Source organism: Nocardioides sp. dk884 (assembly GCF_009557055.1).
Taxonomy (GTDB): domain Bacteria; phylum Actinomycetota; class Actinomycetes; order Propionibacteriales; family Nocardioidaceae; genus Nocardioides.
Window position 1 is genome coordinate 4084526 of the sequence record NZ_CP045649.1, and the last position, 57023, is coordinate 4141548.

The following is a 57023-nucleotide window of genomic DNA, read 5'->3' on the forward strand; positions in this document are numbered from 1 at the left end:
GGTCGAGCAGGGCGAGGTCGCCTCGCGAGCCGACGCCGACGCTCGGCTGGCCGTCGACGGACGCAGCGAGCGCCTCCTGCGGGGTGAGCGCCTGCTCGGGGTGCCACGGCTCGCGCTCGTCGGCGCTGCGGTGCACGGCCGCGGCGATCGCCAGCCACGGGTCGAGCGGCGACACCGGGGCGTCGGAGCCCATCGCGAGCTCGACGCCGTCGTCGAGCATCCACCGGAAGGCGAAGCAGCGCTCCGAGCGATCCCCCCAGATCCGCTCGGTGAGGTCGCGGTCGTCGAGCAGGTGGGCCGGCTGCACGCTCGCGCGCAGGCCGAGCGCGGCCATCCGGGTGACGTCCTCGCGGCGCATCATCTGCGCGTGCTCGATCGAGCCGCGGGCGCCGGTCTCGGCGTACGCGCTGAGGGCGTCGGCCGCGGCGGCGTCGCCGATCGCGTGGGTGGCGACCTCGAGGCCCGCCCCGTGCGCCCGCGCGAGCAGCCTGCGCAGCTCGTCCGGGGACTGGTTGGGCTGACCGGAGGGGTACTCCAGACGGTGCGCGTCGCCGTACGGCTCGCAGCACCAGGCGGTGCGGGTGTTGAGCGAGCCGTCGCTGATGATCTTCAGCGGACCCATCGTGGCCCGGTCGTCGCAGCCGGGGAGCGGGTCGCCGGTGCGCAGCCCGGCGGCGATGACGCGCTCCAGCGTCGAGGCGTAGGTCCCCCAGCGCACCCGCAGCCGGTCGCAGCCCTGCGCCCAGCGGGTGGCCCAGTCCTCAGGGGTGCCGCTGAACTCGAAGTCCACGATCCCGGCGATACCCAGCGCCGCCGCGGCGTCCAGGGCACGCCGGAACGCCGGGGGCGCGGTCTCGCCGTCCCCGCCCAGGGTCCCCAGGCGCGGGTAGGTCGCGAACCACTCGGTCTCGCGGACCACGGAGTCGCGCACCGGCAGCGCGAGGTGCATGAGCGCCGTGGTGTTGAGCCAGCCGTGGTGGCCGTCGCCGCTCATCAGCACGACCGGCACGTCGCCGGAGACCGCGTCGAGCTCGGACACGGTGACCTCGCGGTCCCAGGTGCCGGCGCGGTGGCCCCACCCGATGACCGGCTGCCCGGGCCGCTCGGCGATGCGCGCGCGCACCAGGCCCAGCGCCTCCTCCGGCGAGCGCGCCGAGGACAGGTCCAGGCGCTGGGAGGCCAGCGTCCACTGGGTCATGTGCAGGTGCTGGTCCCACAGCCCGGGGATCACCCAGCGGCCGTCGGCGTCGATCTCCTCGACGCCCTGGGGGCGCGCGAGCCCGGGGCCCACGGCGGTGACCGACCCGTGCTCCACGAGCACGTCGACCGGACGGTCGGGCGCTCGCTCGTCCGGTCGCAGCGGCACCGGACGGGCATGGCGGATCAGGAGGCTGGTCACACGAGAAGCGTAGTCACCGGCGCGCCCCCGCTACGGTGACGCCCATGTCGACACGGGTGCTCGGGGTGTTGCTCGCCCTCGCCCTGCTCGGGGTCGCAGGCGGGTACGCCGGGCAGCACGTGCTGGACCCGGAGAAAGCCCCGGAGAGCTTCACCGCGCTGCCGGTGCCGGCGAGCTCCCCGTCGTACCCCGTCAACGAGTACGACGTCTCGCCCGACCCCGGGGTCGCGCCGCTGCCCACCGACGTGGCGCTGCGGCGGATGACGCTGCGCGAGGGCGGCGAGCGGATCAGCGTCGCGGCGCCGGGCTCGTGGCGCCGGGTGGCCGTGGAGCCCGGTGCGGCGTGGAACTTCAGCCGCGCCGACTACCCCGTCAACACCTACCTGCTGCGCGTCACGCTGCTCGGCGGGCAGCGGATCTCGACCTCGGTGGCGGCCACCGCCCGGCTCGCGGCGCTGCGGGCCGCCGAGCGCGACGGCAACATGGAGGCGGTGACGGTGGAGACCCAGGCCGAGGACGGCTTCGTCGCCACCTACCTGCAGGACGGGTACCGGCGGGTGCTGATGGAGCGCTACAGCACCCTCGGCGACTCCACCGCCCAGCTCGCCGTCGCGGTCACCGGCCGCGAGGTCGACCGCACCGGGATGGCCGACCTGCTCGAGCGGGTGCTCGCCTCGGCCCGTCGCTGAGGCATCCGGGGCTCTCGGGCCCGCTCACATCCCGTGCGCGACGACCGAGTCCAGCACCCGGACCGCGGTGGCCCGGTCCGCGCTGCGGATCTGCACCCACAACAGCTGGTCGTCGGTGACCTGCACGACCCGCTCCACGGTGACCCCCGCCGGGCAGCCCTGGTGGACCACCGTGCGCGAGGGGTCGCCGTCCACCCGGTCGTCCTGGGGCGCCTCGGCCTCGCCGCACTCGGGGTGCTGGGGCAGCTGGGCGGGCAGCTCGGCGCCCGGCAGGAGCCCCACGAAGACGCCCTGCCCGGGCCGGTCCGGGTGGTGCCAGCCGGCGCTGGTGCCGGCCGAGAGCGCGGGCTGCTCGGCCTCGTCGTTGGGCGGCACCCAGCCGTCGTCGGCGACGGCGCGGTTCCAGTGCGCGGGCACCGTCACGCTCAGGGTGCCGGCTGCGTCGTCGAGACTCACCTCGGCGGGCCCCGAGCCGCTGGCCGCCCACGCCGCGCCGATCGCGGCACCGGCGACGAGGGCGAGGGCCCCGGCGCCTGCCAGACGGGCCCGACGTCCCCGACGCGGCCGACCGCCCTGCGCCGGTGCCGGGTCCGCCGCCGCCGTCTCCGGCACGGCCGGCGGGTCGGGGCGGGGCCCGGCCTGGGTGAGGTCCGGGTCGAGGGGCAGCCACGGCTCGGTGTCCGCCGGCGCACCGGCCACGACCGGCGCCAGCGCATCGCCGAGCGCCTCGACGTACGACGCGACGTCGGGCCAGCGGTCCTCCCGGTCCGGGGCGAGGGCGCGGCGCACGACCGCCTCGACGGCCTCGGGGTAGGCGCGCTCGTCGGTGCTGAGCGGCGGCGGGGGCCCCGGATGGGCCGCGGCCTGCAGCGTCGGGTGCTGGTACGGCGTGCGCCCGGCGAGCATCAGGTAGCTGAGGGCGCCGAGGGAGTACTGGTCGGCGCGCGCGTCGAGGGGCTCGGCCTGGGCCTGCTCGGGGGCGACGAAGGAGGGCGTGCCCGCGATCATCGTCAGCCGCGAGGAGACGTCGAGGGCCTTGCCGAGCCCGAGGTCGGCGACCATCGCGCACACCACCGGCACCGCCGGGCCCGGGCGGCTGCGGAACAGCACGTTGGCCGGCTTGACGTCGCGGTGCAGGATGCCCGCGTCGTGCAGGGCCGTCAGGCCGGCGCCGACCTGGCGCACGACCTCCAGCGCCTGGGCCGGGCCCAGCCCGTCGACCCCGAGCCGGTCGGCGAGGGTGCCCTGGTCGGCGTAGGTCATCACCAGGTAGGGACGCCCGTCGTCGAGCTCGCCGGCGTCGTAGACGCGCACCACGTGCGGGGAGTCGACGCGCCGCAGGTAGCGCCCCTCCTCGAGGAAGCGGCGCCGCACCTGATGGTCCTCGGTCCAGTTGTCGGCGAGCACCTTGACCGCCACCGGGGAGTCCAGCTGCTCGTCGTAGGCCAGCCACACGGTCGCGAAGGCACCGGACCCGATCCGCCGGCGCACGGCGTAACGGCCGAGACGTCGGGGCATGGACACGTCATCATTATGTTCGACATCCGCTCGCACGACAGGGAGAACCGGCGCCGATGGAGCACGAGCACCGCCACGTCGACGATGCACCGACCCCCGACGAGATCGACGCGCTCGCCCACCGGGCCCAGGACGGCGACCGCGACGCGCTCGACGCCCTGCTGCGCGCGGTGCGGCCCCGCACCCTGGCCGTCTGCCGCGGGGTGCTGCCGTTCTCCGCCGACGCCGAGGACGCCTGCCAGGACGCGCTGATCAACGTCGCCGGCAAGATCGGCTCCTGGCACGGACGGGGCCGCTTCACCACCTGGTTGCACGTCGTGGCGGTCAACAGCGCGCGCACGACGTACCGGCGCATGAAGAACCAGGCCACGCCGCGCGACCCCCAGCAGGGCCTCGGTGCCGACCGCCCCGACCCCCGCACCACCAGCGTCATCGCCGGCACCCGGCTCGACCTGCTCGAGGCGATGGAGACCCTGGAGCGCGAGCACCCGCAGTACGTCGAGCCGCTGCTGCTGCGCGACGTCTACGGCCTCGCCTACGACGAGATCGCCGCCCAGACCGGCGCACCGCTGGGCACGGTGAAGGCCCAGATCCACCACGGCCGCCGCCTGGTGCGCCCGCTGCTGCGGGGCGAGTGATGACCGGGCGCCCGTTGCTGGCACCGGTGCTGGCCGGCGTGGTGGCCGGCGCGCTGGTCCTGGGCGGCTGCACCGGGTCCGAGGACTCCCCGCCGCAGCCCACCGCCGCACCCCCGGCCTCGCCATCGGAGCGCTCGCTCGAGCCGGCCCAGAGCGAGCCGGCCCGGAGCGAGCCGGCCCGGAGCGACCCGGTGGAGGACTCGGTCTATCCCGACGTCGGCGACCCGGGCGTCGATGCGCTGCACTACGACCTCACCCTCGACTGGGACCCCGACTCGCGCACCCTGACCGGGCGCGAGGTGCTGACCTTCCGCGCCGCCCGGACCGCCTCCCGCGTGCAGCTCGATCTCGCGCCCAGCCTGGAGGTGAGCGAGGTGCGCGTCGACGGCGAGGAGGTCGCCCACGAGCACACCGGCAAGGACCTGGTCGTCGCGCTGCCGGTCGAGCGCGACGAGCGGCACCGCCTCGAGATCGACTACGCCGGGACCCCGCGCCCGGTCCGCGCCCCCTCGACGCGGATCGACGTGTCGACGATCGGCTGGCACACCACCGCCGACGGCGAGACCTGGACGATGCAGGAGCCGTACGGCGCCTACAGCTGGTACGCCGTCAACGACCAGCCGGCCGACAAGGCCCTCTACGACATCACCGTCACCGTGCCCTCCCCGTGGGTGGGCGTGGCCAACGGCGAGCTGACCTCGCGCACCGAGGCCGACGGGCTGACCACGACCACGTGGCACCTCGCCGAGCCGGCCTCGTCGTACCTCGTCACGCTCGCGACCGGCGAGCTGGAGATGACCGAGGCGGCCTCCGCGAGCGGGGTGCCGCTGACCTACTGGACGCCCGTCGACGAGCCGCGGTGGCTGCGCCGGGTCCAGCGCACCGGCGAGGCGCTGGACTGGCTGGAGGAGCGGCTGGGCCCCTACCCCTTCGACACCGCGGGCGTGGTGGTCGTGGACTCCGAGAGCGGCATGGAGACCCAGACCATGATCACGCTCGGCGACACGTCGTACACCACCTCGATGCCGGTGCTCGTCCACGAGCTCGCCCACCACTGGTACGGCAACCAGGTCAGCCCCGCCGACTGGCGCGACGTGTGGATGAACGAGGGCATGGCCATGTACCTCCAGGGCGTCTGGGAGGCGGACGCGGGCGGGGTCCCGGTCGACACGGTGATGGACCGGTGGGCGGCCTACGAGCCGGCGATGCGCGCCGAGGGCGGTCCGCCGGGCGCCTACGACCCGCAGGCCTTCGGCGAGGGCAACATCTACTACGGCCCCGCGCTGATGTGGCACGAGGTGCGCGAGCAGGTCGGCGACGAGGCGTTCTGGGACATGGTCCGCGCCTGGCCGGCGGCCCGCGACAACGCCAACGCCACCCGCGAGGACTACCTCGCCTGGGTCGAGCAGCGGCTCGGCACCGACCTCGACGCGCTCACCGACGCCTGGCTGCTCGGCGCGACCTCGCCCCCGCGGGACTGAGGCGGCCGGGGGGTCGGTGCCTATTGGCGCAATTGCTGGGAAAAGCACCGGTCGGGGCTGCAGACAGGTGCTTTTCGGCGCAATTGCTGAGTTACGCGCACCCCACGGCCAGGCGGAGTCCATCGGTCGAAGCAACGCCGAGTGATGGTGGTGTTGCGATGGGCAGGCGGTACGTGCCGTACGAGGTTCGTGAGGAGTTCTTCGCGTTGGTCTGTGGTGGGTTCGCGCTGCAGGCTGCCGCGGATCGGGTCGGTGTGTCGCATCGAACCGCGACGTACTGGTGGCGATCCTCGGGGCTTGTGAGCCCAGTCATCCAATTCGGTGCGATCGGTGGCCTGCCCGGAAGCGCTCCCGTAGGAGTGCCAGGGATACGCAATCCCGAAGAAGGCCCACGCCGACGGCGGGCGTTGAGCAGCGAGGACCGTGCGGTGATCGCGGCAGGGTTGCGTGCAGGGTGGGCGTTGACCCGGATCGCGACACTGATCGGGCGCGACAAGTCGGTGGTCTCTCGCGAGGTCGCGCGCAACCGCGGCCCCGACGGCTCCTACTGGGCCCCGATCGCGCATCGTGTCGCGCACGAACGGCGACGCCGACCCAAGGCGTTCAAGCTGATCGAGAACCCCGGGCTGTGTCGTCGGATCGAGACCTGGATGGACGACGGGTGGTCGCCAGGACTGATCGCGTCGATGCTGCGCCACGCCCACCCCGGTCACGATCCAGCAGCGAGGATGGCCCGTGTGTCGCACGAGACGATCTACCGGGCGTTGTATGTCCAGACCCGCGGGAGCCTGCGCAAGGACCTGGCCGCGCAGCTGCTGACCAAACGCCGCGCACGCAAGCCGCACGCCGACCCCGACGGGCGCAGGAAAGGGCTGTACCGCGAGGCCTTCACCATCAGCCAACGCCCCGCCGAGGTCGCTGACCGGGCCGTGCCCGGGCACTGGGAGGGTGACCTGATCCTCGGTGCCGGCAACCGCTCCGCGGTCGGGACCCTGGTCGAACGCTCGACGCGGTTCGTGCTCTTGCTGCACCTGCCCGGTCGCCACGACGCAGAGTCAGTGGCCCAGGCGATGATCCGCGAGATGGGTCAGCTGCCGGTGCATCTGCGTCGTTCGCTGACCTGGGACCGCGGCAGCGAGCTGGCTAACTACCGCGATGTCGAGGCCGCCTTGGAGATGCCGGTCTTCTTCTGTGACCCCCACTCGCCCTGGCAGCGCGGGTCGAACGAGAACACCAACCGACTCCTCCGGTTCTGGCTAGAGAAGGGCAGCGACCTCTCAACCCACAGTGCCGACGACCTCGCCCGCATCGCCGCGACCCTGAACAAGCGACCCCGCCCTACCCTGGACCTACGGACCCCAGCCCAAGCGCTGGCCGAGCTGCTCGCCAACCCGGCAGCAGCATGACCGTTGCTTCCACCGATTGACCTCGCCCCACCCCACCCCCGGCGCGGACCCGTTGCGCAGCGGCCCCGGACCCGGCACCGTGCAGACATGGACCTGCTCGTGCTCGGCGGCACCCGGTTCCTCTCGCATGCGGTGGCGCAGGAGGCGGTGGGCCGCGGGCACCGGGTGACCTGCGCCTGCCGCGGCCGCTCCGGGGGCATCCCCGAGGGTGCGCGGCACGTCGAGCTCGACCGCGGGGAGCCGCTGCCGGACCTGGGGAGTCCCGACGCGGTGGTCGACGTCGCCCGGCAGCCGTCGTGGGTACGCCGCAGCGTCGAGGCGCTGCCCGCGGCGCACCACGTGTTCGTCTCCTCGATCAGCGCGTACGCCGACGAGCGCACCCCGCACGGCACCCCCGCCACCGTGGCGCTGCACGAACCTCGCTTCGAGGACGTCGACCTGGGCGCCGATGCCACGGCGTACGGCCCGCTCAAGGTGGCCTGCGAGCGGCTGGTCCAGGACGGCGCCACCTCCTCGACCGTGCTGCGCCCGGGGCTGATCGTCGGCCCCGGCGACCCCACCGGGCGCTTCACCTACTGGCCGGCCCGGTTCGCGGCCGCGCTCGAGCGCCCGCTGGTGCTCGCCCCCGGCGACCCCGAGGACCCGGTGCAGGTCCTCGACGTGCGCGACCTCGCCGCCTGGATCGTGCGCTGCGCCGAGGACCGCGTGGCCGGCGTGTTCGACGCCGTCGGCCCGGCCGTGCCGGTCGCGCGCCTGCTCGGCGAGGTCGCGGCCGGCTGCGGGGTCCCCGAGCCGGCGCTGACCTGGGTCGACCAGGACTCTCTCGAACGCGTCGGGGTCGGCCCGTGGGCCGGACCGCACTCGCTCCCCCTCTGGCTGCCGCGCCCGGCGTACGACGGGATGATGACGCACGACGCCGGCCCCGCGCAGGCGGCCGGCCTCGCCACGCGCCCGGTGGCCGAGACCGCCGCCGACACGCTGGCCTGGCTGCGGGCCACCCCGGACGCCGTGGTCACCGGGCTCAGCGCCGACGAGGAGGCGGGCGTGCTGCGGCTCACTCGATGAGCTGTGGGCGAAACCGCCCCCACGGACGCCGCGTCTGCGACATCATCGCCTCGTCGCCGCCTCCCCCCATGCGGCCGAGCCCGGAGAACCCGCCATGAGCCTCCTGCGTCGCGTGCTGAGCACTGCCGCCTTGCTGTGCTCGCTGGGCGCGACGGCCCTGGCGGTCGTGCTGGTGCTCGTGCCACTGGTCACCGACTCGGTCCCGCTCACGGTGCTCACCGGCTCGATGGCACCGGTCCACGACCCCGGCGACGTCGTGGTCGTGCGGCCCACCCAGCCCGAGGACCTGCGCGTCGGCGACGTGATCACCTTCGAGGCCGGCGACGAGGACCCCCGGCTGATCACCCACCGCATCGAGGCGACGGGGGTGGACGCCGCCGGAGAGCCGTCCTTCGTCACCCGCGGCGACGCCAACCAGGTCTCGGACGCCGAGCCGGTGATGGCCGGCCAGGTCCGCGGCCGGGTCTGGTACGCCGTGCCGTGGATCGGCCGCGCCAGCGGCGCCCTCGGACCCCACCGCGACCAGATCCTGGTCGGCTCCGGTCTCGTGCTGCTGGCGCTCGCGCTGCGCGAGCTGGGCGTGGGACGCCGACGCCGTCCGGAGGCGGCACGAACTGACGACGCGACACCCCAGACCTCGTCAGCCACTGCCCACGGCGCCACGACTTCGGTGGCCTAGCGTTCACGAGGTGACCCGCCTCAACGCCACCCAGCTCATCGACCTGGTCCTCGACGAGGGCTCCTGGAGCTCCTGGGACACCCCGCCCGTGCGCGGCGAGATCAGCGAGCAGTACGCCGCCGAGCTGGCCGCCGCCGCCGCGAAGAGCGGTGTGGACGAGTCGGTGCTGACCGGCGAGGGGCTGATGAAGGGCCGCCGGGTGGCGGTGGTGATGGGCGAGTTCTCCTTCCTCGCCGGCTCCATCGGGCGCGCCGCCGCCGACCGGCTGGTCGCCGCGGTCGAGCGCGCCACGCGTGAGGGCCTGCCGCTGCTGGCCGGCCCGGTGAGCGGCGGCACCCGGATGCAGGAGGGCACCCCCGCGTTCGTGCAGATGGCACGCATCGCCCAGGTCGTCGCCGCGCACAAGGCGGCGGGTCTGCCCTACCTGGTCTACCTGCGCCACCCCACCACCGGCGGGGTGATGGCCTCGTGGGGCTCCCAGGGCCACGTCACCGTCGGCGAGCCCGGCGCACTGCTCGGCTTCCTCGGCCCCCGCGTCTACGAGGCGCTCTACGGCAAGCCGTTCCCCGAGGGCGTCCAGACCGCCGAGAACCTCTACGCCCGCGGCATCATCGACGCCGTCGTCGCCCCCGAGGACATCGCCGACATCCTCGACCGCGCCCTGCGGATCCTGCTCGCGCCGCGCCACGGGATCGAACCGGTCGCACCCGTCGTCGACGAGCCGGTGCCGGACGTCGAGACCTGGGACGCCATCACCCGCTCGCGCCGCCCCGACCGCCCCGGCGTACGTCGACTGCTGCGCTACGCCGCCTCCGACGTCGTACCCCTCAACGGCACCGGGCAGGGCGAGCAGGACCCGGGGCTGTTCATCGCGCTGGTGAGCTTCGGCAAGGCGCCGTGCGTGTTCCTCGGCCAGGACCGCCGCGGCCAGCGCGACCGGCCGATGGGGCCCGAGGCGCTGCGCGAGGCGCGACGCGGCATGCGGCTGGCCTCCGAGCTGGGGCTGCCGCTGGTCACCGTCATCGACACCCAGGGCGCGGCGCTGTCGCCCGAGGCCGAGAACGGCGGGCTGGCCGGCGAGATCGCCCGCTGCCTGGCCGACCTGGTCACCCTGGACGCGCCCACGCTGTGCCTGATGCTCGGCGAGGGCAACGGCGGCGGCGCGCTGGCGCTGCTGCCCGCCGACCGGGTGGTCGCCGCCCAGCACGCCTGGCTCTCCCCGCTCCCCCCGGAGGGCGCGAGCGCGATCGTGCACCGCGACACCGACCACGCCCCCGAGATGGCGCGTGCCCAGCGGGTCCGCGCCCTCGACCTCGCGGCCCTCGGGATCGTGGACCGGGTGGTCGTGGAGAAGCCGGACGCCGCCGACGAGCCCGAGGAGTTCTGCCGCCGGGTCGGCGCCGTGCTCGAGCACGAGCTCGCGGTGCTGCTCGAGACCGGGCCCGGCGCGCCGGCGGAGCGGGTGCGCCGCTACGCCTGAGCGGACCGAACTAGAACACGTTACGGTTCCGGCCATGACTCCCTTGACCAGGACGTACGTCGTGACCGGCGCGGCCTCCGGCATCGGGGCGGCCACCACCACTCTCCTGCGCGAGCAGGGGCACCGCGTGCTGGGGGTGGACCGCCACGAGGCCGACGTGGTGGCCGACCTGTCCACGCCGACCGGCCGCGACACCGCGGTGCGCGAGATCCGCGCGGCCACCGACGTGCTGCACGGGGTGGTGCCGTGCGCGGGCATCGCCGGGATCAGCGGCGTGGACAGCCGGCTGCTGGTGTCGGTGAACTACTTCGGCGCCGTCGAGCTGGTCACCGGTCTGCGCGACCTGCTGGTCGCCGACTCCACCCCGGACAGCCTGGCCTCGGTGGTGCTGCTGGCCTCCAACTCGGTCACCTGCCAGCCGGCCTGGCCCGCCGCGCTGGCCCGCACCTGCCTGGCCGACGACGAGGCCGCGGCGCGTGAGGCGGCGGGCCGGGTGTCAGCGGTGTTCGCCTACCCGGCCAGCAAGGCGGCGCTGGCCTGGTGGGCACGCGACCACGTGCGCGAGTGGGCCCGTGACGGCGTCCGCCTCAACGCGATCGCGCCCGGGCTGATCGCGACGCCGATGACCGAGGAGGTGCGCCGCGACCCGGTCTTCGGCAAGTACGCCGACACCTACCCCACCGCGCTGCAGCGCCCCGGGCGACCCGAGGAGGTCGCCGCGCTGATCGGCTTCCTGCTCTCCGACGCCGCCAGCCTGCTGGTCGGCTCGGTGGTCACCGTGGACGGCGGCACCGACGCGCTGAAGAACCCGCGCCGCCCCCGCGGGACCGCGACCGGCCGGGTCGCCAGCGCGGCTGCCAGCCGGCTCGCCCTGGGCGCGGCGCGGCTGAGCCGCCGGCGTACCTGAGCGGTCGCCGCTGGGCCCGGCTCGGCACAATGAGGTCGTGACCGCTCCGCTGCTGCGCCCGATCGAGCCCCGCGACGTACCCGCCGTCCTGGCCCTCAACGAGGCCGACGTCGACGTGCTCTCCCCGATGGACGCCGACCGGCTCACCGCGCTGCAGGCGTGGGCGCACCGCGCCGACGTGGTCGAGGTGGACGACGGCGACGGGCCACAGGTGGCCGGCTTCGTGATCGTCGTCGACGGCGGCTCGAGCTACGACGCGGAGAACTACGCGTGGTTCACCGAGCGGTACGGCGAGGACTTCCACTACCTCGACCGGATCGTGTTCGCGCCGCGGTTCCGCCGGCGCGGGCTGGGCTCGTTCGTCTACGACGCCGTCGAGCGCGACGCGGCGCTGCGCGGCCGGCTGACCCTGGAGGTCAACCTGCGCCCGGCCAACGAGCCGTCGTTGGCCTTCCACGCCAAGCGGGGCTTCGTCGAGGTCGGCCAGCGCACCTACACCGACGGCACCGTGGTCTCGATGATGGCCAAGAAGGTCTGACCCCGCTCACCAGCGGCTGCGCGCCTCCTCGGCCCAGCCGACCAGCCCGTCGAGGTCGACCCGCTCGCCGTCGTCGGTGCTGGCCCAGCCGGTGAAGTGGCCGAAGCACTGGTGGGTCTCCCCCGCGAGCACGACCAGGCTGGTCCGCGCCACCCGCTCGTGGAAGGGGTGGAACCGCGCCTCGACCCGCTCGCCGCGGATCTCCCAGGGCCGGCGCCAGTCGGTGCGGTCGTAGGACCAGACCAGCTCCTCCTCGATCTTGTGCAGCCGGCCGTCGAGGAGCAGCGCGTTCTCGGTGTGCGGCGTGCCGACCGTCCACTTGCCGCCGAGCTGGATCGCGCGGCCCGCGGCGCTGCCGGCCGCCCAGTTCCAGGTCATCGAGTACGGCCAGCGCCCGCGCCCGTGGTCGAGCACCGCCCAGGCGTCCCCGGCCGCGCCGCCCACGTCGTACGTCGTGCCGTGGGCGGTGAGGGTGCCGGTGACCGGGCGGGCGAGGTCCTTGACGGTGTACTGGAACTGCCGGCGCCCCCACGGCACCACCACGCCGAGGGAGTCCTGGCCGGGCACCACCGCCACCTCGAGGTCGACGGTGACGTCCGGCCCGCTGGCCTGCAGCCGGGTCGCGGTCGTGCCCTGGTCGAAGGTGTACGACGTCCTCGGCCCGTGCGCGCTCACTGGCCCGCGCCCCGCGCGGTCGGGCAGCACCACCCCGCGCGCCAGCGGCACCACCTCGTCGTACGACGTCTCCTCACCGGTCACCCGGTCGAACAGGTAGATCCCGAGCACGCCGGCGTAGTCGAGGGACGACACCACCAGGCCGAGCACGTGGGTGGGGGTGACGACGCCCCAGTACTCCCAGCGCTTGGTGCGCCCCCACCAGCCCGGGCCGCGGCGCAGGTTGGCGCGGTGCAGCGGGGTGCGGGTCCACCCGACGGCCGCGGGGTCCAGCCGGCCGTCGGGCTGGCAGAGGTCGACGGGGCTGGTGATCTCGCGCTCGGGCACGGCGTCAGTCAAGCAGGGGCGGGTCGGCCCCCGCTTTAGAACATCAGGGCGCTCGCCGGGTCCTCCAGGATGCCCGCGACGTCGGCGAGGAAGCGGGAGCCGAGCGCACCGTCGATGTGACGGTGGTCGAAGGACAGCGCGAGGGTGGTCACGTCGCGGACGCACAGGCCACCGTCCTCGTCGACCCAGGGACGCTTGTTGATCGCGCCGAGGGCGAGGATCGCCGACTCCCCGGGGTTGATCAGCGGCGTGCCCGCGTCGACGCCGAAGACGCCGACGTTGGTGATCGTGAAGGTGCCGCCGCTCATTTCCGCGGGCTGGGTGCGCCCCTCCCGCGCGGTGGCGGTGAGCTCGGCCAGCGCCTCGGCGAGCTCACGCAGCGAGAGCGCGTCGGCGTCCTTGATGTTGGGCACCACCAGGCCCCGCGGCGTGGCCGCGGCGATGCCCAGGTTCACATAGCCGCGCACGACGATCTCCTGGGCCGCCTCGTCCCACCAGGAGTTGATCTGCGGGGTGCGGCGCATCGCGAGCAGCACGGCGCGGGCGACCACCAGCAGCGGCGAGATCTTGACCCCGCGCAGCTCGCGGTGGGCGGACAGCCGTCCGAGGAGCTCGGTGGTGCGGGTGACGTCGACGGTGATCCACTCGGTGACGTGCGGGATGGTGAACGCCGACTCCACCATCGCCTGGGCCATCATCTTGCGCACGCCCTTGACCGGCTCGCGGGTCTCGCGGGCCCCGGCCATCGGGTGCACGCCGGGCACGCCCGCGCCGCGGTCCTCGTAGTGCTCCGGCATCCGGACCTCGGCCGCCGCCTCGACGTCCGCCCGGCTGATCGTGCCGTGCGGTCCGGTCGGGGCGAGGTCGGCGAGGTCGACGCCGAGGTCCTTGGCGAGCTTGCGCACCGGCGGCTTGGCCAGGGCGCGCACCCGCTCAGCGGGCACCCGTGCGGCCGTGGCCGGCACGGCCGGCTCGTCGGCCTCGACGACGTCCTGCGACTGCGCGCCGCCCGGGGCGAAGGCGCCCTGCACCTGCATCTGGGCCGCGGCTCCGGCGAGCGTGGAGGGCGAGGCCGACCCGCGGCGCGGGCGGCGCATCGGGCCGCGCTCGGCCTTGTTGCGCCCGACCAGGCTCTCGCCCTCCCCGCCCCCGCTGGCGGCGGGGTTGGACAGGTCGATCTCCATGCGGGCCTCGACCACCGGGGCGGCGGGGGCCTCGGGGGTCGCCGCGGCGGGCTCGCCGATCGCGATGATCGGGGTCCCGACCTCGACGGTCTGGCCGGCCTCGACGAGCAGCGCGCTCACCACCCCGGCGTACGGGGAGGGCAGCTCGACGAGCGACTTGGCGGTCTCGATCTCGACCACGACGTCGTTGATGGCGACGATGTCGCCGACCGCGACCTTCCAGGCCACGATCTCGGCCTCGGTGAGGCCCTCCCCGACGTCGGGCAGCTTGTACTCGGGCATCCGGGTCCCCTCGGTGGCGTCAGAAGTCGAAGGAGCGGTCGACGGCGTCGAGCACTCGGTCGAGGTCGGGCAGGAAGTCCTCCTCGATGCGCGAGGCGGGGTACGGCGTGTCGAACCCGCCCACCCGCAGCACCGGGGCCTCCAGGGAGTAGAAGCACTCCTCGGTGATCCGCGCGGCGACCTCGGCGCCCATGCCGAGGTTGACGTGCGCCTCGTGGGTGACCACGGCCCGGCCGGTGCGGCGCACGGAGTCGAGCACCGGCGTCATGTCGAGCGGGGAGAGGGTGCGCAGGTCGACGACCTCCAGCGAGCGCCCCTCGGTGGCGGCGGCCTCGGCGGCCTTCATCGCGGTCTTCACCATCGGGCCGTAGGAGATCAGCGTGGCGTCGGTGCCGGGGCGCACGATGCGGGAGGTGAACAGCGGATCGGGGGTGGCCTGGTCGTCGAGGTCGGCCTTGTCGGCGTGGTACTGCCGCTTGGGCTCCAAGAAGACCACCGGGTCGTCGCACGCGATCGCCTGCTGGATCATCCAGTAGCCGTCGACGGGGTTGGAGCAGGTGACGACCTTGAGCCCGGGGGTGTGCGCGAACTGCGCCTCCGGGCTCTCGGAGTGGTGCTCGACCGCGCCGATGCCGCCGCCGTACGGGATCCGGATGACCATCGGCATCTTCACCCGGCCGCGGCTGCGGTAGTGGATCTTGGCGACCTGGCACACGATCTGGTCGTAGGCGGGGTAGACGAACCCGTCGAACTGGATCTCCACGACCGGGCGGTAGCCGCGCATCGCCAGCCCGACCGCGGTGCCGACGATGCCGGACTCGGCCAACGGGGAGTCGATGACCCGGTCCTCGCCGAAGTCCTTCTGCAGCCCGTCGGTGATCCGGAAGACCCCGCCGAGCTTGCCGACGTCCTCACCCATCAACAAGACCTTGTCGTCGTCCTCCATGGCCCGGCGCAGCCCCATGTTGAGGGCCTTGGCGAGCGTGACGCGCTGGCTCATGCCACGCCTCCCTCGAAGGTCTCGCGGTACGCCGCGTAGCCGTCGCGCTGGGCGGCGAGCTCCTCGGTCATCTCGGCGTACACGTGGTCGAACATGCTCAGCGGCGCCGGGTCCGGCAGCGCCTTGCAGCCCTCGCGCAGGGTCGCGCCGAGCTGGTCGGCCTCGTCGGCGACCGCCTCGAGGAACGCCTCGTCGACCAGGCCGTTGCGCTTGAGGTAGACCTCGACGCGCGCGATCGGGTCGCGCAGCTTCCACCGCTCGACGTCGTCGGAGAGGCGGTAGCGGGTCGGGTCGTCGGTCGTGGTGTGCGCGCCCATGCGGTAGGTGTAGGCCTCCACGAACGTCGGGCCCTGGCCGTCGCGGGCGCGCTGGAGAGCCGCGCGGGTCACCGCGTAGGTCGCCAGGACGTCGTTGCCGTCGACGCGGATGCCGGGGAAGCCGAAGCCGAGGGCGCGCTGGTAGAGCGGGATCCGGCTCTGCCGCTCGATCGGCTCGGAGATCGCCCACTGGTTGTTCTGGCAGAAGAACACCACCGGGGCGTTGTAGGACGCCGCGAAGATGAAGGACTCGTTGACGTCGCCCTGGGAGGAGGCGCCGTCGCCGAAGTGGGCCAGCACCGCGGCGTCGCGGTCGGGGTCGCCGGTGCCGACGTCGCCGTCGCGCTGCATGCCCATCGCGTAGCCGACCGCGTGCAGGCACTGGGCGCCGATCACGATCGTGTAGAGGCCGAAGTGGCGCTCCTCGGGGTCCCAGCTGCCGTGGTCGACGCCGCGGAACAGCCCGAGCAGCTGGAGCGGGTCGATGCCGCGGCACCAGGCGACGCCGTGCTCGCGGTAGGTCGGGAAGACGTGGTCCTGCGGGCGCAGCGCGCGGCCGGCGCCGATCTGGGCGGCCTCCTGGCCGAGCAGCTGGGCCCAGATCCCGAGCTCGCCGTGGCGCTGCAGTGCGGTGGCCTCGACGTCGAGGCGGCGGGTGAGGACCATGTCGCGGTAGAAGCCGCGCAGCTCCTCGGCGGAGAAGTCGAGGTCGAACTCGGGGTGGTGGACCCGCTCGCCCTCGGGGGTCAAGAGCTGGACCAGCTCGGGACCACCGTCGGAGTGGGCGGGGCCGAAGACGTCGGCGAGATCGGGGCCGAAGCCGTCGCCGGACTGCTGTGCCATGGAGCGCTCCTTCGCTTCACCGGACTGCGGGATCGCCGCCGACCGGATGTGCCAGCCCGCGGGCGCCGGGGTGGGGCGCCGAGGGCAGATCCTGTTGAGAGACCCTGCAGAGAACCTGTGACCGGGACCACAGGATCGCGTGCCGCACAACCTAGCCCCACGCACCCCCGGGGCCAACTCAGCCCCCTCGTGAGGGCCACCTCCCTAGGCTGAGCGCCATGACCTCACGACGCGTCCTCGCCAGCACGACGACCACCGCTCCCGCGGACGTCGTCTTCGACATCATCGCGGACCCCCGCCAGCACTCCCGGGTGGACGGCTCGGGCACCGTCCGCGACGCCATCGCCGGGCCGGACCGGCTCTCGCTCGGTGCGAAGTTCGGCATGAGCATGCGCATGGGCGTGCCGTACAAGATCACCAGCACCGTCGTGGAGTTCGAGGAGGGTCGCCGCCTCGCCTGGCAGCACCCCGGCGGCCACATCTGGCGCTACGAGCTCGAGCCCGACGGCGAGCGCACCCGGATCACCGAGACCTTCGACTACTCCGGCGTCAGCGGCGTGCAGGCCAAGATGTATGAGCTGCTCGGCATCACCAAGCGCAACCGCCGCGGCATCGAGCAGACCCTCGTCCGCCTCTCGGACGCCGCCGAGCAGGACGCCCGCCGGGCGTCCTGAGCGAGCGGCGTCACCGCGGCGTCACCGCCGCGCGAAGTAGCGCCGCAGGCGACGGTGTCGATGCCGGAAGAAGGCGTCGACCACCAGCGCCAGCACCGCGGCGAGGCCGGGCACGGGCAGCCGGGGCTGCAGCGTGACCCGGTCGTGCACCCGGGTCCCGCCGGGGACCGGCGTCAGCACCCGCTCGTGCTCCCAGCGCCGCATGCTCATCATCGTGGAGCTCTCGAGGAAGCGGACCCCCGCCTCGACCTCGACGATCCTCAGGTGGTCGAAGTCGAACGGGACGATGCCGAAGAGCCGGAGCCAGGCGCGCCCCACGGGCTGACCCAGCGGGACCGTGTCCACGCTCAGCCCGGCCGCGCCGCGCGGCATCCGCATCGTCAGCCAGGGCCGCATCTCGTGGTTGATGCCGTCGGGATCAACCACCCGCGCCCACACCGCCGCCGCGGACGCAGGCACCTCGCTTTGGACCTCCACCGTCCTCGTCGCCACGGCGACTCCTCCCCCTCGACCCCTGGGCCACACCCTCGCACCTGGCCTGCGGGGGCGGTCGAGCAGGACGTGACTGTCGCCCCGGCGGCGCATGTCCGGCCGGGGGCCGGGGCGATGGTTCTACTCATCGGGCGCATGGGCGGTGACGAGCCGGGTCGCAGCGTGACCCTTCACGAGACAGAAGCCGTGCGGCGACGTCCCCGGACATGCCCGTGGCCCCGCCGGCGGCGTGCTGGCGGGGTCCGGGGCTGGAGACCTACTCGTCCGGCGGGTGCGCGGTGACGAGCCGCGTGGTGGGGCGGTCCTTCATCAGGTGGAGCCCGTGGGGGATCGCCAGAGGTACGTCGCAGCGCCGCGCGGACTTTGCCCCACGGGAACGCGCACACCGGCTGGGTGAGACGGGTCTGCTCGACGAGCCGGTCGGGGATCGCGTAGGCGTCGGCGTGGTGGTCGGCCTCCTGTCCCAGCCGGGTCCGGTCACGTGCACGTCGGCGACGCCTGCCAGTGGATGGCGCCGCGGCCCGGATCGCCCTCCTCGTGCCAGGCCCAGCACCCACGCCGAAGTCCTCGAGCCGGTGCCGGTGCCGGTGCCGGTCGCGACCTCGACCGATGCCTTGAGAACCCCCGCCCCACGCCCCTGGGGCACTTGTAGGAGCGTCCCGAACACCTCGCATGAAGCCAACCGCTACCGAACCGTGCCCGGACAGGGATGCGGCCCCGCCGACTGGATGTAGGCGGGGTCCGGGGCGGTCGATCTACTCGTCGGGCGGGTGCGCGGTGACGAACCGGGTGGTGGCGCGGTCCTTCACCAGGTGCAGCCCGTGTGGGGATCGCCAGAGGTACGTCGCGGCGTCGGTCTTGTCGTAGGTCCAGGCCGTGTGGGTCTTGGCCCGGTGATGTCGCCGGCAGAGCGGCGCCAGGTTGCAGGAGCAGGTCGGACCGCCGGCGCCGTGTGCGGTGACGTGGTCGGTGTCGCAGCGTCGGGCAGGGCGTTCGCACCAGGGGAAGGCACAGACAGGCTGGGCGAGACGGGCCTGGTCGGCGAGGCGGTCGGGGACCGCGTAGGCGTCGGTGTGGTGGTGGGCCTCGAGGTCGATGACCGGCTTGATCACCACCTGGGCATCGCCACTGCACCAGTCACGGACCTGCTCGGTGGAGACGATGGACCGGGTCTCCTCGATCCTCGCGATGCCGGCCTCGTCAGGGCTGATCGCCGCGTGAGAGAGGTGCACGTGGATGATCACCTGCCGGGGCTTCACCACGGAAGTGTCGCCGTCGCCGGCTTCGGCGCGGAGGTCGAAGGCCAGTTGGCGCCGGGCCAGCTCACCGGCTGCCATCGAGCGGCGGACGTCCAACGACTCGGTGGAGCCAAGCGCAGCCAGCTCCTCCGCGCCCTGGCGGATCGCGGTGTCCAGATCGAGCGCATCGGCGAGGTCGAGCTCGCCCTCGACCCGCACGGTCCCGTCATGGGTCGCCTCGCCGGTGTGCACGTCGAAGCGGCGTCCGTCGGCGGCCTCCCGTCGCTGCTTCTCGGCACCCTCGGGGTCGAAGACCACCCGGGCGTGGTCGACGAGCCGCTCGATGCCCGCCCAACCGACCTTTTCGATGGTCCCGGCGAGCTGCCGGTCCACGAAGTCCGCACCGTCGGGCGGAAGACTCAACGTCAGTTGCGCGAGCCGGCGGCCCTTCCAGACCGGGACCACACCAGACTTCATCTGCTTCCACGTCCGCGGCAACCGGTGCGCCAGCTCCAGCGCGGACCCGACCAACGCACGCGCGGAGTCGGTGGACATCCCCAGCGCCGCGCCCAGCTCCATCGGCGCGAACTCCGCCACCAACGGCGTCCCCTCACCACCCAGCGGCACCGCCACCTCGCCGAAGATCCACCCCACGGTCGGCGTCTGCGTCGAGACCGACTCCGCTGGGTGCATCGCCGCCCACGCCAGCGCCGCCTCTAAGACCAGGAACTCGGCCCGCTGGACCGCAGCCCGCTGCGACTGTGCGAACGCCAGCACGGCGGCTGGGGTGTCGCAGTCGGGGAGCTCGTGGTCGGCCATGCCTCATTCTACTCGAACGCACGTTCGACGACAAGGGTTTCTCCACCGCCGTTAACCAGGTTCCTCGCCAGCGATCTGGACGAGCTCGACCGACAGGACAGCGCACAACCGACGGGGCAGGGCCGACCGACTGGCAGGGCCGACCTACGGGGCGCCGGCGGTCGAGCAGCGAGCGCCAGCGAGCGGACGTCGCGACTCCTGGGCCGTGGTCTCGACGAGTTCGACCGACGGGGCGACCGCGGTCTCGACGGGCTCGACCGGCGCGGCACCGCCCGGCCGACGGCGTCCCTCAGTGCGCCTCGCCCAGGTCCTCGTGCGAGCGGTGGCTGACGGGCTCGACCTGGAAGGTGGCGTGCTGCACGGAGAAGTGCTCGGCGACGCAGTGGCTGAGCTCGTCGAGGGTGGCGCCGACGCCACGCTCGGCGAGGCAGGCGTCGGTGACCGTGACGTGGGCCGACAGGCTCGGGATGCCGCTGGTGATGGTCCAGGCGTGCAGGTCGTGGACGTCGACGACGCCGGGGACTCCGAGCAGGTGCTCGCGGACGGCGGCGAGGTCGACGCTGTCGGGGGCGATCTCGAGCAGGACGACGCCTGCGTCGCGGATCAGCAGGATCGCGCGCGGCAGGATCAGCGCCGCGATCGCCAGCGAGGCCACGGCGTCGGCGCGCTCCCAGCCGGTCGTCCAGATCACCACGCCCGCGACCACCGCGAGCAGCGAGCCGACCAGGTCGGCGAAGACCTCGCTGATCGCCCCACGCATGTTGAGCGAACCGGTGTCGGAGCGGTTCAGCACGCTCAGCGACACCACGTTGGCGACCAGGCCGACCAGCGCGACGCCGACCATCGGCGCCGCGTCGACCGGGGTGGGGTCGCCGAGCCGGCTGATGCCGGCCCACGCGACGTACGCACACACGCCGAGCAGCACCAGCCCGTTCACCGCGGCGGCCAGGATCTCGGCGCGGTGGTAGCCGAAGGTCGAGCGCGGTCCGCCCGGGCGCGCGGCGAGGTACGACGCCCCGAGCGCGAGCACCACCCCGCCCGCGTCGGTGGCCATGTGCCCGGCGTCGGCGAGCAGCGCGAGGGAGCCGGTCAGCAGGCCGCCGACGATCTCCAGCACCATCACCGAGGCGGTGACGCCGAGGACGATCCGCAGGCGCCGGCGGTCCGCGGCCCGCCCGGCCGCGTGGCCCCCGCCCCCGTGCCCGTGGCCGTGCCCGTGGCTGTGCCCCATGGACTCAGGCTAGATCGACCCGAGCTCCTCGCGCCCGTGCGGCTCCTGCCAGCCGGACAGGTCCGGGCCGGCGGGGATGATGCCGGAGGGGTTCACGTCGGTGTGCACGACGTAGTAGTGCGCCTTGATCTGCTCGAAGTCGATCGTCTCGCCGAAGCCCGGCGTCTGGAACAGGTCGCGGGCATAGCCCCACAGGTGCGGCATCTCGGTGAGCTTCTGGCGGTTGCACTTGAAGTGGCCGTGGTAGACCGCGTCGAAGCGCGCCAGCGTGGTGAACAGCCGCACGTCGGCCTCGGTGATCGCCGAGCCCATCAGGTAGCGCCGGGTCGCCAGCCGCTCCTCGAGCCAGTCCAGCGCCGCCCACAGCCGCTCGTACGCCGCGTCGTAGGCCTCCTGCGAGCCGGCGAACCCGCAGCGGTAGACGCCGTTGTTGACCTCGGTGAACACCCGCTTCATGACCTGCTCCATCTCCTCGCGCAGGTCGGCGGGCCACAGGTCGGGGGCGTCGGGGCGGTGGTGCTCGCGCCACTCGAAGAACAGGTCGTGGGTGATCCAGGGGAAGTCGTTGGTCACGACCCCGCCGCTGGCGATGTCGACGATCGCGGGCACCGTGATGCCCTTCGGGTAGTCGGGGTAGCGCGCGAAGTAGGCCTCCTGCAGCCGCTCGATCCCCAGCACCGGGTCACGCCCGCCGGGGTCGCGGTCGAAGGTCCAGCTGCGCGCGTCGTGGGTGGGGCCGGGCAGGCCGACGCTCAGCACGTCCTCCAGGCCCAGCAGGTGGCGCACGATCAGGGTGCGGTTGGCCCACGGGCACGCCGGGGCGGCGATCAGGCGGTAGCGACCCGGCTCGACGGGCCACACCTGCACGTCCGCGCGGCCACCGTACGCCGCGTCCAGCGGGTCGGCGGGCCGCTCCCCGGCGAGGATCCGGTCGGGGATGTAGCTCATGTCCCGATCGAAGGCCTTGCCCTTCTCGACGTACGTCGCGGTCTGCTCGGCATTGGCTCCCATCTCTCCACCCTAGGTGAACGGTCAACGACACGGCGCCGACGACAACGCGTCCCGCGACGCCCCGCGGCGTAGCGTCGGCACCGTGTCCCGCCCCCTCCGCGCCCCCCTCGCCGCCGCCGCGGCCGTGGTCCTGATCGGCGCGGGTGCGGGCTGCGGCGGCACCGACGAGCCCAGCAGCGCACCGACACCGAGCCGCCCCCCGAGCGCCTCGACACCCGCGAACCCGGCACCCAGCTCCTCGACCTCCGCGAGCCCGACACCGACGCCGCCCCCGCGTCCCGGCACCACGCCGCCGGCCTGGCTCGGCACCCGGGAGCTGCCCACCGGGCCCGACGGGTACGCCGCGGCGCAGACGACACCGCCGGAGCTGCGCCGCCGCGCCTTCACCCTCCCCGACCCGGTGCGGATGCTCCCCGGGCGCGGCTACGCCTCGCGGGTCGTGGCGCCCGCACCTGCGTGGGTGCTCGCCCGGTCCACCTGGCGGCCCGGCTGCCCGGTCGCGCGCGAGCAGCTGGCCTGGCTGCGGGTGACCTTCCGCGGCTTCGACGGCGCCCGGCACACCGGTGAGCTGCTGGTCCAGCGCCAGGACGCCGACGACCTCGTGCAGGTCTTCGGCGACCTGTGGCGAGCCGACTTCCCGTTGGAGCGGATGGTGATCACCACCCGCGCCGACCAGGACGCCACCCCGACCGGCGACGGCAACGACACCAGCGCGTTCGTGTGCCGCCCGATCACCGGCGGCTCGTCGTACTCCGAGCACGCGTCGGGGCGCGCGGTGGACGTCAACCCGTTCCAGAACCCCTACGTGCGCGGCGACCTGGTGCTGCCCGAGCTGGCGACGTCGTACGCCCGCCGCACGCCGGTGCGCCCGGGGATGATCACCGCCGACGGCCCGGTGGTGGCGGCGTTCGCCCGGATCGGCTGGGGCTGGGGCGGCGCCTGGACCTCGCTGAAGGACTACCAGCACTTCAGCGCGACCGGGCGCTGAGCCGCGCGCGTCAGCGCGGTCGCAGCGCCGCGGCCACCTCGAGCAGCCGGTCGTTGGCCTCGGGCTCCCCGATCGTCGCCCGGACCCCCTCGCCGGGGAACGGGCGGACCGTGATGCCGAGCCTCTCGGCGTGCTCGGTGAACGCTGCGGTGCGCTCACCGAGGTCGAACCAGACGAAGTTGCCCTGGGCGTCCGGCACCTCCCAGCCGCGGTCGCGCAGGCCGGCCACGACGCGGGCGCGCTCGGCGAGGAGCGCCTCCACGCGCTCGAGCAGGTCGTCGCGGCGGCCCAGCGAGGTGATCGCAGCGACCTGGGCGACGTGCGGGACCCCGAACGGCAGCGACACGGCGCGCAGCGCCGCGGCCAGCGGCGCGGCGGCCACGGCGTACCCGACCCGGAGCCCGGCCAGGCCGTAGGCCTTGGAGAAGGTGCGGGTGAGGACCACCTGGGGGTGGCGGCGGAGAGTCGCGATGCCGTCCACCGGGTCGGCCATCCGCACGAACTCGCTGTAGGCCTCATCGACGACGACCAGCACGTGCGGCGGCACGGCGGCGAGGAACGCGTCGAGCTCGGTCTGGGTGACCGCGGGACCGGTGGGGTTGTTGGGGGTGCAGACCAGCACCACGCGGGTGCGGTCGGTGATCGCGGCGGCCATCGCGGGGAGGTCGTGGCGGCCGCCGGGCAGCAGCGGCACCCGCACCGCCGTCGCCCCCGACGCGGCGACCGCGATCGGGTAGGCCTCGAAGGAGCGCCAGGCCATCACCACCTCGTCGCCGGGCTCGCAGAAGGCCTGGACGATCTCATAGATCAGCGCCACCGAGCCGGTGCCGACGGTGACCTGCTCGACCGGGACGCCGACGAACTCCGCGATCGCGGCGTGCAGCGCGACCGCCCCCATGTCGGGGTAGCGGTTCATCTGCCCCACCGCCTCGTAGGCGGCCTCCAGCACGCCGGGCAGCGGCGGGTAGGGGTTCTCGTTGGAGGACAGCTTGTACGCCGTCAGGCCCGGGCGCAGCGCGGGCGGACGACCCGCGACGTACGCCGGGATCTCGGCGATCGTGGCGCGCGGGCGCGGCAGCGGGGGCGGCGAGTGCTGGGGGGACGTCACGGGATCACCCTAGATGTGAGCGCCGTCACTTCCGAGGCGCCGACCTACGCGCGACGGCGGCGGCCCGAGCGCCACGGACGCACCAGCGGCGCGAGCCCCAGCCCGAGCAGCCCGCCGAGCACCGCGCCGGTGGCGTTGTCGACCATGTCGGTCGCGTCGCAGGCCCGGTCCAGGCGGGCGAGCTCCAGCTGGACGATCTCGATGCCCACGGAGTAGGCGCCCAGCGCGACCAGCCCGACCGGCACGGTGAGCACCATCAGCCGCGGCCAGCGGGCCAGCGCCAGCACCAGCAGTGCCCCCGCCGGCACGAACACCAGCGCGTTGAGCAGCCGCTGCCCGCCCGAGAAGATCCAGAACCCGTCCGGCGCCGGGCCGCCGACGTCCCACGAGCAGGTCTCGCTGCGGGTCTCGGCCGGCACGATCCCGGGCGCCGAGTCCGCCGGGAGCAGCGTCACGCAGGCGATCACGGCCAGCGACCAGCACAGGCCACCGGCCAGGAGCGCCCAACGGGTGCCGGTGAAGGGCCGCAGCGCCGCGGCGAGGCCGAGGCAGACCAGGCCCGAGAGCACCACGCCGAGCAGCATCACCTCGACCCCACCGACCGGGAACATGGCGCCGACGGTAATGGGCGGGCCCCGTGAGCCAGAATGGGGCCATGTCCGATCCGGTCCCCGTCGCCGCGGGGACGCTGCACCTCGAGCCGCCCACCGCCGTGGACCGGGTCGCCCAGGAGCTGCGCCGCGCAATCTTCGACGGCGACCTCGAGTCGGGCACCGCGCTGCGCGAGGTCGCCCTCGCCGCCTCCCTGGGGGTCTCGCGACCCACGGTCCGCGAGGCGCTCACCCTGCTGGTCGCGGAGGGCCTGGCCACCCGCGAGCCCCACCGCGGCGTCAGCGTCGCCACGCCCGAGGCCGCGTCGGTCCGCGACATCTGCGCGGCCCGCTGGGTCCTCGAGGGCGCCGGCGTACGTGCCTGGCCGCAGGCCGACGCCGCGCTGCGCCGCCAGGTGCGTACGACGCTGGAGGCCTACACCACGGCCGTGCACGCCGGCGGCAGCTACCAGGAGCTCAACGAGCAGCACCTGGCCTTCCACCTCTCCCTGGTCGCGCTCGCCGACAGCCCGCGCCTGGTGCACATGGCCGAGCAGCTGGTCACCGAGCTCAAGCTCGCGCTCGCCCAGGTCGAGCGGCTGCGCCGCAACGCCCACGACGAGGCCGACAACCACACCCGGCTGGTGCTGCTGCTGGAGTCCGGCGACGTCGACGCGGCGCATGAGTTCCTGCGCGACCACCTGGCGGGCGCCGCCGACGAGATCATCACCGCCCTCGCGCTCGAGCCCGAGTCCTGAAGCCCGGGGGCTGATGCCCGGGGGCCGCGTCGTCGGTCCTGCCACAATCAGGCCATGACACGCTTCTTGACCTGGTTGGTCACCAATGCCCTGGCCGTGGCCGCCGCCGCCTGGCTGATCAACGGGATCAGCTTCGCCGGGCCCACCTCGGGGCGCGCCGAGCTCGAGGAGAAGATCCTCCCGGTGATCGGGGTGGCGCTGATCCTCGGCGTGATCACGTCGTTCGTGAAGCCGCTGCTCCAGCTGCTCTCGTTCCCGCTGATCATCCTCACCCTCGGCATCTTCTTGCTGGTCATCAATGCCGCGCTGCTGATGCTGACCGGTTGGGTCGCCGAGCACTTCGACCTCGGCTTCGAGGTCGACGGCTTCTGGCCGGCCGTCGGTGGCGCGATCGTGATCACCGTCGTGACCTGGATCCTCGACGCCCTGATCGGCGTCGATGACTGAGCCCGTGACCGGCCCTGCCGCGCCGGCGCTGCCGCCGCTCCCCTCTCCCAGGACCCCGGGCCGCTACGCGATCGCCCTGGTCTGCCTGGGCAACATCTGCCGCTCCCCGACGGCCGACGTGGTGCTGAGCGCCCGCCTCGCCGAGGCCGGGTTGGACGACCGCGTCGAGGTGGCCAGCTGCGGCACCGGCGGCTGGCACGTCGGCGAGCCGATGGACCGCCGCGCCGCGGCCACCCTCCGCGCGGTCGGCCTCGACCCCAGCCGGCACCGCGCCCGCCAGTGGACCGAGGACTGGCGCGGCCGCAGCGACCTGGTGCTCGCGATGGACTCCGACAACCTGGCCGCCCTGGGCGGGCGCAGCGAGCGGGTGCGGCTGTTCCGCGACCTCGATCCGATCGACCCCGGCGGGGAGGTACCGGACCCCTACTACGGTGGGGACGACGGCTTCGAGGAGGTGCTCGCGATGGTGGAACGCACGTCGGCCGCGCTCGTCGCGGCGTTGCGCGAGATCCTCGGCCCGCCGACGCCATGACCCGGCAGCCGCGGGTCGCCCGCCACGCCGAGAAGCTCCTCGGCGCCGCGGTCGTGGCCACCGCACCGGTGGCCGGGGGCGACATCTGCACCGCGACCAAGCTGCGCCTCAGCGACGGCACCACCGCGCTGGTCAAGACCCTCCCGCACGCGCCGGCGGGGTTCTTCCCCACCGAGGCGCGCGGGCTGCGCTGGCTCGCCGAGGTGGAGGGCGGCGTCCCGGTCCCCGACGTGCTCGCCGTCGACGAGGAGTGCCTGGTGCTGCGCTGGGTCGAGCCGGGCCGCAGCACCGTCGACGCGGCCGCCGCCTTCGGGCGCGCGCTGGCGATCACCCACGACGCCGGCGCCCCGGCGTACGGCGCCCCGCCCGGCAGCAGCGACGAGGCGTTCATCGGCAAGCTGCCGCTGCCCCAGCGACCGGCGCCGACCTGGGCGGAGTTCTACGCCGTACGCCGGGTGCTGCCCTACCTCAAGGTGGCTCGCGACCGGGCCGCGGTGAGCGGCAGCGAGGCCGACGTCATCGAGCGGCTGATCGGGCGGCTGCCGGCGCTGCTGGTCGAGGAGCCCCCCGCGCGCCTGCACGGCGACCTGTGGAACGGCAACGTGCTGTGGGGCGCCGACGGACGCGTGAGCGTCGTGGACCCCGCGGCGTACGGCGGGCACCGCGAGGTCGACCTGGCGATGCTGGCCCTCTTCGGGCTGCCCAACCTCGCGCGGGTGCTCGACGCCTACCAGGAGGTGCACCCGCTCGCGGAGGGCTGGCGCGACCGGGTCGCGCTGCACCAGATCTTCCCACTGCTGGTGCACGCCTGCCTGTTCGGCAGCGGCTACGGCGCCCGCGCCGCGCAGGCCGCCGCGGCGTACGTCTGAGGCGCGGGCGCGTCCTTCTCAGAAGCGGCTCAGCCTCGACTGGCAGCATGGGAGCGTGAGCGCGCAGAGCCTGCCCCGTGTCCTTGTCGTCGACGACGACAAGGCGGTGCGCGAGTCGCTGCGCCGCTCGCTGGAGTTCAACGGCTACGACGTGCGCCTCGCGTCCGACGGCGCCGAGGCCCTCGCCCAGATCGGCGCGACCGCCCCGGACGTCGTGGTGATGGACGTGATGATGCCGCGCCTCGACGGCCTGGAGACCACCCGCGCGCTGCGCGCGGCCGGCCACGACGTGCCGATCCTGGTGCTCACCGCCCGCGACGCCGTCGGCGACCGGGTGGCGGGGCTCGACGCCGGCGCCGACGACTACCTCACCAAGCCGTTCGCGCTGCCCGAGCTGCTCGCCCGGCTGCGCGCGCTGCTGCGCCGCGCGGTCCCGCAGGAGGACGACGAGGAGATCCTCTCCTTCGCCGACCTCACCATGGACGTCGGCGCACGCGAGGTACGCCGCGGGGACCGGCTCATCGAGCTGACCCGCACCGAGTTCACCCTGCTGGAGATGTTCCTGCGCCGCCCGCGCCGGGTGCTGGAGCGCAGCTTCATCCTCGAGGAGGTCTGGGGCTATGACTTCCCCACCACCGCGAACTCCCTCGAGGTCTACGTCGGCTACCTGCGGCGCAAGACCGAAGCCGCCGGTGAGCCGCGTCTGCTGCACACCGTGCGCGGGGTCGGCTACGTGCTGAAGGAAGCATGAGCAACCCGGACACCACCGAGACCACGCTGCCCCGCGAGGACCGCCGCTGGCACTACCGCCGCTCCCTGGCCAGCCGGGTCACCCTGCTCACCACGATCGCGGTCGGCCTCGCGGTCGCGTTCGTCGCACTGGGCGCCTACGTCACGGTCCGCATGCAGATGCAGTCGACGCTCGACCAGTCGCTGGTCGAGCGGGCGCGCAGCACCGCCGCGGCCCCGACCCTCACCTTCACCTCCGGCGAGGAGGTCCCCGCGTGGGCGCTGGTCGCCACGGACGTGCGGATCGCGCTGGTCAACGCAGCCGGCGACACCAACCCCAAGGTCCTGGCCGGGGACGTCCTTCGTCCCGGTGAGCCCGAGATCGCCGTCGCCCAGGGCAAGGAGGAGACCAGCATCCGCACCGTGCGCGCGGATGGCGAGGCCTACCGGATGGTGGCGGTCAACTACGGCGACGGCGTCGCGCTGGTGCTCGCGCAGTCCCTTGAGTCCCAGCAGCAGGTGCTGTCCCGGCTCGGGGTGGTGATGCTGCTGTTCGGGGTGGCCGGTGTCATCGCGGCCAGCATGGCCGGGTGGATGGTCGCGGTGAACGGTCTGCGCCCGGTGCGCCTGCTGACCTCCCGGGTCGAGCGCATCGCGCGCACCGAGGACCTCACCCCGATCCCCGTCGAGGGCGCCGACGAGGTGGCCCGGCTGGCCGCGGCGTTCAACCAGATGCTGCGCGCGGTCTCCGCCTCCCGCGACCTGCAGCGCCAGCTGGTCGCCGACGCCGGGCACGAGCTGCGCACCCCGCTGACCTCGATGCGCACCAACATCGACCTGCTCGCCCAGGCCGACGCCGCCGGCACCACGCTGCCGCCGGGCGCGCGCGCCGAGGTCCTCGACGACGTACGCGCCCAGATGGAGGAGCTCACCACCCTCATCGGCGACCTGGTCGAGCTGGCCCGCGACGAGCCCATGCAGCACGTGGTGGAGACCGTCGACCTCTCCGAGATCCTCGACCACGCGATCGCACGCGTACGCCGGCGCGCCCCCGGCGTGGTCTTCGAGGTCACCGCCACCCCCTGGTACGTCGTGGGCGAGGCCGCCGGCCTGGAGCGCGCGATCACCAACCTGCTCGACAACGCCGCGAAGTGGAGCCCGCCGGACGGCACCGTGCGGATCACCCTCGACCGCGGCACCCTGACCGTCGACGACGAGGGGCCCGGCATCGACGACGTGGACCTGCCGCACGTCTTCGAGCGGTTCTACCGCTCCGAGGAGTCCCGCTCGATGCCCGGCTCCGGGCTGGGCCTCTCGATCGTGCGCCAGGTCGCCAGCCGGCACTCCGGCTCGGTGAGCGCCGACCGCTCCCCTGCCGGCGGCGCCCGGCTGCGCCTGTCGCTGCCCGGCAACCCCACCCCGCCCCCGCCGACCCCGCCGCCCGCCGACCTGCCCCCGTCCACCCGCACCACCCAGGAGAACCCCCGTTGAGCCGTCGCTCGCTCGCCACCGCCGTCGTCCTCGTCGCGTCCCTGGGAGCGCTGAGCGCCTGCTCCGAGGAGGAGCCGGAGACCCCGAGCCAGGCCGACGTCGCGGCCGCCCATGGCTCCGACCCCGAGGCATCCGCCTCGGCGCAGCCGGAGGCCTGGAACCCCTGCGACGGGCTGCGGGTGGGCCGGCTCGCCGCGGTGCTCGGCACCGGCCTGGAGCCGGACCGCGGCACCGAGGAGGCGCCGCGCTGCGCGCTGCTGCCGGCCGAGCAGGGCGGCCCGGTGCTGGACGCCAACTACATGGTCTTCGCCGACGGCCTGGACGCCGCCTGGGAGACCATGGGCGCACCCGAGGACGGCGACGTCAGCGCGCCCACGATCCCGGGCGCCGACGCCGCCCGGCTGGTGGTCGCGACCGACAAGGAGGGCGTCGCCGCGACCGGCTTCGTGCAGAACGGCAGCCTGATCCACGTCGTCAACGCCGCCGACACCGCGCCGTACGACCGCGAGGCGCTCGTCGAGGGCGTCACCACCGCGATGACTCAGCTGTCGAACGCCAGCGCGCGCGCCGAGAAGCTGCAGGCACCATGAGCCCCATGGACACGCGCGCACTCGGCTACTACCGCCTCGACCCCGGCACCGGCGAGCTGCTCGCCACCGACCTCGCCGCCAGCATGTGGGGGGACAACCACCTGCACGGCGTCGCGGTGAGCGGGGCGATGGCGCGGGCGCTGGAGCAGCGGGTGGCCGAGCTGGGGCGCACGGACCTGCGTCCGGCCCGCTACACCGTCGACCTGTTCCGCCCGGCCACGATGGACCCGTGCGTGGTGCGCACCGAGGTGGTGCGCGAGGGCAACCGGCTGTGCCTGGTCGACGCGACGTACCTCCAGGGCGAGGTCGCGGTGGCCCGCGCCAGCGGCCTGTTCCTGCGGGCCACCGGCAGCACCGCCGGGGAGACCTGGTCGCCCGGTCCGGAGTCCGACCTGGTGCCGCCGCCGCTCGACCTCGCCCCGGTCACCACCGAGGCGCACGTGCCGTTCGTCCACAGCGACGCCGTGGGCTGGTCGCAGGACTTCACCCAGCACCAGAACGCCGGGCGCAAGCAGTACTGGAGCACCGGGCCCTCGATCGTGGCCGGCGAGGAGCTGACGCCGTTCCAGGCGGTCGCCTCGATCGCCGACGGCGCCAGCCTGGTCACCAACTGGGGCAGCAACGGCGTCGAGCACATCAACACCGACATCACGCTGGTGCTGGCCCGCGAGCCCGACGGCGTCTCGATCGGCCTGGCCGCCACCGACCGGCGCGAGGACGGCGGCATCGCGGTCGGGACGGCCGCGGTCTTCGACCGCACCGGGCGCCTCGGCACCGTCGTGGTCAGCGCGCTGGCCAACGCCAAGCGGGTCGTCGACTTCGCCCGCGTGGAGTACGCCGACGACGGCACCCGGCGTACCTCGCCGGGGGCCTGAGCCTCGGATCCGGCTCAGGGCTTGGTCTCGCGCCAGCCCCGCTCGAACGGCAGCCGCCAGGCGTGCGGGTTGATCAGCTGGTGGATGGCGTTGGGGCCCCAGCTGCCCGGTGGGTAGGCGCGCACCGGTGGCGGGTTGTCCAGCAGCGGGACCGACTTCTCCCACAGCGTCTCGATGCCGGCGGCGGTGGTGAACAGCGTGTGGTCGCCGCGGATCGCGTCGTGGATGAGCCGCTCGTAGGCCTCCAGCACCGACTCCGAGCCCAGCGTCTCGTGGGTAGCGAACTGCATCGAGACCTTCTCCAGGGTCATCCCCGGCCCGGGCCGCTTGCCGTAGAACGACAGCGACATCCGCGACTGGTCGGCGAGGTCGAAGGTCAGGTGGTCAGGGCCCTGGGTGCCCGCCTTGGAGCCGGTCGGGAACATCGACAGCGGCGGCTCCTTGAAGGCGATCGAGATGATCCGCGCGCCCTCCGCGAGCTTCTTGCCGGTGCGCAGGTAGAACGGCACCCCGGCCCAGCGCCAGTTGTCGATCTCGACCTTGAGCGCGATGAAGGTCTCGGTGTCGGAGTAGTCGGAGACCTCCTCCTTGCCGCGGTAGCCGACGTACTGCCCGCGCACCACGTTGCCGGGCTCGAGGGGGCGCATCGAGCGGAACACCTTGAGCTTCTCGTCGCTGATCGGCCCCGGCTCCAGCGACGTCGGCGGCTCCATCGCCATGAACGCCAGGACCTGCATCAGGTGGGTGACCACCATGTCGCGGAAGGCGCCGGTGGACTCATAGAAGCGGGTGCGGCCCTCGAGTCCGAGGGTCTCGGGCACGTCGATCTGCACGTGGTCGATGAAGTTGCGGTTCCAGATCGGCTCGAACAGTCCGTTGGCGAAGCGGAAGGCCAGGATGTTCTGGGCCGCCTCCTTGCCGAGGAAGTGGTCGATGCGGAAGATCTGGCGCTCCTCGAAGACCTCGTGCAGGCGGGCGTTGAGCCGCTGCGCGGAGGGCAGGTCGGTGCCGAAGGGCTTCTCCATGATGATCCGCGAACGCGGGACCAGGCCGGCCTCGTCGAGCATGTGCACGACGTCCAGGGCGGCCTTCGGGGGCACCGAGAGGTAGTGCAGGCGCCCGACGTACGGCTCCGGGGGGAACGCGTTCTCCGCGGCCTCGACGGCGGCGGCCAGCGCCTGCGGGCCCGCACCGGTCGGCACGTAGCTCAGCATCTTCGCGAACGGCGCCCAACGCTCGTCTGTCAGATTGCCCTTGCCGAACTCCAGGCACGCCTCGTGGGCGAACTTGACGAACTGCTCGTCGTCGAGGTCCTCCAGCGAGGTGCCGACGATCCGGGCGTCGGAGAGCAGACCCGCGTGGTGCAGCCGCAGCAGCCCGGGCAGCAGCTTGCGGCGCGCCAGGTCGCCGGTCGCGCCGAACAGGACGATCACCACGGGCCGTTCCATGACTCCGAGCCTAGTCAGGCGGTGTTGACCGGGATCCGGTGAGTGCGTCGAGCACCCGGGCCGCCTTCCAGCCCGCCTCGGCGTGCTCGCTCGCCACCTCGGAGTGGACCGTGACCCCGCCGCCGGTGCCGAGCCGCCAGGCCCCGTCGCCGGTGGTCGTCAACGAGCGGATCACCACGCCGAGGTCGGCGGTGCCGTCGGCGCCGATGCGGCCGAACGCCCCGGCGTAGGCGCCGCGCGGGGTCGTCTCGACCTCCGCGATCACCTCCATCGTGCGGAGCTTGGGCGCCCCGGTCATCGAGCCCGCCGGGAAGAGCGCCCGCAGCGCGGCGAGCGCCGAGACCTCCGGGCGCAGCCGGCCGCGCACCGTCGAGACCAGCTGGTGCACCGCGGCGTACGACTCGACCTGCAGGAGGTGCGGCACCTCGACGCTCCCGGGCTCGCAGACCATCGACAGGTCGTTGCGCAGCAGGTCGAGCACCATCAGGTTCTCGGCGCGGAAGCGCGGGTGGGTGGCCAGCTCGGCGCGGGCCCGCGCATCCTCCGCCGGCGTCGCCCCGCGCGGGGTGGTGCCCTTGATCGGGCGGGTCTCCACGGTGCGGTCGGCGCCGACCACGGCGTACCGCTCGGGGCTGGAGCTGAGCAGCCAGGCCTCGGCGCCGGGCACGTCGTGCTGCACGAAGCCGGCGTACGGCGCGGGGTTGGCCGCGCGCAGGCGCAGGTACGCCGCGGCGGGGGTGAGGTCGCTGCGGGCCGTGACCCGGTGGGTCAGGTTGACCTCGTAGGTGTTGCCGGCGTGCAGGTGCTCCTGCACCCGTGCGAACGCGGCCCGGTAGGACGCGGGGACCTCGAGGTCGGGCGGGGTGGGCCGGACCCCGGGCGGGGCAGCGGCGCCCGGGTGACCGGGGAGCACCAGGACCCGGGACGGGCGCATCCAGACCGCGTCCGGCAGGCCCGCGCCGTCGCGCCGCGACGGGTGGGCGGGGAGGTCGGGGCGCGCGGCGTAGCCGAAGTAGCCGAACCACTGCGCGTCGGCGGCGCCGGTGGCCAGCTCGTGCTCGAGCACCGCGAACGGGTCGTCGCCGACCACCTCCGCGCGCCCGCCGGCGTGGCGGGTGACCTCCCGGGCGGCGGCGTCGTAGCTGAGCGAGACGTCGTCGTCGGTCAGCCAGCCGACGTGGGAGCGGCGTCCGGACCAGTCACGGCCGCCGCCACCGTCGAGCCAGAAGCAGCGGCGGCGCCCGGCGGCCAGCGCGGGCAGCCAGTCCGCGGGGTCGCCGGTGGGGTCGGGCGTCGGCCCGTTCACCGGGTGCCGCCCAGGAAGTTCGCCACCAGCGCGGTGCCGTGCTCGGAGAGCACCGACTCGGGATGGAACTGCACGCCGACCAGCGGCAGCGAGCGGTGCGCCACGCCCATCACCAGCCCGGTCACGGCGTCGGTGGCGGTCACCCGCAGGCAGTCGGGGACCTCGAGCGCGGCCAGCGAGTGGTAGCGCACCGCCGCGAACCCCTGCGGCACCCCGGCGAACAGGCCGCGCCCGTCGTGCTCGACGCGCGCCAGGACGCCGTGCCCGGGCGCGACGCGCCCCACCCGCCCGCCGTACGACGTGACCAGGCCCTGCATGCCCAGGCAGACACCGAGCACCGGGCGGGTGGCGGCGGCGAGCACCGCCCGCCCGACGGCGAAGTCGCGGGGCGAGTCCGGGGTGCCCGGCCCGGGCGAGAGCACCACGTGGGAGTGGGCCAGGACGTCGGCGGCGTCGACCTCGTCGTGCTGCACCACCCGCGGCAGCGTCCCGGTCACCGCGGCCACCAGGTGAGCGAGGTTCCAGGTGTAGGAGTCGTGGTGGTCGACCACCACGACGTCCGCTCCGGTCACGGCCGGAATCTACCGCGCCGGCCCGGGCTCCGACCGGGGCCGGTGGGGACACGGCACGTTCACGTCGGCGACGTCCGGCGGCAGCCGCAGCGCCTCCCGTTGATCACCCCTCTTGGCGAGGGTTCCGGCGAGCCCGTCCTCCGCGGGCGAACCAGTGAAAGGCGAGTCCTTCGTGACCAAGAAGCGAACGGCGGCGGCCATTGCGGCGGTTGCCTCCACGAGTGTGCTGGGCGGCCTGCTGCCCGGCGTGATGAGCCCGGCCAGCGCCGGCGCGCAGCACCCCAACGTCGAACCGGTCCTCGGCGGCCCGGTCCTGATCTCCGAGATCGCCAACGGTGGCGCCGGGGCGAGCCCCCAGGCCGCCCGGGTCTCGGGAGACAACTTCATCGAGATCGCCAACCGGGGCGCCGAGCCGGTCGACATCTCCGGCTACCGGGTCCTGCGCTGCGGGCAGACCGGCGACCTCTACGGCCCGCAGAAGATCGTGCCCGCCGGCACCGTCCTGGCCCCGGGCGACACCTACACCGTCAGCGGCCCCACCGCGAGCGAGCGGATCGCGCGCGACGACGTCTACGACGCCACCGGTGCCAACCTGCACGAGTTCGGCTTCGGCGCCCTGTTGGAGAGCCCCGACGAGCGGGTCCTCGACCGGGTCGGGTTCTACCACCCGAGCGTGCTGAGCGAGTGCGGCATGAGCGACCGCGCCCTGGCCCGTCCCCTGGACCACCGCCTCGACCAGAGCCACCAGCGCGTCGCCGCCACCGGCGACGTCGCGCGGGACTGGATCGTCGCGGTGCGCACGCCGGACGCCCCGAACGCCGCGGCCGACGCCCCGACGCCGGTGGTGCCCGCACCGGTGCGCATCACCGAGGTGGCCAACGAGTCCAGCACCAGCACCGCGGACAGCTTCGTCGAGCTCACCAACACCGGCGAGCAGAGTGCCGACATCAGCGACTGGCGGCTCTACCGCTGCGGCGAGAACGGCACCACCTACCTGCAGAACGCCGCCCTGCCGGACGGCGTCCTGGCCCCGGGCGAGTCCTACCTGGTGGCCCACGCCGCCGGCGCGTACGCCGGGCGGGCCGACGCGACGTACTCCTCGGGGATGCACTTCCGCGACTTCGGCGTGATGCTGGTGCGCCCCGACGAGTCGATCGCCGACCGGTTCAGCTCCTACGCCAACCGCACCTCGATGTGCACCGACGGCTCCTCGGTGCCGGTCGACGCCGACAACCTGCAGGACGAGTCCTACCACCGGGTCGGCGACACCGGCGACAACGCCCGCGACTTCGTGCTGGCCACCACCCGCACTCCCGGGGTGCACACCGCGCGCGAGGAGCTGAGCGTCGTCGACCGCAGCGGGTTCACGCACTCGGCGGTCCGGATCTCCGAGATCGCCGACTCCGGCCCCGCGGGTGACGACGACGAGTTCGTCGAGCTGGCCAACTACGGCACCGAGCCGGTCAACCTCTCCGGCTGGTCGCTGACCCGCTGCGAGGCCACCGGCCGCGGCAACGCCGGCCACCAGGTCGCCGACCTCGGCGACGTGACGCTGCGCCCGGGCGAGGTGTACCTCGCCACCGACGACGGCGCCCCGGCCGCGTTGCGCGAGCTCGCCGACGCGACGTACCGCACCGGGCTGGCACAGAACGCCTCCGGCATGTACCTCCGCGACCCGCAGGGCCGCAAGGTGGACGCGGCGGGCATCTACCCCACCGTCCCCTTCAGCCCGTGCGTGATCGGCTCGGAGCTGCGCGCCGGCGCCAAGCAGGACCTGGGCGAGTCCTTCCAGCGCGCCCGCACCACCGGCGACAACGAGGAGGACTTCGTGATCGCGGCCCGCACCCCGGGCGAGCTGGCCGACGTGACCTGGGTCGACCCCACCGAGCCGCTTCCGGGCGAGACCGACCCCGTCGAGCTCGCCGTCACCACCGCCCCCGGGGCCCCGCAGGCCTCCGCCAAGGTCCGGGGCGGCGCCTACTCCGCCCAGGTCGTGGCCCCCGCCGCGGACGGCCCGCTCGACCTGGAGGTCCGCCGCGGCGCACCGGTGGACGCGGCCCAGGTCGACCTCGCCGCGGCTCGGGTCTTCGGCGGCGCCACCTCGCGCCGGGTCCCGGCGCGTCTGGCGGTCGCCGGCGAGCGGCGCCTGCGCGACACCGGTGCCGGCCTCGCGGCCCGGGCGGACGGCTACGGCTACCCGTTCCTGCGCTTCGCCGTACCGGCCACCGAGGTGCCCGCGGAGGGCCTCGAGTTCACCTTCTCCACCCCCACCCGGGAGCGCAACGACGTGCAGATGCGCGCCTGGGACGGCGAGGAGTGGACGCTGCTCACCCACGCCACCGCCGACGCCGACGGCCACGTCACCCTGGTCGGCGCCCTGGGTGCCCAGCACCTCGTCGACGGCGAGCTGAACGTCCTGGTCATCGACGGCCCCCGCGTCGCCGGCGGCCTGGTCGAGGAGATCGGCGTGACCGACCGCGCGTTCGCCGACCCGGCCGACTACGACTGGGCCTTGAACCACATGAGCGACACCCAGTTCCTCTCCGAGGCCTTCCGCGAGCCGTTCCGCCGGATGGCGACCTGGGTCGTGGCCAACCACGAGGCCCGCAAGATCGGCTACAGCACCAACACCGGCGACCTCATCCAGAACTGGATGCAGGCCAACGCCGACCCGCGGCGCGCCGAGAAGGAGTTCGCCGCGGCCCGCCGCATCCACGACCTGCTCAACGACGCCGGCGTCCCCAACGGCGTGCTGCCGGGCAACCACGACAACTTCTGGGGCCGCGACAACACGCTGTACAACGAGTACTTCGGCCCCGCGGCGTACGCCGAGCAGGAGTGGTACGGCGCCCCGTGGCGCCGCGGCGACAACTCCGCGCACTACGACTTCGTGACCGAGAGCGGCATCGACTACCTGATGCTGTCGCTGCCCTACCGACCCACCACGGCGCAGCTGACCTGGGCCCGCGAGATCGCGGCGACCTACCCGCACCACAACGTGGTCCTGCTGACCCACTCCTACCTCGACACCCAGGGCAACATCGAGAACCTGTCCAACCGGGTCACCGCGCGCGGCCACCGGGTGTGGAGCGAGGTCGTCGCCCCGAGCGACAACATCTTCCTGGTCCTCGGCGGGCACTACCACGGCGTCGCCACCAAGTACGGCGACCCGGTGACCGGGGAGCAGTCGGACGCGATCGACATCGCCGCCGACACCGTCGCGGTGCGCAACGTCGGCGAGGCGGGCCGCACGGTCGTGCAGATGCTGGCCGACTACCAGGGCTACCGCTCCACCGTGCCCGAGGCCCGCGCCGACACCCTCGACCGCGACACCGGCTTCCAGCGGCTGCTGCAGTTCGACGTCGACGCCGAACTGATGGGCGTCAACGCCTACTCGCCGCACCTGGACTCCTTCGAGGCCTACAAGTACGACGAGCCCGGCATGCGGGGCACCCCCGCCGCGGGATTCGAGGACGGCCGCTACCACGCCCACGACGACGAGTTCGTCGCCAGCATCGACCTGATGGTCACCAAGCACCTGCGCGCCGAGGACTGGGGCCTGACCGCCGCGTCCCGGCCGGTGCTGGAGCGCAGCGTCGCCGCGGGCACGACCGTGCCGGTCGAGCTCGCGGAGCCCGTGGCCGGCGAGCGCTGGTACGCCGCGGTCGTCGACGCGAACGGCCGTCGGGCCGTCTCGGTGCCGGTGAGCGTCGACCTCGCCGAGGTCGACGGTGTCGCCTCCGCGGTGCGCCTCACCTCCACCCGCACCAGCCAGCGTCTCGACGCCGAGGAGCAGGACCGCGCCCAGCTGCGCGCCCGGATCACCACCGCGACGCCGGTCGCCGACGGCGTGCACGGCACTGTCGAGTTCCTGGCCGGCGAGGAGGTCCTCGGCTCCGTCGAGGTGGTCGACGGGGAGGCCGAGCTCCGGGTCGGGGCCGACCTGCCGGTCGGCGAGCACCTGCTCACCGCCCGCTTCGTCCCCGCCGACGAGACGGTGGTCGCCGCGTCCACGTCGGGGACCGTGCCGCTCACCGTCGAGGCGCCCGCAGGCCCCGCGGGCAAGGCCCACTCGGTCGCCGGGGCCACGCTGGCCCGGACGACGGTCGCCCACGGCACCCGGGCCCTGCTGCGGGTCAGCGTGGACACCACCGGCCCCACCGCGACCGGGCGGGTCCGCGTCACGCTCACCTCGCGGGACCGCACCCGCACCCGCACCGTGGGAGCCCGCCTGGTCGACGGCCGGGTCAGCATCCGGCTGCCCCGCCTCGCCCGGGGCACCTGGCGCGTCGCCACGACGTACCGCGGTTCGGATCTGGTGGCCGCCGACCGGGCGCCGGCACTCCGCCTGCGGGTGCGCTGACACCCGGCAGGCGGACCGGGGCGGCGGCGGTGCAGGATGCGGCCCCATGAGCACTCCCGTGATCGAGACCCCCTCCAGCGCCGGCGTCGCGGAGGCCCTGGCCGTGGCGCAGCGGTGGCTGCCGGCGTTCCTGGAGGGGCGCCGCGCCGACGACGACGTCTACGCCGAGGGGGTCTCGACCTGGCACAACATCGGGGAGCGGGAGTCGCAGATCCAGCGCACGCCGTCGCGCACCCGGCAGGTGCAGGCCGGCGCCGACGTCCGCGTCGAGGACGCGCGCCTCAAGGTCTTCGACGGCGGCTGGGTGCTCCAGGCGACGACCGTCGGCACCAACGCCGCCGGCGAGGCGGTGCGGGTGCCCACCTGCCTGGTCGTCACCCTGCGCGAGGGGCGCATCGCCCGCTTCGAGGAGTACGCCGACTCCCGGGCCGCCGAGCGGCTCTTCGGCGAAAGGTGAGACAGGGCCCGGGAGGAGCTTCCCCACTCCACCGGGCCCTGTCCCGTCTGTGACCTGCGCGAGGACTCCCCGGAGGGGTCTTCAGTCGAGCAGGAGGTCGGCGACGAGGTCGTGCAGGATCTCGAAGCCACGCTCGGTCAGGATCGACTCGGCGTGGAACTGGATCCCACGATAGTGGGGACCCCGCACCAGATGCACGTCGCCCGTCTCGGTATCTGACTCGACGCTGACGCCGTCGGGCAGCTCGGTGTCCGGCGAGACCCGCCCGACGAAGGTGTTGTAGAAGCCGACGCGCTCGGTGCGGCGCCCGATCCGCACCGGCGACTGGGTGCCCTGGAAGACGATGTCCTTGAACGCCAGCGGGATGCCGAGGCGGTGGCACAGCGCCTGGTGGCCCAGGCAGACGGCGAGGAACGGCTGCTCGGCGGCGAGCAGCTCGTCGACCGCGGCGCGCAGGTGGGCCATCTTGGGGTCGGTGTCGTCGCGGGGGTCGCCGGGGCCGGGCCCGACGAGCACCAGGTCGTAGCCGCTCAGGCAGCCGGGCTCGTAGTCCTCGTGGCGCACCACGTCGCTGCTCATGCCGAGCACCCGCAGCACGTGGCGCAGCATGTTCACGAAGTCGTCGTCGCCGTCGAGGATGACCGCCCGCTTGCCGCGGAGGCCGGGCTCGGGCGAGACGCCGGCCTGGTCGGTCAGCCAGAACGTCGAGAGCCGCTGGTTGCGGGCGTTGAGCGCGAGCAGCACGTCCTCGTCGAGGACCAGCTCGCCGACGTTCACGTCGGGCACCGGCGCGGGCTCGACCAGGCCGAAGGCGCTGAGGATGCCGCCGGCCTTGGCGTGCGTCTCCGCCACCTCGTACGCCGGGTCGGAGTCGCGCACCAGCGTCGCGCCGGCGGTGACCTTGAGGTTGCCGTCGAGGTCGACGTCGGCGGTGCGGATCACGATCGGGCTGTCCACGACCGGGCCGCCCTCGGCGTCGCGCCCCAGCACCGCGAGGGCGGCGCCGTAGTAGCCGCGCCCCTCGGTCTCGTACTTCTTGATCAAGCGGCAGGCGTTGCGCACCGGGCTGCCGGTGACGGTGGCGGCGTACATCGTGTCGCGCAGGACCTCGCGGGGGTCGCGGGTGGTGCGGCCGGCGAGGAGGTACTCGGTGTGCACGAGGCGGCTCATCGGCTTGAGGAACGGGCCGAGGACCTGTCCGCCCTGGTCGCAGATGTCGCACATCATCTTGAGCTCTTCGTCGACCACCATGAAGAGCTCGTAGACCTCCTTCTCGTCGGCGAGGAAGTCCAGCAGCCGCTGCTGGGTGTCCTCGCCGCCGCCGAGACGGAAGGTGCCGGAGATCGGGTTCATCCGGACGTCGCCGCCGTGGATGGAGACGTGCCGCTCGGGGGTGGCGCCCACGAGGTAGCGGTCGCCGGTGAAGAACAGGTAGGTCCAGTAGGCGCCACGCTCGCGCTCGAGGAGTCGCTTGAGGACCGCGAGCGCCTTGTCGGCGCCCCAGTCGGCGACCTGGGCGCGGTAGTGGCGCCCGACGACGAGGTTGGCGCCCTCGCCCTGGCCGATCTCGTCGCGGATGATCGCCTCGACGACCCCGGCGTACTCCTCGTCGGAGGTCTCGAAGCCGCCTCGGTCGGTGAAGGCCACCTCGACGTCGTCGATCGCCTCGACGATCTCGGCGACGGAGAACTCCAGCTCGGTCTCGACGTCGACCACGACGAGCGGGGTCTGGTCGTCGTGGGCCTCGAAGCCGCGCTCGGCGACCTGGCGGAACGGGATCGCGAGCAGCCGGTCGGCGATGTGCCCCTCGGCCGGCGGACCCTCCTCGAGGGGTACGTCGAGCAGCGACTCCACGACGCTGCGCCGACCCCCGACCAGGCCCACGGTGTCGCGGTCCCCGGCCCGGGTGGAGCGCCGGATGATCGCCCACGCCTCGTGCCCCTGGAGTGCCTTGATGGCGTCCCGGGCAGAGGTCGTCGCAGTCATGGCCGAACTCTAGTTGCGCCCCCGTTCGCTGTGACGCGGGGTTGTGGACGCTGGACACGCCTCAGGAGACGTGTGCAGCGTCGACGACGCCGCGTGACAGGTGGGCGGGACGCCGGCCCGTCGCCGCTAGCAGGCCTCCAGCAGCGCCGCGCGGGCGCCGTCGTACCGCTCGACCTCGAGGTCGCGCAGGACCCCCTGGAGCTCGCGTCCGGCGCGCCCGAGCTCGTCGAGGTCGTCGAGGCCCTCACCGGTCGAGCCGGCGCCCTGGGCGAGCATCGCGACGCCGTGGACCTGGTTGGCCAGCGCGGGGCCCCAGCGCTCCCCGGGGTCCTCGGGCAGCGACCGCGCACCGGCGCAGGCCACCTCGCGGTCGTCGGGTTCGTCCTCGTCGAAGACCAGCCAGCCGGCCGCGAAGCCGAGCACCAGGGCCAGGAGCAGCGCTCCCCCGATCGTCACGATGCGCATGACGCAGCCGTCCCCGCTCCGCCCGGCCGCGAAACCCTCAGGAGACGGTGGTGAGCAGCTGGGTGGCGCGGGTGAGGACGACGTAGAGGGTGGCGCGGCCGGTGACCGACTCGTCCTCGATCTCCTGCGGGCGCACGATCACGATGCCGTCGAACTCCAGGCCCTTGGTGTCCAGGCCGGTGAGCACCACGACGCGGTCCTCCCCCGAGGGCGTGACCGTGGCGTCGCCGGCGGCGGCGCGGGCGCCGGGGGCGTCCTCGGCACGCTCCGGCCACGCGGCCAGCCAGGAGTTCACCTCGGCGCGACGGGCCGCGGGCACCACGATGCCGACGGTGCCGGCGACCTGCCCGGCGATCGCGTCGACCTCGGCGCGTACGGCGGCCTCGAGGTCGTCGACGTCCTCCACGATGCGGGGCTCGACGCCGGTCGAGCGCACCGCGGTGGGCAGGTCGGCGTCCAGGCCGACCCGCTCGGCGTACGCCGCGGCGTGGGCGTAGATCTCCGCGGAGTTGCGGTAGTTGGTCGAGAGGTGGAACTCGTGGACGAACTTGCCCGCCAGCGCCTCGGCCCGGGCGTCGTTGGCCTCCTTCGGCACCGGCCAGGACGACTGCGCCGGGTCGCCGACGATGGTCCAGGAGGCGGTGCGGCCACGGCGACCGACCATCCGCCACTGCATCGGGGTCAGGTCCTGCGCCTCGTCGATGAGCACGTGGGCGTAGGGGTCGTCCTCGATGCGGTGCGTCGGCGGCGCCCAGGCGCGCCCGGTGGGGGCGTACTCGCGGTCGGCGGCGGTGAACAGCTCCTGCATGTCGACGCCGCCCGTGATCAGCGCCATCGGGTCGTCGCGCGCGTCGTCGGCCTTGGCCGGGACGTCGCCGAGGGCGTAGCGCAGCTCGTCGAGCAGCGCGACGTCCTCGACCGAGAGGTCGCGCGGGTCGCCGGTCCACGACTTCAGCAGCAGCCGCTGGTCCTCCTCGCTGAGCAGGCCGTCGGAGACCCGGGCCAGCACCTCGGGGTCGCGCAGCCAGCCGAGCACCGAGCGTGCGTCCAGCGGCGGCCACCAGGCCGCGGCGAAGTCGACGAAGCGGTCGTCGGAGAGCATGTCCTCGTTGAACGACTCGCGGCCGCGCTCACGACCGCGCTCACCGCGCACCTGGCGCCACAGCGCGTCGAGCAGCGCGTGCGCGACGCGGGGCAGCTGCTTGTTGCGGGGGCCCTGGCTCATCAGCTGGCGGCGCACCCGGCCGAGCACGCCGCGGTCGAGGACCAGGGTGTCGTCGCGGTAGAAGATCTTGAAGTGGCCGGGGCTGCCGGGCGCCTGCTGGCGCGCGAGGCGGCGCAGCACCTCGGCCATCCGGGCCGCGCCCTTGACGTCGGCCACCGCGGGCTCGTCGTGGCGGGTCGCGCGGACCCCGTCGACGACCTCGCCGAGCGAGCGCAGCGCCACGGCGGTCTCACCGAGGCTCGGCAGCACCCGCTCGATGTAGCGCATGAAGACCCCGCTCGGGCCCACGACCAGCACGCCGCCGGACTCGTAGCGGCGCCGGTCGCTGTAGAGCAGGTACGCCGCGCGGTGCAGCGCCACCACTGTCTTGCCGGTGCCGGGGCCGCCGGAGATCGACACGACGCCCTTGCCGGGCGCGCGGATCGCCTTGTCCTGCTCGGCCTGGATGGTGGCGACGATCGAGTGCATGGAGCGGTCGCGGGCGCGGGAGAGCTGCGCCATCAGCGCGCCCTCGCCGACGATCGGCAGGTCGGTCTCGACGGAGTCGTCGAGCAGCTCGTCCTCGACGCTGACCACCTTCGGGCCGACGCAGCGCAGCACCCGGCGGCGTACGACGTCGTGCGGGGTGGCCGCAGTCGCCTGGTAGAACACCGCGGCGGCCGGCGCGCGCCAGTCGATCAGCAGCGAGTCGCGGTGCTCGTCGCGCAGCCCGACCCGGCCGATGTAGCGCGGCGCGGCGTCGCGCTCGGGGCGCAGGTCGAGGCGGCCGAAGACCAGTCCCTCGTGGGCGGCGTCGAGCTGGGCGAGGCGCTTGGCGGCCTGGAAGACCATCGCGTCGCGCTCCACGAGCCCGCCCTCGTGCCCGATCTTGCCGCGGTCGTGGCCCTCCCGGGCCAGCTGCTTGGCGGCCTCCGCGGAGTCCGCCAGCTGCCGGTAGACCCGGTCCACGAACTCCTGCTCCCCCTGGAGCTCCTGCTCGACCAGCTCGTCACTCACGGATGGATCCCCTCGACACACGGTTCCGCTCTACGGACCGGCCTGCGCCGGCTGACCAGCCCTGTCCGCGTCGGCGGTCGGGGCAAGCGAGCAACTGTATCCGGAGCGTGGCGCGGACCGGAGCGAACCGCCGAGTTCCTGCTCGTCGGTGCGACCCGGCCCACGCCGGCGGAGCTCAGCGGCCGGTCGGGCGGTAGACCACCACGCTCGCCTCGACGTCCTCCACCGCGCCCTCGCCGGGCGCGTCGGTGCGCTCGGTGTCGGTGTCCAGGGCGACCTCGTAGACGTCGCCGGCCGGCAGGTGGATGCTGAGCGAGCCGCCTGCGCCGATGAACGGGCTGCTGGTGGCCGAGCCGGGCCGCCGCCCCTGGGCCACGAGCGCGACGGTGGGGCCACCCGGGCTGACCAGATGGAGCGAGACCGGACCGTCGGTGGTGTCGATCCGCAGGGTCTCGGCCGTCGAGGTGAGCCGGTGCACCCGGTCGCGGCGCCACAGGGTCCCCTCCTCGACCACCTCGTCGAGCCACTGGCCCTGCACGCGGAAGCGCCCATCGGTCTCGTAGACCCCCACCCCGACCACCAGGTCGTCGACGCTGACCGGCTCACCCCGGCCGAGCTCGTCGCGGGTCACCCGGACGGAGAAGGTGTGCGCGGCGACCTCCGCGCCGTCCATGCCGCTCCAGACACCGGTGGGGTCCTCGCCGGGGTCGGCGGTGCAGCGGTGTCCGAACCCGCGGCTCTCCCCGTCCACGGCGACATGCAGGAAGAGCCCCGGCTCGCTGCTGCGGCAGTACGTCGAGAACCTGACGGCGTCGAGCCGGCCGCGGTACTCGGCCTCGAGCACGCCGCTGCCCGGCTCGGAGAAGCCGCCGGCGACCAGCGTCATGCCCCCGGACCGCTCGGGCCAGACCGCGTGCCCGTCGCTGGGCCCCTCGGGCAGCGTGTCGGTGCGCTCGTAGACCGCCCAGGTCACGGTGGCGTTCGCGGCCGGGTCGGCCGCCTCCCCGGACGGGTCGCCGACCTCGAGGCGGATCTCGCGGGTGTAGGCGTCGATGGTGACCGGCAGCGCGTCGGACGCGCGGCCCAGGATCTCGCCGCCGCCGACCAGGGTGACGTCCCCCGTGCCCAGGCCGTCGGTCTCGACGGCGAGCAGCCGCGTGTCGTCCCCGCCGCCCGGCTCGACGCGCAGGTCGTCGGCCCCGGCCTCGGCGAGCTCGACCCGCTCGGCGTCCACGACGGCGTACTCGAAGCCGTTCCAGGTGATGGTGGAGTCGATGTCGAGGCCGTGCGCGGGGTCGAGGGTGTCGTTGCGCTCGTCGCGGTCCAGCCCGACACCGACGCCGATGCCCGCGACGGCCACCAGTGCCGCGACCGTGCCCGCCACGGCCACCCGCCGCCGGCGGCGTACGACGCGGACCCGCTGGTGCACCGCTGCCGCGCGGCCCCCGAGCGCGTGGTCGGGGCCGTCGGCGGCGTGGTGCAGGGTGGTCTTGAGGTCGTCGATGGTGCTCATCGCAGGTCCCCCTCGGGCAGGTGCTGGTGGTCCTCGCTCAGGGCGGGGTCGATGCGGAGCTTGGCCAGCGCCTTGCTGGCCTGGCTCTTGACGGTGCCGACGGAGCAGCCGAGCAGGTCGGCGGTCTGCGCCTCGGTGAGGTCCTCGACGTAGCGCAGCACCACCACCGCGCGCTGGCGGCGCGGCAGCCGGCCCATCGCGGTCCACAGGTCGTGGGCGGCGTCGCTGGCGGCGCTCGCGTCGGGCCCCGGGGTCTCGGGCAGCTCCTCGGTGGCGTGCTCGCCGTTCCAGCGCCGCCGCCACCAGGAGGCGTACGTCGTGACCAGGATCCGGCGCACGTAGGCCTCCGGGGAGGTCTCGATCCGCGACCAGGCGAACCACGCCTTGGCCAGCGCGGTCTGCAGCAGGTCCTCGGCGAGGGCGTGGTCGTGGGTCAGCAGATAGGCCGTGCGTAGCAGGCCGCTCGACCGGGCGGCCACGAACTCGTCGAAGTCGATGCGCTCCACGTGTCCTGCTCCCCCCGAGACGGCGGCCTGGGTCGGCCCTGGCAGTGTGGTCATGCCCTTCCGGACCCGCTGGGTCCCGCGAAAGGTTGCCCCGGCAGCCGGACCGGCTAGCGGCCGCGCTGCAGGAACGCGGTCATCGCCGCCCGAGCCTCCTCGGAGCCGAAGAGCCGGGCGCTGAGCCCGGCGAGCTCCTCGCCCCGCTCGTCGAGGCGGGCGATCAGGTCGCGGTTGAGCAGCGCCTTGGTCTCGCGCAGTCCCTGCGCGGCCCCGGTCGCCAGGCTCGCGCAGACCCGGTCGACCTCGGCGTCCAGCTCCTCGGCAGGCACCGCCGTCGTGACCAGCCCGTACGCCACCGCGTCCGCGCCGCTGAACACCTCACCGCCCAGCGCGGTGAGAGCGGCGGCGCGGGTGGTCATCCGGTCCAGCACGCTCACCGAGATCGCGGCCGGGGCCAGTGCGAGCTTGACCTCGGTGAGCGCGAAGGTGGCGTCCTCGGCCGCGATCGCGACGTCGGAGGCCGCGACGATGCCGGTGCCGCCGGCGCGGACCGCACCGTGCACCCGGGTGACGACCGGCTTGGGCAGGGCGAGGATGCGGCGCTGGAGGGCGACGATGCGCCGCGCCCCGTCGGCCATCGAGCCGGCCGCGGCCTCGCCGAGGTCGGCGCCGGAGCAGAAGACCCGCCCGGCCGCGCGGATCAGCACCACGCGCGCGGTGTCGTCGGCGGCCGCCCGGTCCAGGGCGTCCTCCAGCTCGGCGAGCAGCTGGCGCGACAGCGCGTTGCGGTTGTGCGGGGAGTCCAGCGTGATCGTCGCGACGGCGTCGGTGACGGCGTACTCGACCACGGGTGCGGGTGCCTCGGCCATGCGCGCATCCTGCCCCGTCGCCGCGGGGTCCGACACACATCCGCGGGGCCCGGCGGTTCCGAATGACCCCCATGGACTCCTCTCGCGGCGTGCGCGCCCTGCTCTCCGCCGGGAGCGGGGTGCTGGCCGCACTGGTGGGCACCGCCGCCGGGCACCTCACCGCGGCGCTGCTCGACCCGGCCGCCTCACCGGTGCTGGCGGTGGGCTCGACGGTCATCGACTGGACGCCGACGCCGCTGAAGGAGTGGGCGATCCGCACGTTCGGCGACGACGACAAGGCGGTGCTGGTCGGCTCGGTGCTCGTCGGGGTGCTGGTCCTCGCCGCGGTCGCAGGCCTGGTCGCGCGGCACCGCACCGCCCTCGGCGCCGCGATGCTGGTGGCGCTGACCGCGCTCGCCGGGGCCGCCGCCCTGTCGCGCCCGCAGGCCGGGGTCGTCGATGTCGTGCCCAGCCTGGTCGCGGCCCTGACCGGGGTCGGCGCGCTGGTGTGGCTGGTCCGCGCCGCCGACACCGCCCCGTGGCCGGAGCCCGCCGACGACGCCGCCCGCCCCAGTCGGAGAGGCGTGCTGGTCGCCGCGGGCGTCCTGGGCCTCGCGGCGGCGGTGATGGGCGGCGCCGGGCGCTGGCTCACCCGGCTGCGCCTGCAACCCGCCGAGGTGGACCTGCCGGCCGCGACCGACCGCGCACCCCGTTTCCCGACCGGGCTGGAGGAGCGGTTCCCCGACATCACCGCGCTGCGCACCCCGAGCGAGGAGTTCTACCGCATCGACACGCGCCTCGACGTACCCCTGGTCGACGTCGACGACTGGCGCCTCACCATCGACGGGGACGTGCAGCGCGAGGTGACGCTGAGCTTCGAGGACCTGCTGGCGATGCCGCTGGTCGAGCGGGACATCACCCTGACCTGCGTCAGCAACTCCGTCGGCGGGGAGTACGTCGGGGGCGCGCGCTGGCTCGGGGTGCGGCTCACCGACGTGCTCGACCTCGCCGGGGTGGGCAGCGGCGCCGACCAGATCCTGTCCACCGACGTCGACGGAATGACGATCAGCACCCCGCTCGAGCTGGCCACCGACGGGCGCGACGCGCTGGTCGCGGTGGGCATGAACGGCGCGGCGCTCCCCCGCGAGCACGGCTTCCCGGTGCGCCTGGTGATCCCCGGGCTCTACGGGTTCATCAGCGCCACGAAGTGGCTGGAGCGGATGACGCTGACCACCTACGCCGCGGAGTCGGCGTACTGGACCGACCGCGACTGGGCCACCGACGCCCCGATCAAGCTCGCCAGCCGGATCGACACCCCCGGGTCCTTCGACACCATCGACGCCGGGGACACCGTGATCGGCGGGATCGCGTGGGCTCAGCACCGCGGCGGCGTGGCCCGGGTGGAGGTGAGCATCGACGGCGGCGCCTGGCAGCCGGCGCGGCTCGGGCCCGACGTGGGCGAGGACTACTGGCGCCAGTGGTGGCTGCCGTGGGAGGCGAGCAGCGGGCGCCACACCCTGACGGTGCGCGCGGTCGACGGCGAGGGCGAGACCCAGACGCCGGTGCGCGCCGACCCGTTCCCCGAGGGCGCCAGCGGCCTGCAGCAGATCGTCGTGGACGTGGACTGAGCGGCCGCCGCGCCGGTCTGGAGCACTCGCTCGCTCGAGCCTCGGACCAATCCGTAGGGGTGATCGCGTCGAACACCCGATGACAGCCGAACGAGACCGCACCATTGATCGAAAGGCAGTTCCATGAAGCGCAGCTCCCTTCGCCGTACCGGGGCCCTGGCGGCCGTCGCCGTCACGATGTCCCTCGGCTTCGCCGCCTGCAGCGACGACGACGGCGGCGACACCGCCTCGGATGCCGCCTCCTCCGCCAGCCCGTCCGATGAGATGTCCCCCTCGGACTCCGAGATGTCGCCCTCCGATGAGATGTCGCCCTCCGACAGCGAGATGACCGAGAGCGAGTCGGCCATGGGCACCGAGGTCTTCGGCGCTGCCTGCGAGTCGGTGCCGAAGAAGGGCGCGGGGTCGCTGGAGGGGATGGCGGAGGAGCCGGTCGCCAACGCCGCGGCCGCCAACCCGCTGCTCTCGACCCTCGCCACCGCCGTCACCGAGGCCGACCTCGTCGACGCCCTCAACTCCGCCGAGGACATCACCGTCTTCGCGCCCAGCAACGACGCGTTCGCGGCGATCCCGAAGAAGGACCTCAACGCGGTGCTGGCGAACAAGAAGCTGCTCACCCAGATCCTGACCCACCACGTGGTCACCGAGGAGGTCGAGCCCGACGAGCTGAACGGCACGTTCGAGACGCTCAACGGCGACAAGCTCAAGGTCACCGGATCCGGTGAGGAGTTCAGCGTGGGCGATGAGAAGGCGGCCGTACTGTGCGGCAACATCGACACCGCCAACGCCAAGGTGTACGTCATCGACACCGTCCTGATGCCCTGATCGCGACGCCCTGGGCATGACGACCGGCCACTGACGCGCAAGGATCTCCCTGTGGACCCCACCCGACCGCTCGCCGGTGTCCCCTCTGCGGAGGGGACGCCGGCGGTTCCCGACCCCGGACCGCTGCTGCGCAGTGCGTCTCGTGGGGACCAGGGAGCCTTCGCCCAGCTCTACGACCTCACCGCGTCCCGCGTGCACGGCCTCGCCCTGCGCGTGGTCCGTGACCCGGCCCAGGCCGAGGAGGTCACCCAGGAAGCCTTCCTGGAGATCTGGCGCACCGCCAGCCGCTTCGACCCCGACCGGGGATCACCGCTGGCCTGGATGCTGACGATCACGCACCGCAAGGCCGTCGACCGGGTGCGCTCGGCCGAGGCCGCGACCCGGCGCGACGAGACCTACCACCACCAGAACCGGCCGGTCGAGCACGACACCACCGCCGAGGCCGCGCACGCCTCGATGGAGGCCCGGCGCGTACGCGGCGCGTTGGAGACACTGACCCCGGTGCAGCGCGAGGCGCTCGAGCTGGCGTACTTCGGCGGCTACACGCACGCGCAGGTGGCCAACATGCTCGACCTGCCGGTCGGGACCGCGAAGACCCGGATCCGAGACGGATTGATCAGACTTCGAGACACGATGGGAGTAGGCCAGTGAGCGAAGACATCCACGCGCTTTCGGGCGCCTACGCCGTCGACGCCCTCGACGACGTCGAGCGCGCGCACTTCGAGCGCCACCTCGCCGGCTGCGAGGCGTGCCAGGCGGAGGTCGACAGCCTCCGCGACGCCACGGCACTGCTCGCCTCGACCACGGCGACCCCGCCGCCGCCCGCGCTGCGCGACGCCGTACTCGCCCAGATCGCGAACGTGCGGCCGCTGCCGCCGCTCGTCGAGGACGACGACGCCGCGGAGCGCCAGGAGCAGCTCGGCTCCGTCGCGCTGGAGACCGGCCCCGGGACCGGCGCTGCCGGATCCGGTGAGGAGCCGGCTGCCCCCGGCGCGACGCCGATCACCGCGGCCCGGTCGCGACGGCGCTGGACCAGCGTGCTCGCGGTGGCCGCCGCCGCGGTGGTGGCCGGCGCCGTGGGGGTGACCGTCACCCAGCCCTGGGACGACGGCGGGTCCGATACCCCGTCGCTGTCGGCGGTGGAGCAGGTGCGCCAGGCCGACGACCTGGAGGCCTACAGCCAGGAGTTCCCCGACGGCTCCGAGGCCACGGTGCTCGTGTCCCGCTCGCTGAACAAGGCCGTCCTCGAGACCGAGGACATGGCCCCCGCGCCCGAGGGCAAGGTCTACGAGGTCTGGCTGGACCACCGCGAAGTCGGGATGGTCAGCGCGGCGATCATGCCGGAGGGCGAGGACAACACCGTCGTCCTCTCCGGGGACCCCGCCACCGCGATCGGCGCCGGCATCACCGTCGAGCCCGAGGGCGGATCGCAGACCCCGAGCGACGAGGTCGTGGCGCTCTTCGAGTTCGACAAGGCCTAGCTGGAGCACTAGCTGGGCTGTTGCCCTGACCGCCTGCGGGCGCCGGTGTCGTGCTGACACCGGCGCCCGCAGGTGGTTCGCTGGAACGATGGACGCCGTCGACGCCGCGTTCGCCGCCACCCCGCGCTCGTTGTTCCTCCCGCGCGAGGAGCGCCGCCACGCCGGTCACGACGGGCCGCTGCCGATCGGGCGCAGCATGACCTGCTCGCAGCCGCGCACCGTCGCGGCGATGCTGCGGCTGCTCGACGTACGCCCCGGGCAGCGCGTGCTCGACGTCGGATCCGGGTCGGGCTGGACCACCGCCCTGCTCGCCCACCTGACCGGCCCCACCGGCGAGGTGCTCGGCCTGGAGCTCGAGCCGGACCTGGTCGCCGTCGGCGCCGCCAACCTCGCCACCACCCGACGACCCGCCGCACGCATCGAGGCCGCCCGCCCCGGCACCCTGGGCGATCCCGCGGGCGCGCCGTACGACCGGGTGCTGGTGTCGGCCGAGGCCGCCGCGCTGCCCGACGCACTGGTGGCCCAGCTGGCCACCGGCGGGCGGATGGTGATCCCCGTGGCCGGCACGATGTTCCTGGTCCGCGCCGAGCCCGGTGGGACCGCCGTCAGCCACCACGGCGCGTACCTGTTCGTGCCGCTGCGCGAGCCGTAGGGGACCTCTCTAGCCCTTTGGGGCCATTGACCGCGCAACCAACCGTCTGCTTGGTTGTTCGCACCCCCCCCCGGACACCTCGCTCGCCACCCTCGTCCCCCTCACCGAAGCCCGTCGACCGGGCCGCAGCGGCGTACGCGACGCGTCCCTTCGTGAAGGAGTGGCATGTCTCTACCCACCCGACGGCGCCGCTGGAAGGCGCGCGGACCCGCGCTGATCTTCTCGGCCGCGCTGGTCACGTCCATGTTGGCCATCGCCGAGAGCCCCACCGTCACCGCCGCACCTGGAACCCCCGACCTCGTCCTGGAGCGCCAGGCCGACGAGGAGGCCATGGTCGTGGAGGTGCTGCTCGCCGACACCGCCGAGATGGACCGCCTGGTCGCCACCGGCGTCGATCTCGAGCACGGCGTCGAGCAGACCGACGACGGGCTGACGGTCCGCGCGGTCGTCACCGACAGCGAGATCGAGGCGCTCACCCGCGCCGGCTACACGTTCGGCGAGGTGCTGTTCTCGCAGGCCGACTCCGCCCGGGCGTTCGCCGAGCGGCAGGAGGCCATCGCCGCCACCAAGGCGGAGAACCGCCCCGGCGTCAAGGGCAAGAGCGTCCGCGAGCGTGCCCTCCCGGGCTCCACCCCGCCCGACGCCTCCGACATCGAGATCATCCGAGCCGACTACTACACCGCGTTCGGCGTCGGCACCCTCTCCGTCGAGGCCAAGTGGGACTTCGGCCAGGAGCTCGACACCCCCCTGACCGTCCAGCGCGACAGCGGCCCCGGCACCCCGATGGGCTCCGGCGGCACCCAGACGATCACCCGCTTCGTCGACGCGGGCGTGTACATGTACCACCTCGGCGCCGCGCCGGTGCACGTCGACGTGCGCGGCGAACCGGTGCGCCCCGACCGGATCCAGATCACCAGCCCCAGCGGCGACGTGACGATCGTGAAGGTCAACGACTGGCTGCGGACCGGCTCGGAGGACGACCCGTTCAAGGGACCGGGCTACCAGCAGGACTACATGTCGAAGTACCTCGTGCCCACCGAGCTCTACGCCCGCCTCCAGCAGCTCGCGAAGAGCTTCCCCGAGATCGCCGAGGTCGTCGAGCTCCCGAACCGCTCGGCGGGCTACCGCCGCAAGGCGCAGGCCCTGCTCGAGGACACCAACAAGATCACCGCGACGATCGACGGGCGCCAGGTCCAGATCCCGTACGCCGTGGCGTCGAGCGGCGCCTGGGCGTCGCTGCTGCCCACCGCGGAGACCACGGCGGCGCCCGTCGTACTGCGTCGGGTGACGTCGGCGGCGAACGCGGCCTGGCCGGCGGCCACGCCGACCATGGGCTGCGGCCCGATCACCGGCCTGCCCGCCGGCGCGATCGCGGTCATCGACCGCGGTGAGTGCTCGCTGGCCGACAAGGTCCTCAACGCCCAGAACGCCGGCGCGGTCGCCGTCGCACTGGTCAACGCCACCACCGGCCTGGCGACCGCCCCGAGCGGCAGCGCCACCCCGACGAGCGGCGAGACCATCACGATCCCGACCGTCGGCATCTCGCTGATGGACGCGACCCGCATCCGCAACGGCGGCAACGCCGTGACCGGCCAGCTGGTCCCGGCCGAGGCCGTGCCGAACGCCTCGCGGGTCGGCATCGAGTCCCTCGCCTGGGGCCACGAGGGCGGCAACGCCCTCAGCGCGCAGATCGTCGACCCGGGCACGCCCGACGCGGCCCTCGACGTCACCGTGAGCGACAACCGGGTCACCATCAGCGTGGCCACCGACGCGAGCGGCGCGATCACCACCACCGCCATCGACGTGGTCAACGCGATCGCGGCCGACCCGGAGGCCTCGACCCTGGTCGACGCCTACCCGTACCGCACCGAGGCCGGCACCGGCGTCGTCCGGGCGACCCCGGTGATCGAGCTGAGCGACAACCTCAACGCGCCGGCCTGGGTCTCTCGTGACCCGCACCCGGTCTATGCGCTGAAGATCGGCAAGACCCGGGACGGCTCGAAGCCCGGGGTCCTGGCCTACGCCCAGGAGCACGCCCGCGAGTGGGTGCCGCCCCTGGTCACGGTCGAGGTCGCCGAGCGGCTGCTGCGCAACTACGCCACGCACGCCCCGACGAAGGACCTGGTCGACAACCTGGAGATCTGGATCGCCCCGTCGATCAACCCCGACGGTGGCCATTACTCCTTCTTCGACTTCGCCTCGCAGCGCAAGAACATGACGCGGTACTGCGCCGAGAGCGGGGCCTACGACGCCACCGGCCGCAATGTCTGGGGCGTGGACCTGAACCGCAACTACACCGAGTACAGCGCCTTCGACGGCTACTCCGGCGCCTCGACCACCGACTGCACCAGCGGCTCCTTCGCCGGTCCCGCGGAGCTCTCCGAGCCCGAGGCCCAGAACGTCGACTGGATGATGGCGCGGCCGAACATGCGGTACTCGATGAACATGCACTCCTCAGGCGACTACTTCATGTGGGCCCCCGGGGCGTACAAGGCCGAGGGGCGCGTCACCTCCCCGCGGCCGACCGTCGGCGAGGAGGCCTACTTCTGGCAGGCCTCCGACCGGATCCTGACCGCGATCAAGCGGCACCGCGGCATGAGCGTCACCCCGGCCCGCACCGGGCCGATCGTCGACGTGCTGTACTCCGCGGCCGGCAACTCCGGCGACCTCGGCTGGTACAAGTACGGCCTGTACGGCTGGAGCTTCGAGGTGGGCCGGACCTTCCAGCCCCCGTTCGAGGCGCTCACGCCCACCGGCCCCGGTGCCCACGACGAGACGATGGAGTACGCCAACGGCATCATCGAGCTGCTCCGGGTCGCCCGCGACCAGGACCTCGACGTGACCGGCCCGACCTCCACGCTGCAGTTCGTCGAGACCTCGGACCCGGCCCAGGTCGAGTTCGTCTTCGAGACCGACGAGGCGGCGGAGATCTACTACACGACCGACGGCTCGGCGCCCACGAAGGCCAACGCCACCCGGTGGGAGTCCGGCGGCGCCCGCGAGGGCGGCGAGCGGGTCCGCGTCCCGGTCGGCACGCCGATCTACTGGTACGCCGTGGACTCGGCCGGCAACGTCGAGTCGGACTACGACCCGGCCGATGCCTCCGACCAGCGCTACCGCAAGTGGATCGCGGACCCGGAGTGGGAGCCGGCGCAGGCCGACGCGAGCGTCGAGCTGTCGATGGCGCCCACCACGGTCAAGCAGGGCCAGAAGTCCACGGCCACCGTCTCGGTGACGGCCACCAACGACTTCGACCTCGCCCCGTCCGGCACCGTGACGCTCAAGGCGGGCGCCGCGACCATCGGCACCCTCACCCTGGGCGCCGACGGCACGGCCAGCGGCCCGGTCGGGCCGTTCCCCACCGCCGGATCGGTGTCGGTCACCGCGACGTACGCCGGTGACGACCTGACCGCCGCCGCCACCTCGGCGCCGGCCACGGTGCGGGTGACCCCCGCGGCCGTGGTGAAGGTCGCCTCGAGCACGAAGGTGCAGAAGATGACCCCGGCGCGGATCACCCCGACGACCCGGGCCCGGCTGACGGTCAAGGTCAGCGCCTCCGCGACCGTGACCGGCAAGGTCGTGGTCCGCTCCAACGGCAAGGTCGTGGCCCGCGGCACCACCAACGCGAAGGGTCGAGTGGTGCTGACGCTGGCACGGCTCGGCAACCCCGGCCAGAAGACCCTCGTGGTCCGCTACGCCGGCAACACGTTGGTCAAGGCGTCCAACGCCCGCACGGTGGTGCGCGTGGTGCGCTGACGCAGGACAGATCGACCGGCGGGGCCGGCAGCACCTCAGGGTGCTGCCGGCCCCGTCGGCGTACGGGCGGGAGCGCGCCGTTGGTCGAGCTCGTCGAGACCCACGCAGGGATGTGCCCCCGCCGGCAGGGTGCCGGCGGGGTCCGGGGCGGTGGACCTAGTCGTCCGGCGGGCGCGCAGCGACAAGGCTCGTGGTGCCGTGGTTCTTGATCAGGTGGAGTCCGTGTGGGGATCGCCAGAGGTACGTCGCCGCGTCGGTCTTGTCGTAGGTCCAGCCCGTGTGGGTCTTGGCGCGATGGTGGCGCCGGCACAACGGCGCAAGGTTGCAGCTGCACGTCTCGCCAGCGTCGCCGTGAGCGGTGACGTGGTCGGTGTCGCAGCGGCGGGCCGGTCTCTCACACCACGGGAACGCGCACACCGGTTGGGCGAGCTTGGTCTGCTCGGCCAGGCGGTCCGGGACGGCGTAGGCGTCGGTGTGGTGGTGGGCCTCGAGGTCGATGACCGGCTTGATGATCACCTGCGCGTCGGGGCTGCCGCACCAGTCGCGGACCTGGTCGGTCGAGACGATCGATCGGGTCTCCTCGACGTGCGCGATGCCGGCTTCGTCACGGCTGATCGCGGCGTCGGAGAGGTGGACGTGGAGGACCACCCGGCGCGGCTTCACCACCGACGCGGCGCCGTTATCCGCCTCGGCGCGAAGGTCCAAGGTCAGCTGACGCCGAGCCAGTTCACCGGCCGCCATCGAACGGCGTACATCGAGCGACTCCGTCGAGCCAAGCACGGCCAGCTCCTCCGCACCCTGGCGGATCGCGGCATCCAGGTCGAGGGCATCGGCCAGGTCCAGCTCGCCCTCCACCCGCACCGTCCCCTCATGGGTCGCCTCCCGGGCGTGGACGTCGAAGCGTCGCCCGTCCGCGGCCTCCCGGCGCTGCTTCTCCGCGCCCTCGGGGTCGAAGGTGGCCCGGGCGTGGTCCACGAGCCGCTCGATCATCGCCCACCCGACCTTCCCGACGGTCCCGGCGAGCTGACGGTCGACGAAGTCCGCACCCGCCGAGGGCAGCTTCAGCGTCAGCTGCGCCAACCGGCGAGCCTTCCACGGCGCCACCTGGCCGTCCTGCACCGCCTTCCAGGTCCGTGGCAGCCGGTGCGCCAGCGCCAACGCCTCCCCGATCAGCGATCGGGCCGCATCCGTCGACATCCCCAATGCGGCGCCCAGCTCCATCGGCGCGAACTCCGCCACCAACGGCGTCCCCTCACCCCCGAGCGGGACCGCCACCTCCGCGAACACCCACCCCACGGCCGGACTCGACGAGACCGACTCCGCAGGATGCATCGCCGCCCACGCCAGCGCCCCCTGGAGGACCTCGACCTCCGCCGCCTGCACCGCAGCCCGACGCGACTGCACGAACACCAGCACAGCGGCTGGGGTGTCGCAGTCGGGGAGTTCGGAGTCGGCCATGCCTCATCCTACTCGAACGTACGTTCGAGGACAACGGTTTCTCCACCGCTTTTTTCAAGTTCCTCGCCGTGGTCTCGACGCCCTCGACCGGCGGGGCACCACTCAACCTCCGGGGCGGCCCTATCCTGCGCCCATGAGCGAAGCGGAGGACCTGGTCCGACTGGCGTCTGCGGACAACTTCCGTGACGTGGCGGGGCCGGGACATCGGGCGGGGGACGGGACGCCGCTGCGTACCGGGGTCTTCTACCGCTCCAACGAGCTGCGGCTGACCGACGAGGACGCCGCGTCGATCGCGTCGCTCGGGGTGAGCGCGATCCACGACCTGCGCACGCGGGCGGAGGTAGAGCACCGGCCGGGGGTGGACGTGCCCGGGGCGACCCGTCACCACGTCGACGTCCTCGGCATCCCGCTGGAGGAGATCACCGAGCTCGCTGACGCGGAGGCCGCGGTGGCGCTGATGGAGCGGGTCTATCGCGGCTTCGTCGAGGAACCCGCGACCCGCGCGGCGCTCGGGACGCTGCTGACCTCGCTGGCGGTCGAGGGCGTCCACCTCTTCCACTGCACCGCCGGCAAGGACCGCACCGGCTGGACCGCCGCGCTGCTGCTCCACCTGGCGGGGGTCGAGGACACGGTGGTGCTGGCCGACTACCTGCTCACCAACACCCGCGCCGCCG

50 protein-coding genes (2 of these 50 running past the window's edge) are annotated in these 57023 nt (G+C 73.7%); 28 read left to right on the forward strand and 22 right to left on the reverse strand.

Annotated elements, in window-relative coordinates; translation table 11 throughout:
* A protein-coding gene (locus GFH29_RS19480) for an amidohydrolase (RefSeq protein WP_153325383.1) crosses the window boundary here: on the reverse strand, positions 1-1399 show its 5' portion. It extends 119 nt beyond the left edge of the window; the window shows 1399 of its 1518 coding nt (coding positions 1-1399); its start codon is at positions 1397-1399; its stop codon lies off the left edge, out of view.
* 44 nt (positions 1400-1443) lie between these two features.
* Between GFH29_RS19480 and GFH29_RS19485 the strand changes: the two genes are divergently transcribed.
* Complete coding sequence (locus GFH29_RS19485; RefSeq protein ID WP_153325384.1) at positions 1444-2088, forward strand: hypothetical protein; 645 nt, start codon at positions 1444-1446, stop codon at positions 2086-2088.
* A gap of 24 nt (positions 2089-2112) precedes the next feature.
* On the opposite strand, the gene GFH29_RS19490 is transcribed toward GFH29_RS19485, so the two are convergent.
* Entirely contained in the window at positions 2113-3606 is a 1494-nt protein-coding gene (locus GFH29_RS19490; RefSeq protein ID WP_228387917.1) for a serine/threonine-protein kinase, read from the reverse strand.
* A gap of 56 nt (positions 3607-3662) precedes the next feature.
* Between GFH29_RS19490 and GFH29_RS19495 the strand changes: the two genes are divergently transcribed.
* From GFH29_RS19495 to GFH29_RS19530, 8 genes are all read left to right on the forward strand, one after another.
* Positions 3663-4244: an RNA polymerase sigma factor gene (locus tag GFH29_RS19495; protein ID WP_153325386.1), complete on the forward strand. Its 582-nt coding sequence runs from the start codon at positions 3663-3665 to the stop codon at positions 4242-4244.
* Entirely contained in the window at positions 4244-5725 is a 1482-nt protein-coding gene (locus GFH29_RS19500) for a M1 family metallopeptidase (protein ID WP_153325387.1), read from the forward strand. Before GFH29_RS19495 ends, GFH29_RS19500 begins: the two co-directional genes overlap by 1 nt.
* A 407-nt stretch (positions 5726-6132) precedes the next feature.
* Complete coding sequence (locus GFH29_RS19505) at positions 6133-7131, forward strand: IS30 family transposase (RefSeq protein WP_267128520.1); 999 nt, start codon at positions 6133-6135, stop codon at positions 7129-7131.
* 87 nt (positions 7132-7218) lie between these two features.
* The gene (locus tag GFH29_RS19510; protein WP_153325388.1) at positions 7219-8196 is read left to right on the forward strand and encodes an NAD-dependent epimerase/dehydratase family protein; all 978 of its coding nucleotides are present in this window, start codon (positions 7219-7221) and stop codon (positions 8194-8196) included.
* Between the two features lie 94 nt (positions 8197-8290).
* The gene (locus tag GFH29_RS19515; RefSeq protein WP_153325389.1) at positions 8291-8875 is read left to right on the forward strand and encodes a signal peptidase I; all 585 of its coding nucleotides are present in this window, start codon (positions 8291-8293) and stop codon (positions 8873-8875) included.
* A gap of 10 nt (positions 8876-8885) precedes the next feature.
* Positions 8886-10355, forward strand: coding sequence for a carboxyl transferase domain-containing protein (locus GFH29_RS19520; protein ID WP_153325390.1), 1470 nt, complete (start codon positions 8886-8888; stop codon positions 10353-10355).
* Between the two features lie 34 nt (positions 10356-10389).
* A complete protein-coding gene (locus GFH29_RS19525; protein ID WP_153325391.1) occupies positions 10390-11262 on the forward strand; it encodes an SDR family oxidoreductase in 873 nt (290 codons plus the stop codon).
* A gap of 37 nt (positions 11263-11299) precedes the next feature.
* Complete coding sequence (locus tag GFH29_RS19530; protein ID WP_153325392.1) at positions 11300-11800, forward strand: GNAT family N-acetyltransferase; 501 nt, start codon at positions 11300-11302, stop codon at positions 11798-11800.
* A gap of 6 nt (positions 11801-11806) precedes the next feature.
* On the opposite strand, the gene GFH29_RS19535 is transcribed toward GFH29_RS19530, so the two are convergent.
* Genes GFH29_RS19535 through pdhA form a run of 4 tightly spaced genes read right to left on the reverse strand, consistent with a single transcriptional unit; the run spans position 11807 to position 16428 of the window.
* The gene (locus GFH29_RS19535) at positions 11807-12802 is read right to left on the reverse strand and encodes a DUF2804 domain-containing protein (RefSeq protein ID WP_153325393.1); all 996 of its coding nucleotides are present in this window, start codon (positions 12800-12802) and stop codon (positions 11807-11809) included.
* Between the two features lie 35 nt (positions 12803-12837).
* The gene (locus tag GFH29_RS19540) at positions 12838-14268 is read right to left on the reverse strand and encodes a dihydrolipoamide acetyltransferase family protein (RefSeq protein ID WP_153325394.1); all 1431 of its coding nucleotides are present in this window, start codon (positions 14266-14268) and stop codon (positions 12838-12840) included.
* A 19-nt stretch (positions 14269-14287) separates the two neighbouring features.
* Positions 14288-15268 carry an alpha-ketoacid dehydrogenase subunit beta gene (locus tag GFH29_RS19545; protein WP_153325395.1) on the reverse strand — a complete coding sequence of 327 codons (981 nt, stop codon included), beginning with the start codon at positions 15266-15268 and terminating at the stop codon, positions 14288-14290.
* Positions 15265-16428, reverse strand: coding sequence for a pyruvate dehydrogenase (acetyl-transferring) E1 component subunit alpha (gene pdhA / locus GFH29_RS19550; RefSeq protein WP_153325396.1), 1164 nt, complete (start codon positions 16426-16428; stop codon positions 15265-15267). Before pdhA ends, GFH29_RS19545 begins: the two co-directional genes overlap by 4 nt.
* 218 nt (positions 16429-16646) lie before the next feature.
* On the opposite strand from pdhA, the gene GFH29_RS19555 reads away from it, so the two are divergent.
* The gene (locus GFH29_RS19555) at positions 16647-17102 is read left to right on the forward strand and encodes an SRPBCC family protein (RefSeq protein WP_153325397.1); all 456 of its coding nucleotides are present in this window, start codon (positions 16647-16649) and stop codon (positions 17100-17102) included.
* A gap of 21 nt (positions 17103-17123) precedes the next feature.
* Here the strand turns inward: GFH29_RS19555 and GFH29_RS19560 are convergent, their stop codons facing one another.
* From GFH29_RS19560 to GFH29_RS19575, 4 genes are all read right to left on the reverse strand, one after another.
* Entirely contained in the window at positions 17124-17594 is a 471-nt protein-coding gene (locus tag GFH29_RS19560) for an SRPBCC family protein (protein WP_228387634.1), read from the reverse strand.
* Positions 17595-18349: 755 nt separating this feature from the next.
* Positions 18350-19651, reverse strand: a complete 1302-nt coding sequence (locus GFH29_RS19565) for an HNH endonuclease signature motif containing protein (protein ID WP_153325398.1) — start codon at positions 19649-19651, stop codon at positions 18350-18352.
* Between the two features lie 289 nt (positions 19652-19940).
* On the reverse strand, positions 19941-20882 hold the full coding sequence (locus tag GFH29_RS19570) for a cation diffusion facilitator family transporter (protein WP_153325399.1): 942 nt from the start codon (positions 20880-20882) through the stop codon (positions 19941-19943).
* Between the two features lie 9 nt (positions 20883-20891).
* Positions 20892-21893 carry a glutathione S-transferase family protein gene (locus tag GFH29_RS19575; RefSeq protein ID WP_153325400.1) on the reverse strand — a complete coding sequence of 334 codons (1002 nt, stop codon included), beginning with the start codon at positions 21891-21893 and terminating at the stop codon, positions 20892-20894.
* Between the two features lie 82 nt (positions 21894-21975).
* On the opposite strand from GFH29_RS19575, the gene GFH29_RS19580 reads away from it, so the two are divergent.
* Positions 21976-22881: a M15 family metallopeptidase gene (locus GFH29_RS19580; RefSeq protein ID WP_228387635.1), complete on the forward strand. Its 906-nt coding sequence runs from the start codon at positions 21976-21978 to the stop codon at positions 22879-22881.
* A 10-nt stretch (positions 22882-22891) separates the two neighbouring features.
* Here the strand turns inward: GFH29_RS19580 and hisC are convergent, their stop codons facing one another.
* The gene (gene hisC / locus GFH29_RS19585; protein ID WP_228387636.1) at positions 22892-23989 is read right to left on the reverse strand and encodes a histidinol-phosphate transaminase; all 1098 of its coding nucleotides are present in this window, start codon (positions 23987-23989) and stop codon (positions 22892-22894) included.
* Positions 23990-24033: 44 nt separating this feature from the next.
* Entirely contained in the window at positions 24034-24600 is a 567-nt protein-coding gene (locus GFH29_RS19590) for a VanZ family protein (protein WP_153325401.1), read from the reverse strand.
* A 44-nt stretch (positions 24601-24644) separates the two neighbouring features.
* On the opposite strand from GFH29_RS19590, the gene GFH29_RS19595 reads away from it, so the two are divergent.
* The 8 genes from GFH29_RS19595 to GFH29_RS19630 are packed head-to-tail and all read left to right on the forward strand — an operon-like array spanning position 24645 to position 30870.
* The gene (locus GFH29_RS19595) at positions 24645-25337 is read left to right on the forward strand and encodes a GntR family transcriptional regulator (RefSeq protein ID WP_153325402.1); all 693 of its coding nucleotides are present in this window, start codon (positions 24645-24647) and stop codon (positions 25335-25337) included.
* Positions 25338-25391: 54 nt separating this feature from the next.
* Positions 25392-25784 carry a phage holin family protein gene (locus tag GFH29_RS19600; RefSeq protein WP_153325403.1) on the forward strand — a complete coding sequence of 131 codons (393 nt, stop codon included), beginning with the start codon at positions 25392-25394 and terminating at the stop codon, positions 25782-25784.
* On the forward strand, positions 25777-26316 hold the full coding sequence (locus GFH29_RS19605) for a low molecular weight protein-tyrosine-phosphatase (protein ID WP_153325404.1): 540 nt from the start codon (positions 25777-25779) through the stop codon (positions 26314-26316). Before GFH29_RS19600 ends, GFH29_RS19605 begins: the two co-directional genes overlap by 8 nt.
* Positions 26313-27185, forward strand: coding sequence for a fructosamine kinase family protein (locus GFH29_RS19610; protein WP_153325405.1), 873 nt, complete (start codon positions 26313-26315; stop codon positions 27183-27185). Before GFH29_RS19605 ends, GFH29_RS19610 begins: the two co-directional genes overlap by 4 nt.
* Positions 27186-27240: 55 nt before the next feature.
* On the forward strand, positions 27241-27936 hold the full coding sequence (locus GFH29_RS19615) for a response regulator transcription factor (protein ID WP_228387637.1): 696 nt from the start codon (positions 27241-27243) through the stop codon (positions 27934-27936).
* Positions 27933-29405: a HAMP domain-containing sensor histidine kinase gene (locus tag GFH29_RS19620; RefSeq protein ID WP_153325406.1), complete on the forward strand. Its 1473-nt coding sequence runs from the start codon at positions 27933-27935 to the stop codon at positions 29403-29405. The genes GFH29_RS19615 and GFH29_RS19620 overlap by 4 nt, the downstream gene beginning before the upstream one ends.
* Positions 29402-29995, forward strand: coding sequence for a hypothetical protein (locus GFH29_RS19625; RefSeq protein WP_153325407.1), 594 nt, complete (start codon positions 29402-29404; stop codon positions 29993-29995). The genes GFH29_RS19620 and GFH29_RS19625 overlap by 4 nt, the downstream gene beginning before the upstream one ends.
* Before the next feature lie 5 nt (positions 29996-30000).
* Positions 30001-30870: an acyl-CoA thioesterase domain-containing protein gene (locus GFH29_RS19630; protein ID WP_228387638.1), complete on the forward strand. Its 870-nt coding sequence runs from the start codon at positions 30001-30003 to the stop codon at positions 30868-30870.
* Between the two features lie 14 nt (positions 30871-30884).
* On the opposite strand, the gene zwf is transcribed toward GFH29_RS19630, so the two are convergent.
* The 3 genes from zwf to GFH29_RS19645 are packed head-to-tail and all read right to left on the reverse strand — an operon-like array spanning position 30885 to position 34196.
* Positions 30885-32318 (reverse strand): glucose-6-phosphate dehydrogenase, encoded by a 1434-nt coding sequence (zwf, locus tag GFH29_RS19635; protein ID WP_153325409.1) that lies wholly within the window; start codon positions 32316-32318, stop codon positions 30885-30887.
* Between the two features lie 10 nt (positions 32319-32328).
* Entirely contained in the window at positions 32329-33624 is a 1296-nt protein-coding gene (locus GFH29_RS19640) for an anthranilate synthase component I family protein (protein ID WP_153325410.1), read from the reverse strand.
* Complete coding sequence (locus GFH29_RS19645; RefSeq protein WP_153325411.1) at positions 33621-34196, reverse strand: anthranilate synthase component II; 576 nt, start codon at positions 34194-34196, stop codon at positions 33621-33623. The genes GFH29_RS19640 and GFH29_RS19645 overlap by 4 nt, the downstream gene beginning before the upstream one ends.
* Positions 34197-34368: 172 nt before the next feature.
* On the opposite strand from GFH29_RS19645, the gene GFH29_RS19650 reads away from it, so the two are divergent.
* Positions 34369-38559 (forward strand): lamin tail domain-containing protein, encoded by a 4191-nt coding sequence (locus GFH29_RS19650; protein WP_153325412.1) that lies wholly within the window; start codon positions 34369-34371, stop codon positions 38557-38559.
* A 46-nt stretch (positions 38560-38605) separates the two neighbouring features.
* Positions 38606-39016, forward strand: coding sequence for a nuclear transport factor 2 family protein (locus GFH29_RS19655; protein WP_153325413.1), 411 nt, complete (start codon positions 38606-38608; stop codon positions 39014-39016).
* A gap of 81 nt (positions 39017-39097) precedes the next feature.
* On the opposite strand, the gene GFH29_RS19660 is transcribed toward GFH29_RS19655, so the two are convergent.
* From GFH29_RS19660 to GFH29_RS19685, 6 genes are all read right to left on the reverse strand, one after another.
* A complete protein-coding gene (locus tag GFH29_RS19660; protein WP_153325414.1) occupies positions 39098-41002 on the reverse strand; it encodes an anthranilate synthase family protein in 1905 nt (634 codons plus the stop codon).
* 126 nt (positions 41003-41128) lie between these two features.
* On the reverse strand, positions 41129-41467 hold the full coding sequence (locus GFH29_RS19665) for a hypothetical protein (RefSeq protein ID WP_153325415.1): 339 nt from the start codon (positions 41465-41467) through the stop codon (positions 41129-41131).
* A gap of 37 nt (positions 41468-41504) precedes the next feature.
* Positions 41505-43688, reverse strand: coding sequence for a HelD family protein (locus tag GFH29_RS19670; protein WP_153325416.1), 2184 nt, complete (start codon positions 43686-43688; stop codon positions 41505-41507).
* A 175-nt stretch (positions 43689-43863) separates the two neighbouring features.
* A complete protein-coding gene (locus GFH29_RS19675) occupies positions 43864-45201 on the reverse strand; it encodes a hypothetical protein (RefSeq protein ID WP_153325417.1) in 1338 nt (445 codons plus the stop codon).
* Positions 45198-45707 (reverse strand): SigE family RNA polymerase sigma factor, encoded by a 510-nt coding sequence (locus GFH29_RS19680; protein ID WP_228387639.1) that lies wholly within the window; start codon positions 45705-45707, stop codon positions 45198-45200. The genes GFH29_RS19675 and GFH29_RS19680 overlap by 4 nt, the downstream gene beginning before the upstream one ends.
* Positions 45708-45814: 107 nt before the next feature.
* Positions 45815-46573, reverse strand: a complete 759-nt coding sequence (locus tag GFH29_RS19685) for an enoyl-CoA hydratase-related protein (protein ID WP_153325419.1) — start codon at positions 46571-46573, stop codon at positions 45815-45817.
* Positions 46574-46644: 71 nt separating this feature from the next.
* Between GFH29_RS19685 and GFH29_RS19690 the strand changes: the two genes are divergently transcribed.
* The 6 genes from GFH29_RS19690 (at position 46645) to GFH29_RS20890 (ending at position 54891) form a co-directional block, all read left to right on the forward strand.
* Entirely contained in the window at positions 46645-48180 is a 1536-nt protein-coding gene (locus GFH29_RS19690) for a molybdopterin-dependent oxidoreductase (protein ID WP_153325420.1), read from the forward strand.
* 123 nt (positions 48181-48303) lie between these two features.
* The gene (locus tag GFH29_RS19695; protein WP_153325421.1) at positions 48304-49002 is read left to right on the forward strand and encodes a fasciclin domain-containing protein; all 699 of its coding nucleotides are present in this window, start codon (positions 48304-48306) and stop codon (positions 49000-49002) included.
* Positions 49003-49053: 51 nt separating this feature from the next.
* Positions 49054-49653 (forward strand): ECF RNA polymerase sigma factor SigK, encoded by a 600-nt coding sequence (gene sigK / locus GFH29_RS19700; protein WP_153325422.1) that lies wholly within the window; start codon positions 49054-49056, stop codon positions 49651-49653.
* Positions 49650-50483: an anti-sigma factor domain-containing protein gene (locus GFH29_RS19705; RefSeq protein WP_153325423.1), complete on the forward strand. Its 834-nt coding sequence runs from the start codon at positions 49650-49652 to the stop codon at positions 50481-50483. The genes sigK and GFH29_RS19705 overlap by 4 nt, the downstream gene beginning before the upstream one ends.
* 88 nt (positions 50484-50571) lie before the next feature.
* Complete coding sequence (locus GFH29_RS19710) at positions 50572-51135, forward strand: protein-L-isoaspartate O-methyltransferase family protein (protein WP_153325424.1); 564 nt, start codon at positions 50572-50574, stop codon at positions 51133-51135.
* Between the two features lie 165 nt (positions 51136-51300).
* Complete coding sequence (locus GFH29_RS20890; RefSeq protein ID WP_153325425.1) at positions 51301-54891, forward strand: M14 family zinc carboxypeptidase; 3591 nt, start codon at positions 51301-51303, stop codon at positions 54889-54891.
* A 156-nt stretch (positions 54892-55047) separates the two neighbouring features.
* Here the strand turns inward: GFH29_RS20890 and GFH29_RS19720 are convergent, their stop codons facing one another.
* On the reverse strand, positions 55048-56349 hold the full coding sequence (locus tag GFH29_RS19720; RefSeq protein ID WP_153325426.1) for an HNH endonuclease signature motif containing protein: 1302 nt from the start codon (positions 56347-56349) through the stop codon (positions 55048-55050).
* Positions 56350-56482: 133 nt separating this feature from the next.
* Between GFH29_RS19720 and GFH29_RS19725 the strand changes: the two genes are divergently transcribed.
* On the forward strand, positions 56483-57023 hold the 5' portion of the coding sequence (locus GFH29_RS19725; RefSeq protein WP_194289041.1) for a tyrosine-protein phosphatase. Its footprint extends 215 nt past the window's final position; only the first 541 of its 756 coding nucleotides appear in the window; its start codon is at positions 56483-56485; its stop codon lies off the right edge, out of view.

What these genes read in the sequence shown, in the direction of transcription:
- GFH29_RS19485 (WP_153325384.1), top strand. Translation starts at nt 1,444, where the DNA reads ATGTCGACACGGGTGCTCGGGGTGTTGCTCGCCCTCGCCCTGCTCGGG.
- GFH29_RS19490 (WP_228387917.1), bottom strand. Translation starts at nt 3,606, where the DNA reads ATGCCCCGACGTCTCGGCCGTTACGCCGTGCGCCGGCGGATCGGGTCC.
- GFH29_RS19495 (WP_153325386.1), top strand. Translation starts at nt 3,663, where the DNA reads ATGGAGCACGAGCACCGCCACGTCGACGATGCACCGACCCCCGACGAG.
- GFH29_RS19500 (WP_153325387.1), top strand. Translation starts at nt 4,244, where the DNA reads ATGACCGGGCGCCCGTTGCTGGCACCGGTGCTGGCCGGCGTGGTGGCC.
- GFH29_RS19510 (WP_153325388.1), top strand. Translation starts at nt 7,219, where the DNA reads ATGGACCTGCTCGTGCTCGGCGGCACCCGGTTCCTCTCGCATGCGGTG.
- GFH29_RS19515 (WP_153325389.1), top strand. Translation starts at nt 8,291, where the DNA reads ATGAGCCTCCTGCGTCGCGTGCTGAGCACTGCCGCCTTGCTGTGCTCG.
- GFH29_RS19525 (WP_153325391.1), top strand. Translation starts at nt 10,390, where the DNA reads ATGACTCCCTTGACCAGGACGTACGTCGTGACCGGCGCGGCCTCCGGC.
- GFH29_RS19540 (WP_153325394.1), bottom strand. Translation starts at nt 14,268, where the DNA reads ATGCCCGAGTACAAGCTGCCCGACGTCGGGGAGGGCCTCACCGAGGCC.
- GFH29_RS19545 (WP_153325395.1), bottom strand. Translation starts at nt 15,268, where the DNA reads ATGAGCCAGCGCGTCACGCTCGCCAAGGCCCTCAACATGGGGCTGCGC.
- pdhA (WP_153325396.1), bottom strand. Translation starts at nt 16,428, where the DNA reads ATGGCACAGCAGTCCGGCGACGGCTTCGGCCCCGATCTCGCCGACGTC.
- GFH29_RS19555 (WP_153325397.1), top strand. Translation starts at nt 16,647, where the DNA reads ATGACCTCACGACGCGTCCTCGCCAGCACGACGACCACCGCTCCCGCG.
- GFH29_RS19565 (WP_153325398.1), bottom strand. Translation starts at nt 19,651, where the DNA reads ATGGCCGACCACGAGCTCCCCGACTGCGACACCCCAGCCGCCGTGCTG.
- GFH29_RS19570 (WP_153325399.1), bottom strand. Translation starts at nt 20,882, where the DNA reads ATGGGGCACAGCCACGGGCACGGCCACGGGCACGGGGGCGGGGGCCAC.
- GFH29_RS19575 (WP_153325400.1), bottom strand. Translation starts at nt 21,893, where the DNA reads ATGGGAGCCAATGCCGAGCAGACCGCGACGTACGTCGAGAAGGGCAAG.
- GFH29_RS19590 (WP_153325401.1), bottom strand. Translation starts at nt 24,600, where the DNA reads ATGTTCCCGGTCGGTGGGGTCGAGGTGATGCTGCTCGGCGTGGTGCTC.
- GFH29_RS19595 (WP_153325402.1), top strand. Translation starts at nt 24,645, where the DNA reads ATGTCCGATCCGGTCCCCGTCGCCGCGGGGACGCTGCACCTCGAGCCG.
- GFH29_RS19600 (WP_153325403.1), top strand. Translation starts at nt 25,392, where the DNA reads ATGACACGCTTCTTGACCTGGTTGGTCACCAATGCCCTGGCCGTGGCC.
- GFH29_RS19605 (WP_153325404.1), top strand. Translation starts at nt 25,777, where the DNA reads ATGACTGAGCCCGTGACCGGCCCTGCCGCGCCGGCGCTGCCGCCGCTC.
- GFH29_RS19610 (WP_153325405.1), top strand. Translation starts at nt 26,313, where the DNA reads ATGACCCGGCAGCCGCGGGTCGCCCGCCACGCCGAGAAGCTCCTCGGC.
- GFH29_RS19620 (WP_153325406.1), top strand. Translation starts at nt 27,933, where the DNA reads ATGAGCAACCCGGACACCACCGAGACCACGCTGCCCCGCGAGGACCGC.
- GFH29_RS19630 (WP_228387638.1), top strand. Translation starts at nt 30,001, where the DNA reads ATGGACACGCGCGCACTCGGCTACTACCGCCTCGACCCCGGCACCGGC.
- zwf (WP_153325409.1), bottom strand. Translation starts at nt 32,318, where the DNA reads ATGGAACGGCCCGTGGTGATCGTCCTGTTCGGCGCGACCGGCGACCTG.
- GFH29_RS19655 (WP_153325413.1), top strand. Translation starts at nt 38,606, where the DNA reads ATGAGCACTCCCGTGATCGAGACCCCCTCCAGCGCCGGCGTCGCGGAG.
- GFH29_RS19660 (WP_153325414.1), bottom strand. Translation starts at nt 41,002, where the DNA reads ATGACTGCGACGACCTCTGCCCGGGACGCCATCAAGGCACTCCAGGGG.
- GFH29_RS19665 (WP_153325415.1), bottom strand. Translation starts at nt 41,467, where the DNA reads ATGCGCATCGTGACGATCGGGGGAGCGCTGCTCCTGGCCCTGGTGCTC.
- GFH29_RS19675 (WP_153325417.1), bottom strand. Translation starts at nt 45,201, where the DNA reads ATGAGCACCATCGACGACCTCAAGACCACCCTGCACCACGCCGCCGAC.
- GFH29_RS19685 (WP_153325419.1), bottom strand. Translation starts at nt 46,573, where the DNA reads ATGGCCGAGGCACCCGCACCCGTGGTCGAGTACGCCGTCACCGACGCC.
- GFH29_RS19690 (WP_153325420.1), top strand. Translation starts at nt 46,645, where the DNA reads ATGGACTCCTCTCGCGGCGTGCGCGCCCTGCTCTCCGCCGGGAGCGGG.
- GFH29_RS19695 (WP_153325421.1), top strand. Translation starts at nt 48,304, where the DNA reads ATGAAGCGCAGCTCCCTTCGCCGTACCGGGGCCCTGGCGGCCGTCGCC.
- GFH29_RS19710 (WP_153325424.1), top strand. Translation starts at nt 50,572, where the DNA reads ATGGACGCCGTCGACGCCGCGTTCGCCGCCACCCCGCGCTCGTTGTTC.
- GFH29_RS20890 (WP_153325425.1), top strand. Translation starts at nt 51,301, where the DNA reads ATGTCTCTACCCACCCGACGGCGCCGCTGGAAGGCGCGCGGACCCGCG.
- GFH29_RS19720 (WP_153325426.1), bottom strand. Translation starts at nt 56,349, where the DNA reads ATGGCCGACTCCGAACTCCCCGACTGCGACACCCCAGCCGCTGTGCTG.